We start from the raw sequence: 56,769 nt of genomic DNA, 5'->3' as shown, positions 1-56,769 counted from the left end.
CAGATTATCGATGAGCCGGTGAAAGTGAGCCGCGAGCCGGACGGCAGCAGTTGGGTCGAAGTGCACGAGCCGCTGTCGCGCAACCGCGCAGAGTTTGAATCGACGGCAAAAGTGCCGCTGCCCGCCACGCCGGTACTTAACAGAATCGTCAAAGAGGCGGGCGCGGATGCAAGCCAGGTGACGATGGCGCTGGAGAGACGTTCAGGCATGCCGGTAAAAATCGGCGCGCCAGCTGTGAACAACAGCGAAATGCGAGGCATTGAGCGGATGTAAAAGCGGGCAGGCACTTGCTCAATTAATTTGAATGTTATTGTTAAATCAATGTTATTTCATCTTATGGCGTTAAGCGTAGAGTAGGGGCACTTACGATTTCCTGAACGAAGGACGACGACGCCATGAAAAAGATCGGTTTTTTATCATTTGGTCACTGGACCCCCTCGCCGCAGTCCGGCACCCGCTCTGCGGCTGACGCGCTGCTGCAATCAATCGATCTGGCGGTCGCCGCAGAAGAGCTGGGCGCAGACGGCGCTTACTTCCGGGTGCACCATTTCGCCCGCCAGCTCGCCTCGCCGTTTCCGCTGCTCGCCGCCGTTGGCGCGAAAACCAGCCGCATTGAAATTGGTACTGGCGTGATCGATATGCGTTATGAAAACCCGCTCTATATGGCGGAGAGCGCCAGCGCGGCGGATTTGATTGCCGGTGGTCGTTTGCAGCTTGGCATCAGTCGCGGCTCGCCGGAGCAGGTGATTGATGGCTGGCGTTATTTCGGCTACCAGCCCGCCGAGGGCGAAAATGAGTCCGACATGGCGCGACGTCACACCGAAGTGCTGCTCGATGCGCTGCGCGGTGAAGGGTTTGCTAAACCCAACCCGCAACCGATGTTCCCCAATCCGCCGGGTTTGCTGCGCCTGGAGCCTTACGCAGAAGGCTTGCGCGAGCGCATCTGGTGGGGCGCAGGCTCTAATGCCACAGCGGTGTGGGCGGCGAAACTGGGGATGAATCTGCAAAGTTCGACGCTGAAAGATGACGAAACGGGCGAGCCGTTCCACATTCAGCAGGCGCAGCAGATCCGCGCCTACCGGGAGGCGTGGAAAGCCGCCGGTCATACGCGGACACCGCGCGTCTCCGTCAGCCGCAGCATCTTTGCCCTGATGAACGATCGCGACCGCGCCTACTTTGGCGGCAGCCGCGACGACGATGACAAAATCGGTTTTCTTGATGAGAAGACACGTGCGATTTTCGGTCGTAGCTATGCCGCAGAGCCGGACAAATTGGTTGAACAACTTAAGCGAGACGAAGCGATCGCCGAGGCGGACACCCTGTTACTGACGGTGCCGAACCAGCTTGGCGTTGACTATAACGCCCACGTTATTGAATCAATTTTGAAACATGTTGCGCCTGCGATGGGCTGGCGCAGCTAAGTAAACGCGCCCTGCCGCACGCGTGTCGGCAGGGCGTTTTTTTACCGCATGACAGAAAGATAAAGTAGCTGTAAACGCTTTTGCATATTATTGATTTAAAAATAAATATAACTCTTTCTCGCTCTTCGCTTTTTCTGCCAGTTAAAAAGCAGCGTATTACGCGTTTTGTCTCGTATAAGACGTCATATTCCTCCCCGCTTCGCTTGAAATCCTTTCCACTCAAACTGTTACTCAGAGTTATCTCCCTTGCGATTTTGTGACGGCTGCTACACTTATTGGCGTTATCAGTAACGACATAACGTCATTTCCGCGCGGTGAAACGCTTCGTTTTTGCAGGCGGTTTCGCCCCCACACAAGGAGATAAGGTATGACAGACTGTCCACAAAATCCTCAGCACGCGCAACAACAACAGTGGCCCGGCAGTTTTTTTCAGATGGAACCGAAACCCGATCACGGTGAAGCGGATTATCAGGGTTCAGGTCGCCTGAAAGGCAAAACCGCCATTATCACCGGCGGCGACTCCGGCATCGGCCGGGCTGTTGCCATCGCCTATGCCCGCGAAGGCGCAGACGTGGTGATCTCCTATCTCGATGAGCATGATGATGCGAAAGACACCGCACAATGGGTTGAAAAGGCAGGGCAGAAAGCCGTGCTGATTGCGGGAGATATCACGAATGCGGAACATTGCCGCAATATTGTGGCGCAGACGGTGGAGCAATTCGGCAAGATCGACATCGTGGTGAATAACGCTGCCTACCAGATGACGCGCGAGTCGCTTGATGAGATCAGCGATGACGAATTCGACCGCACCATGAAAACCAATCTCTACGCCATGTTCTATATCTGCAAGGCGGCGGTACCGCATATGCCGGCGGGCGGGTCGATCATTAACACGGCCTCGGTGAATGCCGATCAGCCGAAGCCGAAACTAATTGCTTACTCCGCGACTAAAGCGGCGATTATCAATTTCTCCGGCAGCCTCGCTGCGCTGCTGGCTGAAAAAGGCATTCGTTCAAACGCCGTTGCGCCTGGACCCATCTGGACGCCGCTTATCCCGGCGACCATGCCGCCTGAACAAGTTGAGAGCTTCGGCAGTGAAGTCCCGCTTGCGCGCATGGGTCAACCCGCAGAACTCGCCTCATCCTATGTGATGTTAGCCAGCGATGAAGCGAGCTATATCTCTGGTGCGACTATTGCCGTCACTGGTGGCGTTGCGGTTATCTGACACTCAAGGAGGCGTGATGAAGGCTTATCCTCTGGCACTCAGTGTGCCTGTTGCCACGCATATCTTCGGCGGGCAACGCATTAAGCAGCAGTTGGGCAAAGCGGATCTGCCCGATTCACGCATCGCGGAAACCTGGGAGATCAGCGACGTTGACGGCATGATCGCCTCGGTAGTCAACGGTGAATATGCAGGTTGCAGCCTGCGTGAGCTGGTGGAGCGCTATCCCGATGAGATGGTGGCACCCGGCTGGCGCGGCCCGTACTTTCCGCTGCTGAGTAAGTTTATCGACGGCAGCGGAATGCTGCCGGTGCACCTGCATGCCAATGATAAAGTCGCGCAGGCGCTTGAGCAGCAGCCGAACGGTAAAACCGAAGCCTGGTACATTTTGTCGGCGGCGGAAAACGCGACCTGTCTGCTTGGCGTGCGTGAGGGCGTCGATAATGCACGGCTGAAAGCGGCGCTACTCGCCGAGGATTACGATGCGGTGATGCATCGGGTGCCTGTCAAAGCGGGTGATACTTTTTACGTACCCGGCGGCATGCTGCACAGTTTTGGTCCCGATACGCTGATTTATGAAATCGAGCAGACCTCGGATATCCAGCAGCACGCCATGCCGTGGCGGATGGAGGATGGCTCGCGCCTGAGCCAGCAGGAGTGGGAGCGCAATATTGATGCACTGTTACAGGAGCTGCGCCCGGAACTGCGCTGTGAGCCGCAGCCAGGCCTTGTGCTTGAAGCGCCAGACCTGAAGCGGCTCTTCTGCTGCGCCGGGCCCTACTTTGCGCTGGAGCGCTGGTCGTTCAGCCAGCCGCAACGTTTTCATTTCAACAGCGCGCGTATTCTCACTAATCTCGGTGCGCCACTAACCGTTGAGGCAAACGGCGTCAGCGTCCCGGTTGGGCGGGCGGCATCGCTGCTGCTGCCCGCCGCGCTGGATGAGGTCACCCTGCGTGATGCGGGTGAGGTGCTGATCGGCTATGTGCCGGATCTGATGGCTGATGTGCTGCAACCGCTACGCGCAGCGGGCTACCGTGAAGATCAGATTGCCGCGCTGGGCGATATGGATGGGCAACTGCGTTAACTGAGGCAGGCAGAATGCAAAAAGCCCGCTCGGGTTTCCCTGAGCGGGCTTCTTAAATGTGGCTCCTCTGACTGGACTCGAACCAGTGACATACGGATTAACAGTCCGCCGTTCTACCGACTGAACTACAGAGGAATCGTGTGGAGGCTTATCTTAGCGGCGAAAAATCTTTTGTCAAACCCCATTTCAGGGGAGGGGAGTCAACTGCTGATTCCATCAGCGATTTGCATGTATTGACACCAATTTATGCTGAATTGCTTTGCAGGATCACCATTTCTCCCCCATCATTTGAAATGTAATTTCATCTTTTACGGCAAGGACTATTTTGAACGTCGTCACCCCCCTTCGCCAGGCCGTCATGCGTACCCCCTGGTATAGAAAGCGTAAAAGCTATCGTGTGCTCTTCTGGCGGGAAATCACCCCGCTTGCGGTGCCGATCTTCCTCGAAAACACCTGTGTGCTGATGATGGGCGTGCTCAGCACCTTCCTCGTGAGCTGGCTGGGCAAAGAGGCGATGGCGGGCGTGGGCCTTGCCGATAGCTTTAACATGGTGGTGATGGCCTTTTTTGCCGCTATCGATCTCGGCACCACAGTGGTGGTGGCCTTCAGCCTCGGCAAACTCGACGCCGAGCGGGCGAGGTCGGCAACGCGGCAATCGCTGATGATTATGACGCTGTTCGCCATCGTGCTGGCGGCGGTGATCCACTACTTCGGCCGTGAAATTATCGATGTTATTGCCGGGGCGGCAACCCAGCCGGTGAAAGATCTGGCGCTCACCTATCTTGAGTTAACGGTGCTGAGCTACCCGGCGGCGGCGATTGCGCTGATTGGCAGCGGCGCGCTGCGTGGCGCAGGGAACACGAAAATCCCGCTGCTGATTAATGGCGGCATGAACATTCTTAATATCATCATCAGTAGCGCGCTGATCTACGGTGCTTTTGGCTGGCCGGGAATGGGCTTTGCTGGTGCGGGGCTCGGGTTGACCATTTCGCGCTACATCGGCGCAGTGGCGATTATCTGGGTGCTGATGATTGGCTTTAACCCGTCGCTGCGCATCCCGCTTAAAAGTTATGTTGAGAAGCTGAACTTCAACATTATCTGGGAAGTGATGGGTATCGGCATTCCGGCCAGTATCGAATCGGTATTGTTTAACGGCGGTAAACTGTTGACGCAGATGTTCGTCGCAGGAATGGGCACCAACGTGATTGCCGGGAACTTTATCGCCTTCTCCGTGGCGGCTCTGATTAACCTGCCCGGTAACGCGCTCGGCTCGGCCTCGACGATCATTACCGGTAAACGGCTTGGCAAAGGGCAGATAGCTCAGGCCGAACGCCAGCTGCGCCATGTATTCTGGCTCTCGACGCTGTTACTGACAGCGATTGCCTGGGGAACCGCGCCGTTTGCCGGCTGGTTCGCTGCGTTTTACACCCATGAAGAGGATGTAAAAGAGGTCGTTAAGGTGCTTTTATGGCTTAACGCCGCGTTTATGCCAATTTGGGCGGCGTCATGGGTGCTGCCCGCCGGGCTGAAAGGCGCACGCGATGCGCGTTTCGCGATGTGGGTGTCGATGCTTGGCATGTGGGGCTGTCGCGTCGTGGCAGGTTATACGCTTGGTATCGTATTAGGCATGGGCGTGGTCGGCGTCTGGCTGGGGATGTTCCTTGACTGGGCGGTGCGCGGCGCGCTCTTCTACTGGCGAATGGTCAGCGGCCGCTGGCTGTGGAAGTATCCGAAGCCGCAGAAAACCCCGGCGGAACGGACCATTTCTGCACAGAATGGAGAATAATTCGGCAAACGCGCCAAAATGTGAAATCAGGCTTTGACATAGCGCAGGGGCACCGCTAATATTCGCCCCGTTCACACGATTCCTCTGTAGTTCAGTCGGTAGAACGGCGGACTGTTAATCCGTATGTCACTGGTTCGAGTCCAGTCAGAGGAGCCAGATTTAAGAAGCCTGCTTACGAGCAGGCTTTTTGCTTTCTTACTTTTGGCAATCTCCCTTACATTTACTCAACCGCCTGCTCAGCTTCCCATGCGCCCAGTCGCATCACTGCGATATTGTTTTTCTTCCCTTTTTTTACCACGATCGGTAACCCATGCCGCAATAGCGAGTGGGTGACGGACCAGGCTAAAAAAGAGATCGACGAACCGGGCATTTCCATAAAATTTATTGTTCTCTTCCCGGTACTCAATCTGCGTAGAGTGAAGCTCGCCGGATCAACGGTAACGTATAAGGTAGATAATCCCAGCGGGAATGCTGGTCGACCTGACTTTAAAACCAACACAGATCCACCAGCAAAAGAGTAGTGTGACGGAAATGCTCACCAGGATGCTCATCCACTCAACAGGCTTCAGGCTGGCGAAAAAATGCTGGATAGCCATTGGTTTCGTTACCTTAGTTTTTGCAATTACCCATCATACCAACCTTTATAGAATCTTGCTCGTTGTAACAAATAGTGAATGTTTCACCCGGACGGTATTTATGAGCATCGAATATTTTAACGGTAACATATTTACCTACTACAACTGGATTTTTCTCAGCCTCAAGTTTATGCCTTAATGTAGCAGCAATTGACCTTCGGATTTTGATTGGCATGCTGCTATGCACTGACTGTATGTGTGACAGTTTCTCGACCAGTGTACTTTGAAGCGTCATTTGCCCGTTCGCGAAGAATTGTATTTCTCATAACTATGACCGTGAAAATGATCGCCGACGTACAGATCAAGATGCCTGTCCACATCGCAAAAATTCTATAATACCTATTTATGAGCCTTTTGTTTTGGGGTGGTTTTGTTTAAAACACTTTAATTGATTGCATTACCCATCACGATGAGTTTCGTCGGCTCGTTTTCTAGATAACGTATTGTAGTCTTATTCCCTGCCTTGAACTCATCAGCATGGAAAATACGTACAAAAATTTCCCGCTGCGTAACGATTTTTTGACCATTTGCCACAAATTCTAGAGAAAGATTTAGATGCAAGGTGCCCTCAACGTTCTGGTTTTTATCCTGTTCGGCATGAGTGATAAGCGCTGAAGTCTCTTTGCCTCTATCCTTAATCATTTCGTTCTCACGTCCACTAATCACGGAGTTACGAACGCCGATAAAGATGATTATCACTGAAAAAACGACCAAACACATTAAGATCCAAAAGCTAATAGTTGCCATTTTCATATACTTAAACGAAGGTTGTTAATGTGCTTATAAATGCACGAAAAGTGGTTAAAGTGGTATCTACACCACTAACAAATTTTACTTTGCCCAGATGGCGTTTAAGTTCGAACCCCTTATTTTTAATTGCTAATGCACCGAGTGAAATACTAAATCCTGTCGAGCTTATGGATGCCGCAGTGTTACTCCAGGACGCTGCGGTAAAGCTCTCAGAAGCAAATGTCATGCTAAATGAGTTTCCGGTAAAGCTCTCATTATGTGACTTCGCTTTGCTCTTAATGTTCGGTGCATCAAGATTAATCTTTGTTGTACTGCGTAACGTAATCTCATTAGGACTGAAGATCGTTATCGTTCCGCCCTTAACGTTCTGCTCCCAGTTGCCGCCCGGAACATTAATCACCACACCGCCATTGATCGTTTCGTTGCGACCATCACCTCCAACTATCGTAGTCTGACCAAGATCGTAATTTTCAGTAATACGCTGCGTGACGTGATGCGTCTCATCGCCCTCGACCGTTGTTTCGCGTTTTTGCTTCACATAAACCTTATCGCCGTTATCAATATCAAGCTGACGCCCTTTAAAGACTGTGGTTTGCTCGCCATTATTAAAGGTCTTCGTCTCTTTCTCATCAACGGTGGTGGTGCGCGTCTTATGGTAATGGAACGTGGCATCGCCTGTTACATCATCTTTCTGATCACGTTTGATATTTGTGGTGCGTGAACCGTCAATATTGACGGTCTTATCGTTCTCTACCGAAATATGCATATCTTTTTCGGAGTGCAGATCGATGCGCTCATTGCCGGGATTATCTTCGAAGAACAGATAACTGGAATTGTCTTTATGACCATCTTTACTGCGCGTCATAAAGCCCATCATGGTCGCTGCGGCAGGAAGCTCCCACGGCGGCATGCTCGATTCGTTATAGACGCGGCCAGTAATAATCGGACGATCCGGATCGCCATTAATAAAGTCGACGACCACCTCATCGCCAACGCGAGGAATTTGTACGCCGCCAAATCCCTGGCCTGCCCACGCGCTGGAGACACGGATCCAGCATGAACTGGTATCGTCACCTTTCGCCTGACGATCCCAGTGGAATTTAACTTTTACGCGACCATAGCGATCGGTCCAGATACTTTCGCCCGCCGGGCCGACCACGCGCGCGGTTTGCGGGCCATAGGTGCGCGGCCAGGCTGTTTTGCGCGCCGGGCGGTAGGCTATCGACGCGGGTACCACCGTAAAATCAGTGTGATGCTCGCTATTGCCGCTGTCCGAACTGGCGTACTGATTCTCTTCAAAGTAGTAATTAGCGTCAGTCACCAGCCAGTTACCGTTATCTTCTGCGAAGGGAGCATTAATCAACTGGAATATATGGCCTGGCGCAATGCCGGTCGCTGTACCGGTGCCAAAAGTTTGTTGATGTTCAACCTGCCAGCGCTCTTGATTGACGCGTGCATAGGCTTCGCCCTGATTATGATCGACATAGCGTCCCGGCCAGTCATACACATCAACGGTGCCCGGTTGCGGCGCGGCAGAGTTTTGTCGCGCCTGGAAGAGCCAGGCATTAGGCTTGCGAAAGTCATAATCATCCAGGCTATAAAGACCCGGCGTCACGCGGTTCTCCATTGACCACTGGCTGATTCCCTCCTCAGTGGTTGAACCGCCCGATGAGGTCTGGTGGTAAGGGATCGTTTCATAACCTTCAAAGGGCCGATATTGCGAACCTGCATCTGTCAGCACCAGCGTGTGGCTCTCTTCGCTGTGGCGAAAGTGCCAGGCGATACCTTCCTGCTCAAGCAGGCGGCTGATAAAGTCCAGGCTGCTCTCTTGGTATTGCACGCTGTAATCCCAGATACGAAAGTTTTCCGTCAGCTTGTCATCGACCTTAACCTGATACTCGTTTAGCATCTCTTTAACAATTTCCGGCACGGTTTTACTCTGGAAAATGCGCATATTGCGATCCAGTTTCATCGGCCAGAGATCGGGTTCAATAGTGAGGGTGTAGGCTGCATAACGCGTCCCGGAGAGTTCAACGGGGCTGACAGCCACGCGTGTGACTTTACCATTGAGGTAGCGAGAAGCGAGGCCGTTTTGGGTGGGAAGAGTGACAGTGGCTGGTTTGCCCAGCAGGTTGCTGCGGTTAATTCGCGCATCCTCACCCAACAGAGTCAAGGTCCAGACAAAAGGCTCAGACACCGCCTCACGACCAGTGAGTTTCCAGAAGCGAAGCCCCTGACCTTCAGGAAGGTTTACCGATATTCGTCTCTGCATCGTTGAAGATCCCTGGTTTTTTGCCCTACCTTACCATTCAGTTATGAGGGTTTTCGCCCAACCGCAGCGATTTTAAGAATCTTCTGTCTACTAAATCTGGTAGCTCACCGCCAGCCGAAACCAGCGGTGAGAGAGGCAGGTTTATCGGAAAGGGGGTTCGTTAAAGGTGCGCAGCTTACGCGAATGGAGACGATCGCCTTCGGCGCGCAGCAGGTCGATGGCGCGAATACCGATTTGCAGGTGTTCGGAAATCGCCCCTTCGTAGAAGCGGTTCGCCTGGCCGGGCAGCTTGATCTCGCCGTGCAGCGGCTTGTCCGAGACGCAGAGCAGCGTACCGTAAGGCACACGGAAGCGATAACCCTGCGCGGCAATGGTCGCGCTCTCCATATCAATCGCTACCGCGCGGCTCAGGTTAAAGCGCAGCGCTGAAGCGGAGTAGCGTAGCTCCCAGTTGCGATCGTCGGTGGTAACCACCGTGCCGGTGCGCAGGCGCTGTTTCACCTCTTCGCCGGGCATCTCGCTCACCTCTTTGGTGGCGTCATACAGTGCGCGCTGCACTTCGGCGATGCTCGGAATCGGGATGTCCGGCGGCAGGACTGCATCAAGAACATGATCATCACGCAGGTAGGCGTGTGCCAGAACATAATCACCAATCTGCTGGCTCTCGCGCAGGCCGCCGCAGTGACCAATCATCAGCCAGACATCCGGGCGCAACACCGCCAGGTGATCGCAGATGGTTTTCGCATTCGACGGGCCAACGCCAATATTGATAAGCGTTATACCCTGACCGTCCGCCGTGACTAAGTGCCAGGCGGGCATTTGATGCTTCTTCCACGCCAGATCGGAGATCGCCTGCTCTGGCGCTTCGGTATCGGCGGTGATCCAGTGTCCGCCCGCGCAGGATAGGGCGATATAGGGGCTATCGGGATCGAGGATCTGGCTGCAACCCCAGCGCACGAACTCATCGACATAGCGGGTATAGTTGGTAAACAGCACAAACGGCTGGAAGTGCTCGACCTGCGTACCGGTGTAGTGGCGCAGGCGCGCTAGCGAGAAGTCGACGCGGCGGGCGTCAAAGTGCGACAGCGGGTAGAGTTCGGTCGGATGGAACAGGCCATCTGCCGTCTCATCGCCAATCTGCGCCAGTTCAGTGGTCGGGAAAAAGCGCGTCAGGCCAGCGCTCATTGAGCGATCCAGCGTCAGCTCTGAACCGTCTATCACATAAGGATAAGGGATCTCGTGGGCCGACAGGCCAACCTCGATCTGCGCGCCATAATCCTGGCACAGCAGCGTGAGCTGCTCGATAAGATAGGCGCGAAACAGTGACGGGCGGGTAATCGTGGTGGAGTAGCGGCCCGCGTGGGTAAAGCGTGCATAAGCGCGGGTTTTCGACGGCTTGCTTGCGCTGCCGTTCCAGCTCACCGACAACTGCGGGTAGACGAACAGCCCTTTTTCACGCGCTTCAACGTCAGGAAGCTCACCTTTCTCAATATAGACACCAATCGCCTCGCGAAGGGCATTGACGGAGCGGTCATACAGCGCTTCCAGCTGATCCAGCGCCTGTTCCGGGGTCAGATTTGCACCCTCGTTGGTCATTTTTATCTCCTTATCTGCGTTACGGCTCTACCGATAATATGTCACGACTTTGTGAAACGAAAGTTGCCGGACAGTGATTCGGAAGAAACGGGGGGAGAAAAGATCCGGCGCGCCAGCGCACGCCGGAAGCGGGTTACGCGTGGATGTTGACCAGCGTACGGCCATGAATATTGTTGTTGAGGAATTCGGCGGCGGTAGCAGGGACCTGTTCGAGCGCGATCTCTGTTGCGGCTTGCTGGTAATAGCTCTCCGGCAGCGTGCTTGCCAGCTTCTCCCAGACGGCGCTGCGCTTTTCAGTTGGCACCATCACAGAGTCAACTCCTTGCAGACGCACATTGCGCAGAATAAACGGCATTACGCTGGTCGGCAGATCAAAACCGCCCGCCAGACCGCAGGCCGCCACGCAGCCGCCATAGTTGGTCTGCGCCAGCACTTTTGCCAGCACCTTGCTGCCAACCGTATCGACCGCGCCTGCCCAGAGCTGCTTCTCCAGCGGGCGCGTCTCATTAAACTCACTTCTTGGCAGGATCTCATCGGCGCCCAGCTGGCGCAGGAACGCATGGGTTGATTCGCGACCCGTCACCGCCGCAACGCTGTAGCCCAGCGTTTTCAGCAAGACAACCGCCGTGCTGCCGACGCCACCGCTGGCACCGGTAACCAGCACCGTGCCATCCTGCGGTTTTACGCCCGCCTCTTGCAGGGCGTTAACGCAGAGCATGGCGGTAAAACCGGCGGTGCCGATGATCATCGCATTGCGCGCGCTCAGGCTCTGCGGCAGCGGGACCAGCCAGTCGCCCTTCACGCAGGCCTGGGTTGCCAGGCCGCCCCAGTGGTTTTCCCCCACGCCCCAGCCGGTGAGGATCACCGCCTGGCCTGGCGTGTAGCGCGCATCGCGGCTTTCACTGACGCGACCGGCGAAATCGATGCCCGGCACCATCGGGAACTGACGCACGATTTTGCCTTTACCGGTAATCGCCAGCGCATCTTTGTAGTTGAGGCAGGACCAGTCGATATCAACTTTTACCTCGCCCTCGGCAAGATCCGGCAGGGCGATCTCTTGCACCGCGGCGAGGGTCTGTTTCTCATGTTGTTCCAGAACTAATGCTTTCATAACTGCGTTTTCCTCGTCATGAGGGGTGGATTGCGGCGTAATGCCGGCTCTGCAGGTGTTATTTGAATATGTTGGCGGAAGAAGACCCAGAAGTGGTCGAGCGGCTCTGCGCTGCGAAAGAGCTTGGCGCGCATCACTGCACCCTCCCAGCCGGACCAGAAGAGGCTGGCCAGCGCTTCGGGCGATGCCTGTTGCGGCAGTTCGCCGCAGGCTTGCGCCTCGCGCAGGCATGCTGCCACGCGGCACTCCCAGTCGTGCAGAATGGTTTTTAGCTGCTTCGGAAAGGCATCGGGTAACAGCGGCGTCTCCTGCAACAGGTTGCCGACCATGCATCCGCGGCGGAAATCATACTTCGCCATTCCTTCACCGGCGTGATGGACAAAGGCGTCCAGCCGTTGAAGAGGCGTACGTGACGTATCGAGCAAAAAAGTGTCGAGTTTATGGGCGAAGAAGGCACCGTAGGCCTTAAGCACCGCCATACCGAACGCCTCTTTACTCTTAAAGCAGTGGTAAAACGAACCTTTAGGCACGGCGATATTTTTGATCACCGCCTCGATCCCGGCAGCGAGATAGCCGGTTTCTGTTAGCACCTCCAGACCCGAGCGGATCAGCGCCTGACGAGTGTCGGTAAAGTCGCGAGCCTTTTGCGGCGGGCGGCCACGACGCGGCTTTTGCGTCAATGTATTATCGCCATCCATAATTTAGACCGATTGGTTTTAATCAGCCTAAGGCTACGCCGGACGGGGAGAAGAGGCAAGTGAGAAGGGGAGAGAAAAATGCCCGCACAAGGCGGGCAACTCCGTCAGGCAGTCGTATTAATGGTACGACCGATAGCCGGATTAGAAGGCAACTGCGGGATCTGTTTGATCAGATCCGTTGCAATAGCTTGCTGCGAATCCAGCGCCTTTTTCAGCACCAGGGTGTTCACCTGGTTATCGAGCTGATAAGAATCAAGGCTGCTGGCTAATGATGCGATCTGAATTGGATCCATGTCGATCATCCTTTTGTTGTCGAGCAACATCGCTCAGCACGGCGAAATAAACGCCGCACTTAGTTATCGGCAAAATGGCGCAAAACTTTATGCTAAGCCTGCCCGCTACACCGCCTTCGCTGCGGCTGCCCACTGCGCGGGAAAATCCACTGAGCGCAGCCCCGGCTCAACTGCGACACGCTCTACCGAGACGAGGGCATTGATAATAAAGGGATCGCGCTGGAGATAAGCCTCAATCTGCTTCTCATCCTGTGCCTGCATAAGGATAAAGCCGCCGGAATGGTCGCTGAGCGGGCCTGCGATAATCACAATGCCTTGCTGAAGCCCTTCCACCAGCCATGTTTTATGTCCCTCGCGCCACGGCTCCAGCCGCTCAGGCGAGGTTATCCAGCGTAATGTCACTGCGTATAACATTTTCGACTCCTTACAGGTTAATGACATCGGCCACTGAGGCGATGGCGCGCTGAATTTCACGCTCTTTCACTGCATCTCCTTTCGAGATCCCCTCGGCGCGCACAAACGCGACGTTGGTAATGCCGAGAAACCCAAAGAAGGCGTTGAGGTAGCGCTCCTGGAAATCCATCTCCTCCAGCGGCGTATCGTGGTAAAAACCGCCGCGCGCAGAGGCGATAATCACCCGCTTATCACCGGCAAGCCCGACCGGCCCCTGCGCGGTGTAGCTGAAGGTTTTGCCCGGCTGGGCAAGGCGATCCAGCCACGCTTTCAGCTGGCTCGGAATGGAGAAGTTGTACATCGGCGCGCCGATAACAATCAGATCGCTTGCCAGAAACTCTGCGACCAACGCCTCGGAGAGACGGTGCTCAACGGCGACATCGGCCGAGAGATCGCTCTCTGCCACCGGCCGGAAGCCAGCGGCGATGGGCGCGGTCAGATGGCTTATCTCGTCGTCAACAACATCACGATAAACCACCTCGTCATAGCGCCCGCTTTGCATCAGCCGGTCGACAATCTCCCGGGAGAGCAGGCGCGAGACGGAGTGCGCGTGATTAAAGCTCGAATCAATATGCAGGATGTTCATACCAATAGCCTCTGGTTCAGGGAAGAGTGCGGGCAGCCCGATCGATAAACTCAGCCACGCGATCGGCATGGGAGATCATCGACAGATGGCTGGAGTAGAGTGAAACGCGCGTCGCGCCGATCCCTTTTGCCAGTGCGTTCTGCACGGTTGGGTTGAGGGCGGCGTCATTTTCGGTCACCAGATACCATGACGGTTTATCGTGCCAGGCAGCATGGGTGAGGGTGTCGGTAAAAGCGCGTGCGGCAATCGGCTGCTGCGCGGCGGCAAGCAGCTGCGCCCGCTGGCGGGAGAGGTCGTTTGCCATCACCTTATGAAACAGTGCCGGGTCATCAAGCCAGATCAGCCCCTGTTCGTCGGCGGATAAGCCTGTCATCGGCGCGTGTAAACGCGTCAGCAAGTCCGCCACAGACTCGTGACTGTCCGGCACCAGCGCCGAGAGATAGACCAGCCCTTTGACGCGCGGATCGTTACCCGCCTCGCTGATCACCGCGCCCGCCCACGAGTGCCCTACCAGTAAAACATTCCCAGTCTGGCGGGCAATGACCGCGCGCGTGGCGTTAACATCATCCTTTAGCGAGGTAAGAGGGTTTTGCACCGCCGTCACGTGATAGCCCATCGCCTGCAGCCGCGCCATCACCGCTGACCAGCTGGAGCCATCTGTAAACGCGCCGTGTACCAGAACGATATCAGGCATGGTCTGTTCCTTTGCCTGGGCTGCAAAAACGGTCATCAGCAGCAGGGTAAAAACCCGCATGGTTAACAGCGTGAAGTTGCGCCACATTGCCAGCCCTTAATCAGTGGAGGAGAAGTTGGGAAGAGTGTGAAAGAATCTGCGGCTGGCGAGTAGTGTCTTATTTGACATCTATAATGCAAAATCGGACAGAGTGATGAGGTGAGGTATGCGCGTTGCGCTTCTGGCATTACCCGGCAGTATGCGTTCAGCGCTGGCGGGGTTAACGGATATGTTCTGGCTGGCAAACCAGGTTATCGGGCAAAATCATCACGCCACGGCGCGTTTTGAAACGCAGATCGTGACGGCCGGGGGCAAAGCCGTGCCCGATGCGCAGGGGCGAATGATCGAGAGCGACGGCGCGTTTGATCAGCGCCCGGATCTGATTATCGCCAGCGGCATGAAGCTTAATGAGGATAAGCACCCCATTGATGCAGAGGCGGTTGCGCAGGCGGCGCAGTGGGTAAAAGGCTGCCATACGAAGGGAAGCGTGGTGGCGGGTGCCTGTGCGGGCGGCTTTGTGCTTGGCGAGGCGGGGTTATTGACCGACAGGATCTGCACCACCACCTGGTGGCTGTTTCATACGTTTCGCGAACGCTACCCGCGGGCAAAACCGGTGTGGGGAAAAGCGCTGGCCGAGGATCGCAATGTCATCACCACCGGTGGGCCGCTGTCGTGGGTGGATTTAACGCTGCATATTGTCGCTAACCACGCCGGAAAAGAGATCGCCCGCCTGATGGCGGATATGGCCGTTGCCGACAGCCAGCCGCTCTCCCAGCAGCTCTATGCGCCCAAAGGCTTTCTCAACTCCGTCGATCCGCTATTAACCAAAGCCGAGCATCTGGTGCGCTATCAGAACCCGGCCATCACCGTTGAGCAACTTGCCGCCGCGCTCAATATGACGCCGCGCACGCTGCACCGGAAAATGCGCGACCTGCTGCAGGAGAGCCCGAAAAGTTTCATCATCCGTGTGCGCATTGAGAGCGCGATTACGCTGCTTGAGGTGCCCGGCAACAGCGTCAGCCAGGTGGCCTTTGCCTGCGGATATCAGGATGAGACGGTCTTCAGACGGGCGTTCAGCGCGGTGACCGGTATGTCCCCGGCGCGCTATAAGGCATGGAGCAGAAGCCGGCAGAACCTGCCGATGGAGCAGGGCGGCTGATGCAGAAAAGCAAAAAGCCCGCTTAAAGCGGGCTTTTCTAAATTTGGCTCCTCTGACTGGACTCGAACCAGTGACATACGGATTAACAGTCCGCCGTTCTACCGACTGAACTACAGAGGAATCGTGTGAACGGGGCGCATATTATCGATGACCATCGGCCTTGTCAAAGGGTGGATTGCAATGAGATGACCGTTTGCTGACAAATTGGGCAATCTGCGCATCCCGCGCGCATTTGTGCCGCTTTATACGCCGTTTTGCACCGCGGTGGTGCAAATTACCCCTTATGGGGCATAAGCAAACCGCTGTTTCATACTGCATTTATCACGTAGCGATTAGAAACGCTTATTATCCAGCCGCTTAACCCCTCTTTTATTCATCCCAGGAAATGTGGCAAGCATATTGCAACTCTCCCAACATCATCACTCTTAGCGTTGGCATGGGTAATCCTTACAGGAGGCAAAATGAACTTAAGACGCCTGAAGTACTTCGTAAAAATCGTCGATATTGGCAGCCTGACGCAGGCCGCTGAAGTGTTACATATTGCGCAGCCTGCGCTGAGCCAGCAGGTCGCAACGCTGGAAGGCGAGATGGATCAACAGTTGCTGATCCGCACCAAACGCGGCGTTACGCCGACGGAAGCGGGCAAAATCCTCTATACCCATGCGCGCACCATTCTGCGCCAGTGTGAACAAGCGCAACTGGCGGTGCATAACGTCGGCCAGACGCTGCGCGGCCAGGTATCGATTGGCCTTGCGCCCGGCACGGCCGCATCTTCCGTGACTATGCCGCTGCTGCAAGCGGTGCGCGCCGAGTTGCCGGAAGTGACCGTCTACCTGCATGAAAACAGCGGCACGGTGCTGAACGACAAATTGTTAAATGGCCAGCTCGATATGGCGGTGCTCTACGAGCGCGCGCCGGGGGCGGGGATTAATAGCCTGCCGCTGCTGAAAGAGGATCTCTACCTCGTCGGCACGCGGGATTGCCCGGGGCAGAGCGTCGATCTGGCAGCGGTTGCCGAACTCAATCTCTTCCTGCCGCGCGACTACAGCGCCGTGCGTTTACGGGTAGATGAAGCCTTCTCTCTACGCCGCCTGACGGCGAAAATCATCGGCGAGATTGAATCGATTGCCACCCTGACGGCGGCGATTGCCAGCGGAATGGGGGTGACGGTGCTGCCGGAATCCGCCGCGCGATCGCTCTGTAGCGCCACGAACGGCTGGATGGCGCGCATCACCACGCCATCAATGAGCCTGCCGTTGTCGCTTAATGTCTCGGCACGTGGCGGCATGTCGCCACAGGCGCAGGCGGTGAAAGACATTCTGCTGTCGCTGGTCAGCCGCCCGACGATGGAGAATCGCGAGCTGCAACTGGCAAGCTAGTCTTTATTCCTTAAAAGTATAAGTTGCTGGTTTTTATTATTTGTTCTGCCTGGCCGCAGACTTTAACAATAACGTCATGATTGATGGGCCAGGAGCGAAGGGTGAACTTCCAGCAACTTAAAATTATCCGTGAGGCGGCGCGGCGGGATTACAACCTGACGGAAGTCGCCAACATGCTGTATACGTCGCAGTCCGGCGTGAGTCGACATATCCGCGAGCTTGAAGAGGAGCTGGGGATTGAGATTTTCATTCGCCGCGGTAAGCGATTGCTGGGCATGACCGAGCCGGGCAAAGCGCTGCTGGTGATTGCCGAGCGTATTCTCAACGAGGCGAGCAACGTCCGCAGGCTCGCCGACCTCTTCACCAATGACACCTCCGGCGTTCTGACCATCGCGACCACCCATACGCAGGCGCGCTATAGCCTGCCGTCGGTGATCAAATCCTTCCGCGCGCTCTTTCCTGAAGTTCGCCTTGAGCTTATTCAGGGGACGCCGCAGGAGATTGAAACCCTGCTGCATAACGGCGGCGCGGATATCGGTATCGCCAGCGAGCGTTTAAGCAATGACAGCGCGCTGGTCGCTTTCCCTTGGTTCCGCTGGCATCACAGCCTGCTGGTGCCGCAGGATCATCCGCTGGCTCAGGCCTCACCGCTGACGCTGGAGGAGATCTGCCGCTGGCCGCTTATCACCTATCGTCAGGGCATCACCGGGCGCTCGCGTATTGATGAAGCGTTTGCCCGCAAAGGGTTAATTCCCGACGTGGTGCTGAGCGCGCAGGACTCTGATGTGATCATGACCTATGTCGAGCTGGGTCTCGGCGTCGGGCTGGTGGCGGAGCAGTCCAGCGGCGAGCATGAAGCGGGGAAACTGGTGCGCCTCGATACCCGGCACCTTTTCGATGCCAATACCGTCTGGCTGGGGTTAAAACGCGGGCAATTGCAGCGCAACTATGTCTGGCGCTTTATAGAACTCTGTAATGCCGGGTTGTCGGTGGATGAGATCAAACGCCAGGTGATGGAGCCGGATGAAGCGGCAATTGATTACCAGATTTAATGCCAAAAAAAGCCTGCGTAGACGCAGGCTTTTTTATCGGCTTAGTGCGGCTGTGGCCTGATAAATATCGCTGTCACCGCCGAGAGTAAACAACCCGCCATCAGGTAGATCGCCACGCTGTGCCACTCGCCGCCGGAGAAGGTTAACAGTGCGGCGGCGATAAACGGCGTAAAGCCACCGCCGACCACGCTTGCAACCTGATATCCGACGCCCGCGCCGCTGTAGCGGTAACCTGCACCAAACATCTCGGTAAACATCGGCTGCTGGACGCAGACCACCATATCGTGGGCGATATTCGCCAGCAAAATGGAGAAGACCACCACGCCGAGAATGGAGCGTGCTTCGAGCGCCATAAAGAAGGGGAATGCGCTCATGGCACCGAGCAGCGCACCGGTAATATAGATGCGCCGCCGCCCGAAGCGATCTGCCATCCAGGCGAAGAGCGGGATAGTAAAGCAACTGACGCCGCCCACCAGCAGCCCGATATTGAGGAACAGTTCGCGCGGCATGCCCAGGTTTTGCGTTGAGTAGTTAAGCGCAAAAGCGGTGACGATATACATGGTCAGCAGTTCGCACAGCCGCAGGGCGATAATCTTGAGAAACGCGCCAGGGTGGCGAACCAGCGCTTCAAACACCGGCGGGCGGGCTTTAACTTCGGCGGGCTTTTGTGCCTGCGCGCGTTCGAACTCGACCGACTCTTCCATGCCGTTGCGCACCCACAGCGCGCCAAGCACCAGCACAATGCTGAACAGGAACGGCAGACGCCAGCCCCAGCTCAGGAACTGCTCATCGGTAGTCAGCGTGCTGATCAGCGACACCAGCCCGGTGGAAAGTAGCAGGCCGACGCCGTAGCCCACCTGAATGCCGCTACTATAAAAGGCTTTCTTACCAGCGGGTGCGCTTTCGACCGCCAGCAGCGCCGCGCCGCCCCATTCGCCGCCAACGGCGAAGCCCTGAATGGCGCGCAGGGTCACCAGCAATACCGGCGCCCACCAGCCAATGGTGGCGAAAGAGGGGAGAATACCGATGCAGGCGGTGGCGATGCCCATCATCCAGACGGTCATCATCAACATCCGTTTACGCCCTAAGCGGTCGCCGAAATGACCAAAGACGATGCCGCCGAGCGGGCGAAACAGAAAGCCGACGCCAAAGGTAGCAAAAGCGGCAAGCGTGCCCATTGCCGGGTCGATCTGCGGGAAAAATTCGCTGTTAAATACCAGCGCGGCGGTAATGCCATAGAGGAGAAAATCGAACCAGTCGACCACGGCGCCCGCAAAGCTGCCCCATGCAGCGCGGCGTGCGCGGTGGGAGGATGGGGTCTGCTCATCGGGTCGGGGGGGAATGAGTGTGGAGTCCATAGCTGTCCTGTCTGTTCCTTACATCTTGCAATTTTTTATTATTAAAACCAGGGAAAGGATTACTCACATCGTATGCGGCAAAATTAAGGCCGCCCTTGAGACTACAGCGACAGCCCGCGCGAGAAAACCCTTTTACACAGATGTCGTATCTGACAGCGTAAAGCGGTCTGATCCTGCGCCTGGTATATCCTTAACAATTCCCGCTATAATCCGGGAAATTTGTTAACGGATTCAGAAGCGAAAATGGCAAAACTTACCTTACAAGAGCAGCTGCTGCAGGCAGGGCTGGTCAACAGCAAAAAGATGGCCAAAGTGCAGCGCACGGCGAAGAAGTCCCGCGTGCAGGCACGCGAGGCGAGAGAAGCGGTAGAAGAGAACAAAAAGGCGCAGCTTGAGCGTGATAAACAGCTTAACGAGCAGCAGAAGCAGGCGACGCTCGCCAAAGAGTATAAAGCGCAGGTGAAGCAGTTGATTGAGATGAACCGCATCACCATTAACAGAGGCGATATCAACTTCAACTTCACCGATAACAACCTGATCAAAAAAATCGTCGTCGATAAGGTAACGCAGGCTCAGCTGATTAGCGGCCGTCTGGCGATTGCCCGTCTGATGGCGGAAAACCGCAGCGAGCCGGAGTACGCGATTATTCCCGCAAGCGTTGCTGATAAAATTGCCCAGCGCGATGCTGACAGCATTGTGCTCAACAGCGCGCTGAGCCAGGAAGCGCAGGATGAAGACGATCCGTATGCCGACTTCAAAGTGCCTGACGATCTGATGTGGTAAGGCGCGCAGAAGAATATCGGGCCAAAAGCGTGGTCTGCGCGGGCAATGTGCTTTACACTGCGCGCGGCAAAATTAGCACAGAACAACGAGTCAACAGGCGGTAAGGCGATGAACGGAAAAATCACAACCTGGTTTAAAGAGAAAGGTTTTGGATTTATCAAAGATGAGAACGGTGAAAACCGCTATTTCCATGTGATCAAGGTCGCCAACCCAGAGCTGATTAAAAAAGATGCGGCGGTGACGTTTGAACCCACCACCAACAATAAAGGTCTCTCGGCCTATGCGGTAAAAGTAGTGCCGGACAGCAAGTATATTTTTATCGCCGGCGAGCGCCTGAAGCTCACCTCGATCAAATCTTACGTTGTCTTCAACGAAGAAGTGCCTGCTGATACCCGTATCGATAAAGAGAGCCCGGTGCTCTCAGTCGGCGTGCTGATGAGCAGCATCCGGCCAAAATCTGATATCAAGCCAGGGGAGATGCGAACGCTGAAAAAGCTGGCGATCACCACCTTCCAGGGCTCAACGCTTATCTTTACGGAAGATGAGATCGATATCGACGCGACGGTGAAACTGCTTAAAGTTTGACGTTATCTGCTGCTTTTAAGGATCCCTTATGAACCACGATATTCCGCTGAAATTTTATGACATCGCCGATGAGTATTCGACGGAGTCCGCGACGCCGGTGAGCGAGTCCGAGCGTGACGCGGTGGCGCACTACTTCCAGCTGCTGCTGACCCGCTTGTCCAATAATGAAGAGATCAGCGAAGAGGCGCAGCAAGAGATGGCCCGCGAAGCCGGCCTTAAAGAGAGCCGCATTGATGAGATCGCTAACTTCCTCAATGAGTGGGGCAACGAATAACGCGGCATAATCCGCAGTTTTTCCTGCTCAGAAACGCAAAAAGCCCGCATTATGCGGGCTTTTTCTTTAACGGTATCAGGTGCCGATAATGCCACCGTCGGATTTGGTGATCACCACCGTGGAGGAGCGCGGTCGGCCATCGGCTTTAAAATCCGGCCAGTTGGAGATGGCGTGCGGATTATTGGGATCGGTGATGTCATCACCGCCTTCACCGGGGTGCTGGATATTGATAAACAGCGTGCGGTTGTCCGGCGTAAAGGCGATACCGGTAATTTCACACCCGCGCGGCCCGGTCAGGAAGCGGCGATAATCATTGCTCCCCGGAATGGTTGCCACCATCTGGTTATTGCCCATCCCTTCATAGGCTTTTTTATTGATGGTGCTGGAGGAGACATCGGTCTGGATCCAGAGCACGCCGCGATGATCGAAGGAGAGCCCGTCCGGGCTGCCGAACTCCGCGCCTTTCATCGAGCCTTTTACTTTCGGGTCGTCACTGTCCGTGCGCCCGGCGAGCACCAGGATATCCCATTTAAATTTGGCTGACGCCGGATCGGCGTTCTCTTCGCTCCAGTGCATGATGTGGCCGAACTGGTTATTGGCGCGCGGGTTGGCCGCATCTACCGGCGCTTTGCCCTCTTTGCCGCGATCGGAGTTATTGGTGAGCGTGCAGTAGACGCTGCCTTTCGCGTGGGTATCGACGGCGATCCACTCTGGTCGATCCATTTTGGTTGCGCCGACCTTATCGGCAGCAAGGCGGGTTTTGATCAGCAGATCGCCCTGGTTGTCGAAGCCGTTGCTTTGATCAAGGCCGTTTTCGCCGAAGATCAGCGGCAGCCAGTCGCCGGAGCCATCTTCATTAAATTTCGCCACGTAGAGCGTGCCCGACTCCAGAAGCTTCATATTCGCCTTGCGATCGCTCGGGTCATATTTGTTATCAGAGATGAATTTATAGATATATTCAAACTTCTGATCATCGCCCATATAGACCACCACGCGGTTATCCGCCGCCAGCGTTACCGCAGCGCCTTCATGCTTGAAGCGGCCTAAAGCGGTATGTTTGCGCGGCTTCGAGGTGGGATCGTAAGGGTCGATCTCCACCACCCAGCCGAAGCGGTTTGGCTCGTTGGGGGTTTTGTCGACGCTGAAGCGCTCATCCACTTCGTTCCAGCGGTAGGACTCATCGCTGTCGCTGATGCCGTAGCGCTTCTCCAGCGCGTTGAGCGGCGCTTTTTTAACAAAAATATCTGACCAGTTCTCTTCGCAGGTGAGATAGGTGCCCCACGGCGTACGACCATTGGCGCAGTTTTGCATGGTGCCCAGCACCTCTTCACCCTGCGGATCGGCAGCGGTTTTCATCAGCGGCTGGTGGCGCGCCGGGCCGCTCAGCTGCATCGGCGTATTAACGGTAATACGACGGGCAAAGCTGGAGGGGCGAACGACTTGCCAGCCCGCATCCGCTTTTTTCACCTCGATAACCGACACGCCCATCGCGTTTTGCCCTTTACGCGCCTTATCGAGATCCCAGTTGGCGGTCCCATCTTTAAACAGCATGCCGTTATCAATGTACTCATGGTTCAGCGCCAGCAGACCGTGCGCCGGGTTCTCTTCGCCCTGCGGCAGGCTAAACCATGCCATACCGTCGTGGTGCATACCGGCCTGCGCCGACTGCTCATCGGTGGTGTTGCTGGCGTCGAATTTAAACTCCGGCAGATTGTCCTTTAAGCCGACGGCATCGCCCCAGCGATAGAAGGGGCGAGCGATGTAGCCTTCCGGCACCGTGACGTTATCGGCGGTCGAGACGGGAATGCTGGTGAAGCCGAGCGACATCGCTTTCGCTAAGGCGGATGGTTTGCTCATCGCCGCGAAGGCGTTTTCGGGCATCAGTAAAGAGGGGAATGAGACCGCCGCGCCGGCGACCATCCCCATTTGCAGAAAGCGGCGGCGTGACATAAACGCGCTGACCACCTCTGAAAACGCGGCGTTTTGGCTTGGGTTACTGATCTCATCGCTGTGCTCTTGCTTGAACACCGATTTAAGGGGTCTGCTCATATCGTTTTCCTGTGATTTCCATAGGCTTGCGTCGCAATGGAGAGCAGTCTAAAAAACTTTTGTTACAAATTTATAACGGTAGAGGCACAGCGGTTTAATAAGACGTGTTTGTTTGGGAGAGGGTAAAGAATAAAAAGCAAAAAGCCCGCTAAAAAGCGGGCTTCTTAAATTTGGCTCCTCTGACTGGGATCGCCTTTGCCAGCAAGTAGCTAATAAGTAAGCTGAATCTGAATTTTCGTTCTGTCAAGACCACCAGAATGACCACTAATTTCTACGTCAATGGACTGCATGAACTGGTGCACTGGAGTGGTGTCAAAGGCCGCCTGAATCGCGAGATGAAAGAGACATTTGGATGTGAGGATTATGTTTATGAGGAATTGATTGCCGAGTTGGGAAGCGCGCTTCTGATGGCGGAGCTGGGGATTGTCGAAGAGGTCTAGCACGAAAGCTATATTGCTTCCTGGTTAAAAGCACTTAAAAACGAAAAACGCTATATATTCAAGGCAGCTAGTGCCGCATCAAAAGCGCGAAGGTCTTTGTTCGTAATGAACTGATTCCACTTCAGGAACGGATCAGCGAAATTAACAAATGGTTTGGCGACGATATCGTAAGTTTAAAACTATGTACTTCAATAGAAGTGTATGAAAAACCGCCGAATTTTTCATCTGCGGTTATAACTAGACAATTTCTACCGCAATAATTGAATAGTTATCCTTTGTTTTCATTTCTTCAGTACACTTTGCAAGCTCGGCACCAAAATCATCAAGATTTTGGTGTTTTTTAGAGATATCTCTAAGCTCTCGCTTACCAAGAACGGAAGAAACCCCATCCGAGATCAGCACAATTCTATCATCTGGCTCAAGTTCGAAAAGTGTTTGGTACAATTTCAATGGCTTATGCGCACCTAAAGCACTTTCAAGTATGTTCTTTCTTGGATAGTCAACAGCGGCTTCCGCTGTTAGGCGGCCTTCCCTAAGCAACCTTGCGACCTCACTATGGTCTTGAGATAATTGCATAAGTCCATTTCCTCGGAGAAGATATGTTCTCGAATCGCCACAATTTATAGCCTCTAGCTGCATGTCTTTTATGATGACAGCAGTAAGTGTTGTGGCCATTCCAGCTAATTCTCCATCTTTTTCAGCGGCATTAAGTATCTCCTCGTGGGCGAAGCGCACCACATCTGCGAACGCAACCGAAAGATCATTTTCAAGAGTTTTACTGATAATATCTACTGCCATTTTAGACGCAGTTTCCCCGCCCTGATTACCTCCAACACCGTCAGCAACACAGCATAGAAGACCTCTGTCAGGTATGTCACAAACTAAGATTGCATCTTGGTTTGTAGCTCTGGGGCCAGGTGATGTAAATGAGTAAATGTTAATCAATGGCACACTCTTAGTATCATATCCGCAATCACAGGGTGTAAGTCACGATAGGTTACACCGATTGAGCGTTCGAGATGACCTATCGCACCACACATCTTCCTTTCAAGTATACTCAATTCTAAAGCTAGCCGCCTAGCTAAATCGGGATGCATGGATGCTCCACATTCAGACACAAATTTCCGCTCAACATACCAGCGATTATGTGATGTCCCCATTAGCAACATTGAAATTAAGATTTCTGACTTACAATTAAGGCTTTCAAGATTTAAAAACTCACTTAATCGATTACAAACACCATCGCACTGCTCAAATGGGAATGAGTAATCAGATGCCCATTTAGCATATGCTTCGCCTAAACGAGTTGCAGCAGCGCTATCTAGCTGAATAATTTTTTGTATTGCGCCTAGAGTTAGTCTCTGGAAAATTGCAGTCGAATTATCATTGGTTATGTTGTCCTCGACATAATCGACTAATTGACGACATACCTGAGAGGCTAAATTCGCTTCATTGGCAAGTGCGTTAATATATGTTGACGCCTCTGCATTTATATTCGTTATTACCGAAGGGTCTATACTAAGAATCGCATCTCTAAGCATCGCGACAGATTGGAAGCGTCGTGAGGGATCTCTTCTGGTGCATACACGCATTATGTGGGCATAAGGACCGGTGTCATTATCAATCTCGCCGCATGGTATACGGTCTGCTGTACCTACGAAATCATGAAGTATGCATCCGACAGAGTATATGTCAGAAAGCGAACTTGCTTTCTTCAAATCAGAAACTATTTCAGGGGCTGTGTAATAATCAGAGCCCATTTTCATACCCGTATGGGTTAGAGCAGATATTTGAGTATCTTTAACGGACATTAGTCCGAAATCACTGATAGCGTAATAAGACCCTTCAGGAGTATTAAAACCAAGGACGTTTTGTGGTTTGAGATCTCTGTGGTAAATTTGCATTGAGTGTATTTCTTCAAGTCCAGATAATATGTCCATAATGGCCCGAAGAAAATTACCATTTAAGTTTCGATTGATGGCAATGTCTTTATCTAGGCTTGAAGTCGCAACTGGCATAAGAAACGATGGCGGATTACTTGTGAGATCTTTAAATAAAACAGGGACTATGTTTTTATGCTTAAGTTGATATTGAATGCTTGCTTCTCTAATAAATCGTTTTCTTACATTTTCTGCTAACTCAGGTGGTAATTCTTGGGGTTGGTTGATTGAAAATGTTTTCCTTGCATATTGGTTTCCATTAGCAATATCTTGAACTAAATCAACATTTCCGAATCCACCACTACCAATACGTTTGATTTCGCTGATCACCATGCAACATTCCTTAGTCGTTATCTTTGAACACAGTTTTAATGCTACTACCGTATCTTATAAAAGGTATGAGAAAGAAAAAAGATCCTCGTTGCGTGACCCTGACCCCGAATATAATCCAGTCGTAATCAGGAATAATCGGCTTCATGTTGGCTGCATATTCTGCCAACCGGCAGATTTCTTAGCGGATTCGGATGGCGTCATCCAGCCCAGTGCAGAATTTGGACGCCTCTGATTATAGTGTATGCGCCAGGCCTCGATTTTGCACCGTGCTTCCTCCAGAGACATGAACCAGTTCTCGTTCAGACATTCCTGTCGCAGCCTGCTATTGAACGACTCCACTGTGGCATTGTGCGTCGGTGTTCCCGGTCGAAAGAAATCGATACGGATCCCTCGTTCATACACCCATTTATCCAGCATTTTCCCTGTAAATTCAGAGCCGTTATCGATTTTCAGTAATTGTGGTAAGGGACGTCTGAGCGCAATGGTGTTCAGCATCTCTGCGACCTCTGTTGAGCGCAGATTCTGGCCCACGCAGATCCCCAGACATTCGCGTGTGTAGAGATCAATGACTGTCAGCAGACTTAACCGACGCCCGTCAAATAAAGCGTCAGAGACAAAGTCCATGCCCCAGACATGATTCGGATACAGCCCCTGAGGCTGGGGCTGTCGGCGCTGTGCCGATTTATTCCGGCGTGGGCGTTTGAGACGCAGTGACAGCCCTTGCTCGCTGTAGAACCGGTAAATGCGTTTATGATTATCCCGCCAGCCCTCCCGCCTGAGCATGACGTGAACCCTGCGGTTGGCATAGTGAACCCGGGTTTCGGTGATCTCCCTGATACGGAGGCGCAGCGCACTGTCGTCTGCTGCCACAGACACGGTAACGGAAAGAGCTGCGGCTGACCCGCAGCGCAAAACAGACCTGCCTCTCACTGGCGCCGTAGCGTGCCTGCAGGTCCCGGACCCATTCGCGCAGACGCGCCAGCGTCAGTTCTTTTTTGCCAGCACATCCTGCAACATGGCCTTGTCGAGGCTCAGATCGGCAACCAGCTTGTTCAACCTGAGATTCTCTTTCTCAAGCAGCCGCATGTGTTTCAGCTCCGAAGGAGAAATCCCGCCGTATTTCTTGCGCCATGTATAGAGCGTGGCATCGGAAATACCCAGCTTACGGCAGACCTCTGGCATGGATGTCCCCAGTTCAGCTTGCTTCAGGGCAAAAACAATCTGCTCTTCGGTGAATCGTGATTTTTTCATCGGCACCACCTCCGTTCAGGGAGTGTAGATCATGCCGGCATTCTGTTTCTGAATAACGCAGGATTTCGGGCCAGGGTCATGGGTGCATTTTAGTAACGCGTGCAGATGTTTAACTCATTAGGTTTCACCGAATACCGAACCAATGCGTTACTTTAAAATCTATAAATTTCATAATGTTAATAATGTTTTGATATCGGATTGACGTTAGTAACGCATATGAGTTACTATTCATAATGTTCCGAGTATACAGAAACACATCATTGCTGAAATGCAGTGGCATGATGGCCCTGTGGCCACTCTATTTAGTGGCCATGATTTGTTCAACCCAGTGCATCGAATAGTTGAATGCTACAGTTCCTAATATTCATACATGAGATAAGTAACGCATAACTCTGTGTCGTGGTTGAGAAATATCTCATAAAACCTCAAATGAGTTATGATAAAGTACTAAATATTCAAGTAGTTACTATTTTAATTCAGTCTCTTTTGTCATGGTAACGCATATGAGTTACTATGGCAAAATGACTATGAAATAAGATGAAGAGGCTTTAAATGGATAAATTGATCACTGACGCAATGGAGTACCTTTCTTCATCCTTTCTGGTAGAAACAGAGGTTCGACAGGGCATAGAAGACATTTTGCCTTTCCAAATAAGGCAAAAGGCATCTGCCTATATAATAAGAATAGAAGGCACCGATTTCTTATGTATAGCATCTGATAAGCTATCAGTGCTTACTTCAAACAATTTCCTCTACATTAGAAAGATAGTTTCAAAAATTGACCTTCCGGTAATTATAATTAGCGAAGAGTTAGATTTTGAAACAAGAAGGATGATTAAGAAAATAGGTGGTGGCTGGATTATACCTAATAAGTATTCCTTTATATCATCTTTATTTATTCATAAAGAAGCAAATGAATTAAAAGAAAAAAACATCACTGTTGATAATGAAAAGAAATTTGGTGTCATTCCATCATACTTAATGGCATATTATCTATGCGGTTATTTTGATTATGAATTTGTTAGTTTTGACATTATAGATACTTTAAAAGTATCAAAAATGGCCGTGTCGAGAGCAATTAAAGAGCTAATAGAAAGAAATATTATTGTTGAAACAAGTGAGGGTAAACTTCGCTCGTTTGAGTTCTCCTGCGACAGGCAAACACTTTGGAATCGACATCGAAATAACATAGCAGAACTTTCTACCGGTTTCATTCCTGTCAAAAATGGTAAAATAAAAAAGCTTGACACATTTTTGACAGGCGAGTCGGCGTTATCTAAATATACGCTAATATCCCCTCCGTTCTACCAGCAACTGGGAGTATCGATGAGCGACACTGATAGATACATGAGACCAATTACGCCAGCAACTATTGAGGGTGATTATTTTTTCAAAGCTTTGAGTCTACTTGAGGAAACCGGCGAACATGTAAGTGACGATATTTGCTTATTACAAATATTCCCTTATGCACCTGTGGTTAATAATGGCTATCTTGACAAGATATTTTTATCTCTGTCTAGAGTTAATAAAAAAGAAATTCGCGTAAAATCATCATATTTCGAACTGGAAACGGATATATTTCAAAATCTTAAGAATGTAAGGAGTAAATCATGATTGGTATTGAATTTCTTTCTGACTACATGCGAGATTACTCAAATGGTTATATATTGATCGGCGGGAATGCCTGTGCACTGCATTTTGAAAAGTTCGATGTACAGTTTCGTGAAACTGTTGATCTGGACATTGTTTTGATTATAGAAAGTAATGACGAAAAGTTTTATACCCACTTAAGAAACTACATTGAAGAGAATGGGTATAAAGGTAAGGTTTTCAATGGCAGTAACCCCGGCGGTTCAGCCTATAGGTTTAAGTTACCTGATGACTTGAAAGACGGGAATAAGCCGGGTCAAATAGAGCTATTTTCAAAGAAACCAGATTACTTTGATGCAGCCGAGTCAAAAAAATTACATATCACCCCCATTGAAGTTGGGGAGGGAATTTCAAACTTCTCTGCTATATTGCTCGACGACGAAATTTATAGTTTCATTTTGAGTTCAAAACAAGAAATTAAAAATGTATCAACAGTAAATCTGGAGTGTTTGTTAGGATTGAAATCAATTGCATGGCATGGTAATCAGGAGTTATACGATAAAGAGGAAATAAAGAACTACGGTGATGTGATTAAACATCCAGATGATATGCTATCAATTATAGCTGTTATTGATATAGAGGAAATGTCATGTCCAAAAGCTGTGTTCGATAGTCTTGAAACATCAAAAAAGTTATTTTCTGAGGACAGAATACGCCAAGAACTTTCAGCTCGTGATGCATCTGAATTCGAGGGTGCAATCGAGTTTATAAATGAGTTTGTCAAACAAAAAATCATTTGAGAAAACCACTATATACATATCCTATGCATATATAAACACCATAGATGTGCATAATGAAGACACCATCTTTGGTGGTTTTTTTATGCGTTTTATCTAGATAGTACACGGTTCTGATCGGTAGCAGCTAGAAAGGATGTGGTGACAATGGTAGGTTAGCTATCTCTGCGTAGGATGTATGTAACAGGTGGGGAGTTATGAAACGGCTTTCATCGCCACGACGCTTTAATTAGCTTTGCCGGAATATACAAAATTATAAGAAGGGGAACCGTAAGATTCCCCTTTAGCCTTTATTGCTTTGGTATCATCGCATTGCGCGTATACATTCTTGTCAACCATTCTTCAACACATTCCAGATCAACAGCCCTGTTTTGAAGTCCTTCAGAAGGGCTAACGTTGAAATGCCAGTAATCTCCATCGTCAAGCATACTTTTGCTTTGCCAGGACAAATAGCCTGTTGCTGCGTATGAGACGCCGGGGATGAACTCTTCAAAACGGTAGTCAATGCCTCCATTTCCATTCACGTTTGGAGTAAAACGAAAACGAACTACTTCTTCTGTCAGTAAAACAGGTAGAGTTGAAATTGGTTCTTGCTCAGTACTGTTCCTGAAGCGGGGAACCTTATGCACAATTGAGAACGTTGGCACCGGGAAAGAAAAGAGGTCTGCTTTTTCCTCTTTCAAAGGAGAATGACATAGCAGGTTTCTTTCACCAGTGAAAACGATGCTAAAGCCTAAACTGCTGTAACGTGTGATTACCTGACTTAATATCTTGAAAAGAATGTTTTTTCGGTGGGTAAGCTCGTTTCTGCGGCGCTCACAGCGATTGTCTTCATCCATCAAGATGGTAAGTCTTTCCTTCAAAAGGCCGACTTTCACATCTGTTTTCACTAGTAATTCCTTCTTTTTCGGTGGTAGACAGATCCTACCCGCGTAATGTAGACAAGGCCCTAAGCGAAGTTCTGGTTTCAAATTGTTCAGGGCTGAGACCGCCACAGGCACTGTGACGTCGCCAGCGATTGTAATCACACTTGATATAATTAAACACCGTCATCCGCATAATTTCCCGGCTGGCAAAGCGTTCTCCATGGATACATTCCACCTTCAGCGAGTGGAAGAAGCTTTCCGCACAGGCATTATCATAGCAGCACCCTTTCGCGCTCATACTGCCCCGCAGATTATGCCGTTTCAGCAGTCCCTGATAATCCGCTGAGCAGTACTGGCCGCCACGGTTGGTGTGAACGATAACATTCTGTGGTCGCTTACGTCGCCAGAGCGCCATCTGTAGCGAGTCGCACGCCAGTTGTGCTGGCATCCGCGATGACATTGACCAGCCGATAACAGCCCGTGACCACAGGTCGATGACCACGGTAAGGTACAGTCAGCCTTCATCTGTATGTATGTAGGTGATATCTCCGCACCAATTCTGGTTAGCGCCGCCAGCATAAAAATCCTGCTGCAGCAGGTTCTCTGACACCGGCAGGCCATGCTCACGGTAGCTGACCGGGCTGAACCGCCGCGAGGCCTTGCCCGCCGCCCCTGACGGCGCAGGCTGGCGGCGATGGTTTTAACGTTGTACTCCGGCAGTTCATCAGCGAGACGAGGTGCGCCATAAAGCTGTTTTGCCTCAGTGAATGCCTTACGGACAGCAGCATCACAGATGCGCCGGAACTGCTGGCGCTGGCCGGGCTGATGGCGGCGCAGACGCCAGACATACCAGCCGCTGCGGGCAACCCGCAGCACACGACACATGGTTTGACGCTGAACTCAGTCCGATGCTTTTCGATAAAGACATACTTCATTTCAGGCGCTTCGCGAAGTATGTCGCGGCCTTTTGGATAATGGCCAGCTCTTCTGCCTGCTCCACCGGTTGCCGTTTCAGGCGGGCAATTTCAACAGACATTTCCTGCTCACGTTCGGAAGAGAAATGTGCATTCTTCAGCTTGTTGCGCCAGGCATAAAGCTGTGATTCATACAGAATGAGTTCCCGGGCAGCAGCGGCAACACCAATACGCTCTGCAAGCTTGAGAGCTTCGTTGCGGAATTCAGGCGTGTGCTGTTTACGGGGCTTTTTGCTGGTTAATGCTGGTTTTGTCATGAGTCACCTCTGATTAAGAGTTTACTCACTTAGTTGCGTGTCCACTATTGGTGGGCATGATCAGGATACAGCCCTCATGAAATCTGCAAATTGTACTCAGATTATCAGCTGGCGCTGCTTTTGATATACCACGCTGCATGCGGTGGGGTTACGTATTTCTAGGGATCTTACTTTGACCTGCTCCCCGTTGATTAACACACCGCGATGTTAGTAATGTCTTGATAAGCCACATGAGGACATCCCCATGAAGAAGCGTTTTTCCGACGAACAGATCATCAGTATTCTCCGCGAGGCCGAAGTCGGGGTTTCTGCCCGTGAGCTTTGCCGTAAGCACGCCATTACCGACGCCACCTTTTACACCTGGCGTAAGAAGTATGGCGGTATGGAGGCGCCCGAGGTTAAGCGCCTGAAGTCGCTTGAGGAAGAGAACGCCAGGCTCAAGAAACTGCTTGCCGAAGCCATGCTGGATAAGGAGGCGCTTCAGGTGGCTCTGGGACGAAAGTACTGACGACAGGCCAGAAGCGGGAAGCCGTGGTGTTGATGTCTGATGCGACCGGTCTGTCGCAACGTCGTGCCTGCCGGCTTACAGGTTTGCCCCTGTCGACCTGCCGTTATGATGCTCAGCTTCCGGCTGCTGATGCATATTTATCAGGGTGTATTACTGAGCTGGCGCCTGAACGCAGACGTTTTGGTTACCGGCGCATCTGGCATTTGCTGCGTAGGGAGGGCCTTCACGTCAATCACAAGTGGGTATACCGTATTTACCACCTTAATGGACTGAGCGTAAAACGCAGACGACGCCGTAAAGGGCTGGCGACCGAACGGTTTCCTCTTCTGCGCCCGGATGCACCGAACCTTACATGGTCGATGGATTTCGTTATGGACGCTCTGGACAACGGTCGCAGGATCAAGTGCCTGACCTGTGTGGATGATTTCACGAATGAGTGTCTGACGATCACTGCTGCTTTCAGTATTTCAGGCGTTCAGGTCACGTGTATTCTGGACAGCATCGCGCTGTTTCGGGGGTATTCGACGACAATAAGAGCCGATCAGGGCCCGGAATTTACCTGCCGTGCGCTCGATCAATGGGCCTTTGAGCATGGTGTGGAACTACGGCTTATCCAGCCAGGTAAGCCAACGCAGAACGGATTTATTGAAAGTTTTAACGGACGCTTTCGCGATGAGTGTCTGAATGAACACTGGTTCAGCGATATTCTTCATGCCCGGAAAACGATTAATGACTGGCGGCAGCATTATAACGAGTGCCGTCCCCATTCATTGCTGGATTACCAGACACCTGCTGAATTCGCAACGGACTGGCGAAACAGGAAATATGAAGAAAAACCAACCGACATCACTAACTGAAGGTTGTATCTAATCTTGGGGGCAGGTCAGACGAGCTTCGGCTAAAGATACGTCTGGATATGCTCCTAGGCTGAGGCGGGATTCTTTTTTATTGATACGGTATTTGAGATACCAGAGACGTGAACCGCCTGGATTAACCAGCAGGTACAGACCGTGAGAATCAGAAACTTTAAAGGGTTTAGCGGATGGTTTTAAGTTGCGGATTTTTGAGTCGTTAAGAGACATTTGGGGGTCTCTCCGTCATCGAACCAACTTAACCCCAAATCTGACCACCAAATTCTCCCGATGCGGAGAGAAAACTGAAAATGCATTGGCAAGACTTTTGACACTAACTTATTGAATCTGAATAACATAGAGATTCGCAAAGCGGCATGAAAACAAGCATTTGGCTCCTCTGACTGGACTCGAACCAGTGACATACGGATTAACAGTCCGCCGTTCTACCGACTGAACTACAGAGGAATCGTGTGAACGGGGCGAATACTACTGACCGCGTACTTTAGTGTCAACACTAAATTTAACATGCTGATTCAATTGGCTAATTAACATCCAGACGGCAGTTTAATGCACCGGATTTGCCTCATCGCCGTAGCTGCCTGGCTGACCACGCAGGCGGCTCAAAGGATCCTGCTGATAGAAGTGGCAGAAGCGCTGCCACAGGGCAGGGAAACGCGGAGCAAACAGCTCTGGCGCGCTAAAAAAATACTCCGACAGCACCGCGAAACACTCGGCGGGATCGGTGGCGGCATAGGCATCAATGCTGGCTGCGCTTTCGCCGACCAGATCGATCTCATCCTGAATGTTCTCCATGGCGGCGCGCAGATCGTGCTCCCAGCCCGCTACATCACGCAGCGGAATGAGTGGAATGCCGCTCGCGCGATCGCCGTTGCGCATATCAAGCTTGTGCGCCACTTCATGAATAATCAGGTTGTAACCGGAGGCGTCAAAGGAGTCCTGAATATCGAGCCAGTTAAGCACGATGGGACCCTGCTGCCAGCTCTGCCCGGAGTGAACCATGCGCTGGTTATGCACGAGGCCAAAATCATCCTCCCACTCATCATCGACGATAAAAGGGGCAGGGTAGATCAGCACTTCATGAAAGCCATCGAGCCATTCGAGGCCCAGCTCCAGCACCGGCAGGCAAAACAGCAGGCTGATGCGCGCGCTTTTCAGCGCGTCCAGATCGAATCCCTGCAGCGCCACCAGGCGCTTTTGCTGCAAAAAACGGCTGGCCAGCTGGATCAGTTTGCTTTGCTCGTCTGGCGATAAATTCGCTAACACGGGGACTTTTAACGCATCTTGCCAGGGAAGATCTGCTTCATCGGCAGATTCCCGGATTTTCCAAGGCCACTTAATCATCGTTTTGCTCGCAAACTCGCCACTTGAACCAAATCAACGGGACTGGGTCTGTTAAAATGCCAAATTTCCTGGCATGATGGCAACCATCTGAACGGAGAGATGCCGGAGCGGCTGAACGGACCGGTCTCGAAAACCGGAGTAGGGGCAACTCTACCGGGGGTTCAAATCCCCCTCTCTCCGCCATTATTCAAGCACTTACCCGCACAGCTTTCAACGATCCAGATCCCAATGAGAAAATCCTTTAAGAAAAAGCGAGCCTGAAAGCTCTCTTTTTGCGGTTCAAAGTCGCGCTCACTTTACCTTTCTGTCGTAAACCAGCACTTGTGATTCAGCCTTCCCGGCACCCCGGCGCTTACCGGAGCGCCAGGATTACTCATACCTGAGCCATGCCACCATCGACGAAAACTTCGCTGCCCGTCATAAAGCTGCTCTCATCGCTTGCCAGGAACAAGGCCACGGCGGCCGTCTCTTCCGGGCGGCCGATGCGGCCAAGGGGAGTTTGTGCGGCCAGGCCAGCGAGCAATGCTTCCGACTCTCCGCTTGTCCCGAACAGGTCCTGCAACCCCGGGGTTTCCGTGCCGCCGGGTGAGAGCACATTGATGCGAATACCGGTTCCCTTCATATCGAGGGCCCAGCTTCTGGCGAAGTTTCTGATTGCCGCCTTCGTTGCGCTGTAGATGCTGAAAGCGGGCGTTCCCATCGAGCCTGTGGTTGATCCGGTCAGGATGATCGAGCCGCCAGAACGCATGAGCGGAAGCGCCTTCTGAACCGTAAATAGCGTGCCCTTCACATTGACGCCGAACATGTGGTCGAAGTCCGCTTCACTGATCTCGCCAAGCGGGGCGAACGTTCCTAAGCCAGCGTTAGCGAACAGGATATCGAGTTGGCCTGCTTCGGCCTTGATCTGCGCGTAGAGATGGTCGAGATCCTCCAGCCTGGAGACATCACATCGGATACCCGTCGCGCCATGACCGATTTTGGCTATTGCCTTGTCGATCTCGGCCTGGCGACGTCCTGCAATATAGACGCGGGCGCCTTCTGCTGCGAAGCGTATGGCGCTTGCAAGGCCGATTCCCGTGCTTCCACCTGTAATCAATGCTGTCTTGCCTGTGAGTCTGGACATAAGCGTCTCCTTAAGTGATTTGTCGGCAGCTGCACTTTAGACGGGAAATTACTTTTGGTATAGTATGCACCTTTTGGTAAGTACCTAAGGAAACCCGATGACACCCTCATTTACATGTGGTCTGGATGCAGCGCTGGCTGTAATCGGCGGTAAGTGGAAGCCTTTGATCCTTTACCACCTGGCGCATGACACCCGGCGCTATGGTGAGCTGAAACGCGTGGTTGCTGGCGTCAGTGACAAAATGCTTATTCAGCAGTTGAAGGAGTTGCAGGCCGATGGCGTGGTTCAGCGCATCGACTACCAGACTATTCCGCCGAAAGTCGAATACTCACTTACCGAATTCGGCGTCAGCCTTGCCGATAGCCTTGCCCCGCTATGCACATGGGGAAGTGCACATATGAGCCGGATTGAGAAGATTATGCTCGGCCGCCAGGAAGCCAAAACATTCGATTGATCCAGCCCGTACCCGAGCCGGAAAGTCCGCTTTGTGCCAGGAGCGGACGCAAAAAGGTGGCAAACCGCTTTTTACTCCGCTGTAAATCGCACACGGTCGCCAAGTAAAATGCAAATGGGTCCATTGAAAATCAGCTTTTCATACAGTGTTAAAAGATTATAATCTTCTTGTAAAATTCAATCTCACACTGACAGTGAAGGTAATCAAATGGCTAAATGTTATTATCCTGGCTGCACATCTCATGCCAGCACTAAGGAACATATTCCTCCAAAGTCGTTTTTTCCTGATTCAAAAAAATTAAACCTTATGACTGTTAAATCATGTAAGGTTCATAATAATGAAAAAACAAAGGATGACATTTACGTACTCGCGAATATTTGTTTAAACACAATTGTTGATGGTGGCAGTGATGCTCAGGAAGTATTTGAGTCCAATGTCAAGCCACAGTTAATGCATAATAACGAATCTCTTCTTAAAAAAGTATTGAAGAATAGTTCAAAAAGGCAAGATGGAATTAATACTTTTGAAGTTGATGTTTTACGCCTCAATTCTTTCTTCGAATGCCTGACTTATGGCGTTATCCAAAAAAAAACAGGACGGGAATTGAATATTGAAAACTATTCCGTTAAACACATTTATCTTAACCTTGAAGAAAGAGATAATGATGGGAATTTGAGCCAAATTCATTTAGCTATGAAGGATTATTGGAAAGATAACCTTCTACATAGCACTGAAATTTCTGAAATTTTAGAGTTTAAAATTGAGCCAAGAAAAGGGTATAGCACAGAAATTTATAGCGTAAGATTCATGGGGGCCGACTTCATGAAAGCTTTTGAATCAGGTGAATTTAATTCCTCTATAACTGTAATACACAAATTCTACGATCATTTTGTAGTCATATCTTTGCTTACTCGTGTCGCATCATTTAGTAAAACACCTATACATATCAGGATGCCTAATTTTTCTGAGGAAAACTAAATCTTTAGGTGGCATGCATAACAGCCTTTCATCTAATAAAGTCTGTTTTGGAACATATCTATCAATAACGTTACCTATTAATATTTCCCCCTGATTTTATGACTAAAAACATTCCAAATATAATAATTGAGGTCGAAATGAATACCCTTAAACTTATCGACTCGTTTAAGAAGGGGTCAGTTTGGATATAGAGAATTATTGTACAGAAAGCCTGATTTTTGAACAGGCGTACCTCTCGCAAAGGGGGGTACTCCCGCGCTATACGCCGTTTTCCGTGAATTTTCCTTAATCGGATAACCTAAATGCGATACAGCAAAAGCGATAGTGGCTGATGCAAAATCAATACCTCACACACCAATACTGGTTAAATAATGCGCTTAACGTACAAAAATTTCCGATATCCAAACTGACCACTTTAAGGGCAATCATGCCGTTTCTGGCTGTAGCACTGATGTCCATCTTTAGAATTTTAGGGCGTGGGGCCGTCCAGTGCCAAATTCCGCTCCTCGCTCAGAGCGGACCTCCAACCCAGTTACCGTGTCCGCTCCCTGCCAGGAGCGGACACGGCCAATACCACTGGATATTAATTAATGGGGGCAGGCCTGTATTACAAACCAAGAATCTGGGATAGCGCTGTTACAGCCGCAGACAATGCCGCAAATGAATTGTACTTAGATTGACGCCGCGCAGTAGCGAAGAAATCATGGAGGTTTACATTAAGTTCGGGATCTTCATATGTGACCATGACAATTTTTTTGCCTAGCTCAACTTTTGCTGTGGCAGATTTAATCCATAAAATTGCAGATAAGACTCCAAAAGTTAATGACACCACATGATGATCCTTAATCCAGCTCATCACAAAAAGTATATCTTCCACTCATCACCTCCTTGATAAAGAACAATAGCATTACTGACAAACAAGAAATCTCTTGTCGCGAGTACCTCGTCGATTTAAACCCTACACTAGTGACTGGCTATTCGAACAGGATACAGCGGTAAGACTGCGAACTTCCGTTTATCGCTCATAGCGGACCCCATGACCTTGCTTTCTGTCCGTACTCTGCCAGAAAGAGACGTTCAGGCTATAGAAAGCGATCAAACTAAACAGGCATGAAGGTCTTCTGGCCAGGTAAGTAGTCCTGTGTTAAGTATGGAATACCGGGAAATGTCCAGATGCTGTCAGGAGCAATTATGAAGGGAAGCTGTCTGTGTAAGAAAATCCAGTATGAATGTGATGAGCTGGAAGGTGCAATAGTCAACTGCCACTGTCACACCTGCAGAAAAGCACACGCCGCCCCGTATGCGCCAACAGCTGGTGTTAAACGCGAAAATTTCAGATGGCTAAAAGGAAGTGAATACCTTAGCTCTTATGCTTCTTCTCCGGATAAACTTCGTCATTTCTGTTCAATCTGCGGCTCTCACCTGATGGCAGAAAGGCCTCATCAAAGCCATGTAATAGTTCGAGTGGCAACACTTGATGAGTCACCTTCTTCTGCGGCAACTGCACATATATGGTGCTCTCATGACGTTCCATGGCTCAATGAAAATCAGGACACACCATATTACGATGAATGGCAGATAAGCCGCTGATGATAACCGATGCTAAATTAACAGCGAGGTCCGCTGTTCGCTCATAGCGGACCTGAATGCCAATAGTAGTGTTCGCTTCGCGCCCGAAGCTTGCGGTCGCCCGCTTTTTAACGTTGGCAATGAACACAATGAACTGGGTTGAGTCAATTTTATGCCAGCCTCAAGTTTTTAGTGCATCTCGTTTCAGAAGTTAATTCACTGAGGCTGACTTCATGTTATAGCGATGCAGCGGCGCGTGCAGCGGTGTCATACAGTGATGAGATGGTGCGCAGCAGTTGCGCTGTTTCACCAATGGACGTCCCCGGAATACCGCTCTCGGCGTGTATTTTAATCAGGCACGTTTCACGCACACTACGATATTTCATACACAGAGCTTTGCCTTCCTCCGTCGTGGAAAAAAAGAGCTCTTTTCCGGCTTTTTCACTCGTCACATAGCCTGCCTTTACCAGTTTTTTCATCGCATAAGTCACCAGGTGAGTGTCTTCCACGTTCAGCACGAAGCAGATATCGGCCAGCTTTTTTTTACGGTCGCGGTGATTCACGTGATGCAGCAGCGATATATCAAACGCGCCCATATCCGGCTCCCCTGCGGCTGTCATACAGCGCACCATCCATTTATTGAATGCGTTACTGGTCATTATCAGCGCGTACTCCAGCTCTGACAGTTCCGCGCAGCTCTCAGAGACCAGATGGCGTGAAGAAACAATTTTGCCATCGGTTATACCGTCTGTCTGGGAAATTGCCTGTTTTTTTGAAGTCATAACGTTCCTTGCGGGAGTGTGACATATGCACATAAATATAAAGTTATCGACAAAATAAGAACATTTTATTGATAAATTGTTTACATGTTTTTTCGCTTCAGATATAGCTTTTGAATGCAGGTTCTGTGGGGCCTGACGCAAAACACAACATCGCTCGCCGCATTGCACCGCTTCGCCCTGATGCGAAGTATTAAAAAAATAGCCGTCGGTGCGCAACGCTCACTTTGGATAGGGGAAATGGTTATGGACAGTTCTGCACTGTTGCCGCTTATCGGGATACCGGTAGTGGTTATTGGTTTTGCTCTGCGCTTCAACCCGCTACTGGTGGTTGTGGTGGCGGGGCTTGCGACGGGTCTGCTGGTGGGCATGGATTTCGGCATATTGCTGGAAACCTTTGGCGAGAAGTTCTTTAACAGTCGCTCACTGGCCACTTTCATTCTGATTTTGCCGGTTATTGGCCTGCTGGAATACTACGGCCTCAAAGAGCGCGCCCAGTCCTGGGTGGCGAAGTTCGCCAGTGCTACCTCTGCGCGTATTCTGATGCTCTATTTCGTGGCCCGTGAGGGAACTGCCGCACTGGGGCTGATGTCCCTTGGAGGCCACGCCCAGACGGTGCGTCCGCTGCTGGCACCGATGGCTGAAGGAGCGGCAATGAATGAATATGGTGAACTGCCGCAGCAAGTTCGTGACAAGATCAAAGCCCATGCCGCCGCATGCGACAATATCGCTGTCTTCTTCGGGGAAGATATCTTTATAGCTTTCGGAGCGGTTCTTCTGATCGATGCTTTCCTGAAAGAGAACGGCATCGAGGGGATCGAACCGCTGCACATTGGCCTGTGGGCTATTCCGACCGCCATTGCGGCATTGATTATTCATATGACGCGCTTGCTGCGTCTGGATGCCAGCATTCGCCGCGACGTGATGGCGTGGAAAGCAGAGCAGGGAACGCCGGAGGCCAAAAAATGATGACCTTAATCACTATCAACCGGGTTTATTACTTGATCGGCTTCGTTGTTATGTTGCTGGTGATTATGACCCTGCGCGATCGCGCTAACCCTAAACGTTTTACCACAGCGCTATTCTGGTTTCTTTTCGGCGGGATCTTCCTGATGGGCGACCTTATGGTACAGGAGCTGGGGGAATCACTGGCGTACCGCATTATTGGGGGGGCCGTTATCGCTATTGCCCTCCTGGCGGGCTTCGGGCTGGTTGGGAAAGGTCACTATAAAATGTCTGACGAGGAGGCACGCGTCGCTTCGTCAGAACGACTGAAAAACTGGCTGTTCCTGCCGGCGCTGATGATCCCCGTGGTGACTGTCATCGCCACGTTGTTCCTGAAAGGTGTTTCGATTGGCAGCGTTTATATTCTTGACCAGAAGCAGCTTACGCTGGCCGCGCTCTGTGTCGCCTGTGTCGCCGCTATCCTGACCGGCTGGTGGCTGACGAAGGGCACGCCACTTCATGCCGTGCGTCAATCCCGTCGCCTTGTGGATACGATTGGCTGGGCGGTGATCCTGCCGCAGATGCTGGCTATGCTGGGCGGCGTTTTTGTCGTTGCCAATACCGGCCAGTCAGTACAAAAGGTGGTAAGCCTGTTTGTTAATCCCGATAACCGCTTCATGCTGGTGGTGATCTACTGCGTGGGGATGGCGCTGTTTACCATCATCATGGGCAACGCCTTTGCGGCTTTCCCGGTACTTAGCGCGGGTATTGCGTTGCCCTTCCTGATCAACGTCCATCACGGCGACCCGGCACCGCTGCTGGCAATCGGTATGTATGCCGGCTACTGCGGTACTCTGATGACGCCAATGGCCGCGAACTTCAATATCGTTCCGGCGGCACTGCTGGAGCTAAAAGATAAATATCAGGTCATAAAGATCCAGATCCCAACCGCGTTAGCCGTGCTGGTGGTGAACGTGTTCTTAATGTATTTCCTCGTGTTTCGCTAAGGAGCTGTTATGGAATTAACGCAACAACAGGCTGATGCTTTTGCCCGGATGCCTTTGACCTATCTGCGCCAGGAATATCCGAATCACATTATGCATCTGCTTAATGATGATGGTGATGTTTTGCCTCCTCGCGAACTGCATCCAATTTTCTACGGCTGCTTTGACTGGCACTCTGCGGTACACGGTTACTGGTTACTGTTGCGCAGCCTGCGTCTTTTCCCCGAGCTGTCGTGTCGTGAAGAGATTATCGCCCTGTTCGAAGAACACCTTACTGAAGAGAAGGTGGCGAAAGAGCTGGCCTATTTTACCGCGCCGATGCGCGCGTCGTTCGAGCGTCCTTATGGCTACGGCTGGCTGCTGGCGCTGGCCCAGGAACTTCAACACTCTTCGCTGCCCCACGCTGCACGCTGGTACCTGACCCTGCAGCCATTAACCCAATATATTCGCGACAGGCTGATGGATTATCTCAGCAAGCTAACCTATCCAATCCGCGTGGGTACGCACTACAACACCGCCTTTGCGCTGACTCTGGGGCTGGATTATGCCCGCATGGTGCAGGATAGCTCGCTGGAGCAATGCATTCTGTCTGCGGCTAATCGGTTTTATCTGGCAGATACGCGTTATCCGGCGCATTTCGAGCCAGGCGGAGATGAGTACATTTCTGGCGCGCTCACCGAGGCCCTGCTGATGAGCAAAGTGGCCGACAATTTTCCGGACTGGTTCGATACGTTTTTACCGGATGTGTGTTCGGTCCCGGCGCTGATGAATCCGGCAGAAGTTAGCGACCGAACCGATCCTAAAATTGCTCATCTCGATGGGTTAAACCTCAGTCGTGCCTGGTGCATGAAGCATATCGCCAGGGCACTGCCGGAAAAACATCCGGTGAAGCAGGCGCTGCGTGATGCCATTGCGCGGCACCTGGATGCAAGCATTGATCATGTGGTAGGAAGCCACTATAGCGGCGGGCACTGGCTGGCGAGTTTTGCGTTGCTGGCATTAGAACCACTACCCGCAGACGACGGATACCGCCACGCTATGCGTTGATGGGGTGTGTCACGATATGTCACGACACAGTAACCAGTACATAACAGGTTTGCTATGCGCAATATGGCGGAGCAATCCTGTCATCATCGTTGTGACTTCCGCTTTTCGCTAAAAGCAGGTATTAAGCTCAGTTAGCTTGTCCGCTGTGTGCCAGAAGCGGACAGTGCTGGCGTTACGTTGTGTGAATAGAAGGGGAACATCTCATTCAACCGTGGGACGGAATACGTTACCGTACCTGACACACCTCTAAAATTTTCTCCCGAAGCCAGCGGTGCCCGGGATCCTTTTCCATTCTTGGATGCCACATCTGCGACACCACAATGTTCCGGGTTTTGAATGGTAATTCAAAGAGATGTAAATTGTCTGTCATTCGTTGGTTGCGCAAGTACAGCGCGGGAACCATGGCGATAAGGTCGGAGGCCAGCGCGACGGATAACGCAGTCGGAAAGCCTGGAACCACGCTCACCACTTTGCGCGTGACGCCTGACGCCGCCAGGGCATCATCGACAAAACCATGTAGCACCCCTTCGGGTGACGCCACCACATGTCCCCAGGCAATATAATCTTCAACGCTTATTTCCGGCCGTGACGCCAGCGGATGCTCCTTGCGCACCGCTCCAATAAAGCGATCCTGAAAGAGCCTCTGCACCCGAATTTCTGGGCCCATATTGCTCTGGACGCCAATCTCCAGGTCAACCAACCCCTCCCGAAGATAACGAGACGTTTTTTCAGGTTTCGGCGCAAAGCGTATGCAAATACCCGGGGCCGCTTCGGCCACGGTGGCAATAAGCAGCGGGCCAAATGCCACGACAAAGCCATCATTGGCCCTGATGGTGAACAGCCGTTCGAGGTTTTCCACCTTGAGCGTCCCGGATGAGGGCTGAAGTACCGCCCTGGCTTCATAGACCGCGCTTCTGGCACGATCCCGGGTTGCTTCAGCCCAGGGGGTGAGCACCATGTTACGACCTGCTCGCACCAGAATGGGATCCCCCGTCACCTCACGTAACCTGCTGAGCGTGCGGCTCATCGCTGAGGTGCTCAGGTTTAAGCGTCGGGCCGCCCCCGCAACGCTGGCTTCTGCCAGCAAAACGTCGAGCGCGACCAGCAAGTTAAAATCAGGGTCGGACATAGTGGTTCCTGGTAAGAGTTCAGATATGGCGTCGAATGCAATTATAGAGTGCAAATGCTGCATCTTCCGCCCTGAGTCGCTGCTGATTATAGTTTTCGCATCCTTCCCTTCACAGGCATTAAAGATGACAACGTTATTTTCAAATCAGCCGGGCGATGAGGGCCTGCCGGGACAAGAGCGTGCACGCGTGATGGCCGCCGTAATGACCACGACGCTGATGGGCGTGTTTGACGGCACGATGATCAACATCGCCCTGCCATCCATGGCAAAAGCGATGCAGGTACCGGCGAATATCTCGGTCTGGTTCGCCAACGGTTACCTGCTCTCCGCCGCCATGACGTTGGCTATCTTCGCTGCGCTGGCAGTACGCGTTGGTTACCGCCCCGTGTTTCTCTCAGGCCTTACCGTATTTACGCTCACTTCACTGGGTTGCGCGCTGGCCAGTACGCCGGAGATGCTCATCGGAATGCGCATTATGCAGGGGATCGGCGGCGCAGCGACCCTGAGTATTGCCCCGGCGATACTGCGTTCTGTTTTCCCCGGGCGATTGCTTGGCCGTATTCTTGGGCTACATGCCTTGCTTATTGCTTCAAGCTCGGCCATAGCGCCTGTACTCGGTGGCACAGTGCTGGACATAATGAGCTGGAAATGGTTATTCGCCATAAACGTGCTCCCTGGCGCCGTTTCCCTGCTGCTGGTATTCAGGTCGCTGCCACCAAAACCGGCGTCCGATAGCACGCCGTTCGATACGCCAGGCGCTGTGCTGTCTGCACTACTTTTAGGCTCAATGGTGATGGCGGCAAACAGCTTCTCCTCAGACCATCACATCAGCGTCGGGGCTATCAGCTGGAGTCTGCTCGCGATGTTCAGCGCCATCACATTTATCTGGCAGATTCGCCGGGCAAAGCATCCTTTATTACCCCCCGTAATGTTCAAAAATGGACGCTTTACCCTTGCGGCTTTAACTTCGCTGGCCTGTTTTGTGAGTCAGGGAATTACCTTTATTGCGCTGCCATTTCTGTTTCAGAGCGTGTATGGCTACAGCCCCGTAATGTCGGCGTTACTTTTTACGCCATGGCCGATCGGCATTGTGTTGATAGCGCCTCATGCGGGCCGGTGGGCCGACACATTTTCAGCGCCGCTGATTTCTACCGTTGGGTTAGCGCTTTTTGTGGTGGGTTTGATTTTGCTGGCCACGCTACCCGCCAGCCCTGCGGCATGGGATATCTGTTTACGTAGCCTATGGTGCGGCATCGGATTTGGTTGTTTCCAGAGCCCTAACAACCGGGAGATGCTCTCTAACGTATCCCGCGACTATGCCAGCTACGCATCAGGCGTATTGTCTATCGTCCGGACGTTCGGTCAATGTCTCGGCGCTGCCGTCATGGGGGTACTGCTGGCAATAAATGAGCTTCAGGCTGTCCATTATGCTCTGTGGATTGCTGTCGTTGCTTCTGCGGCATCAGTGGTGTTAAGCGTGAGCCGGTTACGTAAAACAGGCCTGGCGGCAGGAGGAAGTCGATTCTCGTAACGGACAGAATCTGTAGATCTTACAGCTTTTTCACCAGTGTTTTTAATTGCGTAATTAGCTGCGCGTTGTCTTCCCCGGAGTCACCGGCTACAGGCCAGGTTGACTGACGAATAACCAGTCGTGTAGGCAGCAGTTCACGGATCCTGATTTGCGGGTCGGCCATGAACTGGATAAGCAACTCCACGGCCCGCTTACCGAGTTTGTTGAAATCCTGTGCCACGGTCGTCAGCGGCGGCTGGAAGTAAAGGCTATCTGCCGTATCGTCATAACCCGTGACGGAGACTGCCTGGCTCCCGCTGCGATTGAGCTGCGCCAGTGCGCTCAACACGCCGAGTGCCATCTGATCGTTCGCCACAACGATCGCACTTATCTTCGGGTACTGATGTAACAGTTTGAAAGCATTGTGCCAGCCGCTGGCCGCACTCCAGTCGCCAAAAACCGTCACCGCATTACTTACCCCAAGTCGATGCAACGTCTCACGCCAGCTGCTCAGACGCATGCGCGCTGAAACAGAGCTTTCAGGTCCGGCAAGCAGACCGAAATCCCGGTGCCCCAGTTCCCAGAGATGCCGGATGCAAGCGCTACAACCATCAAGATGGTCAAAACGCACGCAGCAGACATCGGTCTCCGGCGAAATATCCAAAAACAGACAGCAAATATCCGGATTCTCACTCACCAGCTTTTCGGCAACACTGCCTTCCAGCGGCAGATTAATAATTGCACCACGGATATTCTGCGCGCGAAACTCATTCAGCCGTGCCTGAAGTGAGGTGTAATCCACGAGCGCGGGCATCGCAATAGCGACCTCAAGCTGGCGTACGCTGGCGTGACTTTTTATTGCCGCGGCGATTTGTGAGGGCGCATGCAGGGTCAACGACGCGGTAATCAAACCAATCGACGGCGCAGACTTCCCCGCCAGCAATTGCGCCGAACGGTTCGGAACATAGAGCAACGCCTGCATCGCGCTGATAACCTTGTCGCGGGTGCGTTCAGACACAACACCGGGTTTATTCAGTACACGCGAAACCGTCTGCTGCGACACCCCGGCCTTGCGAGCTACATCTTCTAACGTTGCCGTACGGCGTTGCATAAGCCACTCCTTTACATATCCGTAACAATGTCGTCCGCTAACATTTTATGTCTTAAAGACGACAAAATAACATCATTTCCGTGGTATTTCGTGATCGTGTATGAGTTTCACTTTCGCCAGTGTTGTGACTTTAAACAAAATATCTGATAACTCACCCATCTTGTCTGGCGAACGACATTCTCATTTATCAGGCGAATATACCCATGCTTTATCACGATCCCCGGACGTCTCCGGGCCACCTGTTTTATGACGTGCTGGCGCGAGAGGAGTGGCAAAACCCGACAGGCTGCTACTCACTGACGTTCAGCGTGGAGGAAAACTGGCGGGCTGGTGGCCAGGCGCAGATTATCTTCGATGGCGATAACTCTCTGGCCGGGGCGAAAGCGCGAAACCAACATAAAAGCGGCTTTAATAATGACGCGTATCACAGGATGGAATATAGACAATGAAACTCTCTGAACTCGCGCCAAGAGAACGGCATAACTTCATCTACTTTATGCTGTTCTTTTTCTTCTACTACTTCATTATGTCGGCCTACTTTCCCTTTTTCCCGGTCTGGCTGGCGGAAGTTAATCATTTAACCAAAACAGAAACGGGGATCGTTTTCTCCTCAATCTCGCTGTTCGCGATTATATTTCAGCCGGTATTTGGCCTGATATCTGACAAACTGGGGTTACGCAAACATCTGCTGTGGACCATTACGATCTTGCTGATCTTGTTTGCGCCGTTCTTTATTTTTGTGCTGTCGCCGTTATTGCAGTTGAATATCTTCGCCGGTGCGCTAGCGGGCGGTATTTATCTGGGAGTTGTCTTCTCCAGCGGTTCCGGGGCGGTAGAGGCCTATATTGAACGCGTCAGCCGTGCGAACCGTTTTGAATACGGAAAAGTGCGCGTTTCCGGCTGTATTGGCTGGGCACTGTGCGCGTCCATCACCGGTATTTTGTTTGGCATCGATCCCAATATCACCTTCTGGATTGCCTCAGGTTTTGCGCTGGTGCTGGCAGTACTGCTGTGGATGTCACGTCCGGAAGGGAGCAACAGTGAGCTGGTAATCGACGCGCTGGGAGCCAACCGTAAGGCCTTCTCGATGCGCACCGCCGCGGAACTATTACGCATGCCACGCTTCTGGGGATTTATTGTCTACGTAGTTGGCGTCGCCAGCGTATATGACGTATTTGATCAACAGTTTGCCAACTTCTTTAAAGGCTTTTTCTCCAGTCCGCAACAAGGAACAGAAGTATTCGGCTTCGTCACCACGGGAGGGGAATTACTTAACGCGACGATTATGTTCTTTGCTCCTGCCATCGTGAACCGGATTGGCGCGAAAAACGCGCTGATCACTGCCGGTATTATTATGTCAGCGCGTATTCTGGGTTCTTCTTTTGCCTCTTCAGCTATCGAAGTGGTGATCTTAAAAATGCTGCATATGTTTGAACTTCCGTTCTTGCTGGTGGGCACCTTCAAATACATATCATCCGCCTTTAACCCGAAACTCTCGGCAACGCTGTTCCTGATTGGTTTTAACTTATCGAAACAGCTTTCAGGTGTTGTACTCTCTGCATGGGTCGGAAGGATGTATGACACCGTCGGCTTCCACCAGGCTTATCTCATTCTGGGCAGCATTACGCTGAGCTTTACCATCGTCTCCCTCTTTACCCTGAAAGGGAGTAAAACGCTGCTCCAGGCTCCCGGGTATAACAGCGCAGCCTGATAATAAAAGCCCGCTCTAAAGCGGGCTTTATAGGTTATAGCCTTTGATGTAATGGCTGTGCTTCACCAGGAGAAATATAAGCAAAATCAGGATTTTTGCGCTTTATCATGATGTTAAAGCCAGGCACGTCTGCATAGAAGTGCAGGGAGGCTGTAAAGTCCGTTACGGTCAGTTCTGGAACCATTCGGTTCCAGAAGGGTTCATTCTTATCAATCAACTTTCTTATCCTTTATTAACAGACCCAGCATCCGGCAGACCTTCTGAATCCTGCGCGTGCATGCTTATTCCATTTTCGGCTTTGCTAATACCATATATTTATAAATGATTTTGTAATCATTTTATTTATCAATGATTTAATAAGTTTCTGGCGCTGCAAACGGTTCGAGCATCGCCGCGGTTATGCCTTAAAAGTATCAATATTGTTGATATATCTTTAATTCATATTTTCTGACGATATGATGTCGGAGAACTCTGAATAGTGAGAACGTTTCTTATTAACAATCCCCGACGAAAAAAGGAAAACGAGATTATGGACGATTTCGCAGTTCGTAGCGCAGGGGGCAAGCTCGCGCTATGGGTCTTCTGGATTTTCTGCCTCTATTTTTGCTGGTCTCTGGCGAGTAATCTCTGGCTTGCCGGCCCTGTTGATATTGCATCAGGCTTCGCCAGCGGCGCGGCGCGATCTGTCGAAAGCGGGTTAAATACGGTGTCTGGCATCGTTGCATTAAGTGCGGTAGGTGCGATACTGGGCGCCATTGCCTGGTATACACGTCCACGTGATATGCAAGCGTGACGTCAGGGCTTCACCGTTTTCACAGGATGATGCATGTCTCTTTTCGACTGGCAGCAGCGCTTTGACAGCTGGATGACGCAGCACTTTACCCACGCCGATGCCGCTCACGATCTCGCGCACTTTCGCCGCGTATGGCAAACAGCGCAAACCTTGATGGAAGGCGAAGAGGCTGACGCGCTGGTGGTGCTCACCGCCTGCTACTTCCACGATATTGTTAGCTTTGCCAAAAACCATCCGCTGCGTCATACCTCTTCGCAGCGGGCGGCGGAAAAAGCCGCCGCGATCCTTGCTACCGACTTTCCTGACTTTCCCGAATCCGCCATCCCTGCGGTGCGCCACGCCATTGAAGCGCACAGCTTCAGCGCCGCTATTACCCCGCAAACCCTTGAAGCAAAAATCGTGCAGGATGCTGACCGCCTCGAGTCGCTTGGCGCGATTGGTCTGGCGCGGGTATTCGCCGTCTCCGGCAGCATGGGGGGCGCACTGTTTGACGGCGACGATCCATTTGCTGCCCGCCGCGAACTCGACGATAAACGTTTTGCCCTCGATCACTTTCGCTGCAAGCTGCTAAAACTGCCTGCCACCATGCAGACCGCCAAAGGCCGCGCGCTGGCCGGGCATAACGCCGATTTCCTGGTACACTTTATGGCTAAACTGAGCGCCGAATTGCAGGGCGACTTTCAGCGTCTTGATGACGAGGTGCTGCGCCGCTACAGCGCGCGCCCATCCTGAGGAGAGGGAACGATGGTAGATGTGCATGACAAAGCGACGCGCAGCAAGAATATGCGCGCCATCGCCACGCGCGATACCGCCATTGAAAAACGGCTGGCGGGCTGCCTGGAGGCGCTGGGGCTGGAGTTTCGCGTGCAGGACGCCACATTACCCGGACGCCCCGATTTTATCGTTGATGCTTACCGCTGCGTTATCTTCACCCACGGCTGTTTCTGGCACCATCACAACTGCTATCTGTTTAAAGTCCCCGCCACGCGCACCGATTTCTGGTTAGAGAAGATTGGCAAAAACGTGGCGCGCGACGCCCGCGACTGCGCTTTGCTGCTGGAGCAGGGCTGGCGGGTCATGGTGGTGTGGGAGTGCGCGCTGCGTGGCAAACTGAAACTGAGCGACGACGCGCTCAGCGTTCGCCTGGAGGAGTGGATCTGCGAGGGGCAACAGACCGCACAGATCGACACTCAGGGAATTCATGGCGCGTTTTAATTTGCCATAGCCAAAATAAGATCCCTGGTAAATAAGGATGAGCGCGACTCTGAATTCTAATAAGTAAATTAAAATAACCTGTCTCATTTGATTAATTACTGCCGTGAAAAGGCAACGCTCTCATCTTGCTTATAAGCATTAAAGCCCATCGCTGCTTAATTATCGGATTGAATCAAATCCGTGTTTTGTTGTGTGGCGCGCACGCCATCTGACTCGCTTTTATTAAAACCAACACATGTTGTATTTACTGATGATCAACAGGGGCTTTGTCGTCTGAATAAGGCGACGCCCCAATGGATTGAAATAGATCACTCTTTTTATTGTGGAGGTTTTATGTCATCTCACAAGGTTTTATCTAAAACAGTTCATATTCTATTTACTGATGATGAAAAGGCGTCTTTTTCGTCTGCGGCTGAAGAGGCTCAAGATGGTGAGGCGTTATTCTGTGAGGAGATGATTGAGGTTGCGATAGATATTCCACCGCGAGATCTCCCTGGAGCGAGTAGCGAGCGCTTATCGCGGCAAACAGAAGAGGCACAACACCTGAAAGCGAGCCTTCTTGAGGCCCTGGGCCGCAAGATGCCGCACCTCAGCGAATATCGACATCAGGAATATAACAGGTTTAAGCCTGATGCGGCCGCCATTCGCCGGGTACAGGAAAATCTACTGGCCGTGCAGGGTAAAATTGTGCCGGATACGCTTCTCGCCCCCGCTCACCATTTTCTGAACACCCTGTTATTGCTCCAGCAAAGTGACCATCCCGCCGCAAATGAAATAGATCATTACGCCTTCGATTTAATGCACGCGATCTCCGATGCGCTGGATGCCATCACCGCCGCCGAAAAAGTCGAGCATCTTGACTGGGACGCGCACATTGGCGCAGCGGCGGATGAGTATCGACATAAATTGATCGCTGCACTCCCACAGGAACTAAACCAGTCTCAACAGGCTGAGGATTTACTTCTGTCCGCAAGCAATGCGTTGAGCGTAGAGTCTCAGCGATTCGCTCAGCTGAAACAGTCGCTTACGGCTGAAACCCGGCTGGCCCGTCAGCGTCTGGCTGAATGCCTGCAACAGCAGGCCGACGTCATACTGGATAACGCCCGTGATGCGCGGCAATTTGCGATGAGAATGTTACTCAGGCAAGCGGATCGCGCTGCGCTGGGGAGTGCTGAGCAATTTGCAGACTGGATGCAGGAGTATCAGGTCTTCGCGTGGCCTATGTCCGGGGCAAATGGCACCAGTGAGCATGAGCCCGATGATAGCCGGCTGGGTCGCCAGATTCTGCACATTGGCAACATGCTTGGAAGCCTTGCTGCGAGGCTGAAGCAGGTAAAAGAGCGTGTCGCGCCTGACGATGAGAAAAAAGAGGCAGATAAGCTATGGCATCGTGCCGGGTGCCGGGTCAGAAATCTCACCCAACCCGCAAAGCGGGCCGGCTCTGGCGGGCGCAAGACCCCTACCAGAGTGAGCGCAAGAGAAAAGGACGTGCGTCAGCCAACCTACAGCGACGCTGTCAACCGCGCGGTAAGAGATAGCGCATTGCTTCTGCTTGACGCCATTCAACAGACAGAACGGCGAATTAAACAGATACCTGCCGCCGCAGGGAGAGTAGCAGAGGCGGTTGAGCAGTATCTGCAAATGACTGAATCTCGCCCAGGTGATGAGGCGTTGTCGGCGCTCAATCATCTGCTCACACAAGAGGTGGAGGCGGAGGCAACGCGCTGGCACTCCGTCGCAAATCATGCGCAGCAGCAGCTGGAAGCGCTTATTTATCCCCTGACTAAACGCCCAGCCGATGAGTGGGCAGAGTTATTCCAGAGCGCTCTATGTGAAGCGCTTCGCGATGCGCGCAGAAGAGAAGAGATAGAAAAACTCGATCAAACACTCCGTCAAACCGCTGAAGGGTTAAGCCAGCTGGCACTGCAAATGCAGAACGCAGTTGTTCGCCTGGCGAGACTCGGTCACAGCGGCAGGGTTGAACTTAATAACCACATCACACAATGGTTAGTGGCGTTAAAGCAGATGAAAGCCGGGGTCAAAAAGAGTGCTACTGATATAACTGGCCGCTTGCCGGGCAGTTTCTACCACAGTGGGATGCTGGTACGCGGCATAAGCGACTGGGCGGCAGAGTTGCGTCAGGAGTACTTACGTGATGCCCACCCGCAGGAAAAAGCTGAAGCAGCCATCTTATTTGACCGAATGTTGCTGGAGGTCATTACCGATAGCCGCATTCATTTTGCAAAAAAATCCGATCCGCAGGCTGAAGGTTTCCTCAGCCGATTAAAACTCGCGCTTCAGCTTGCTACAGAAAAGTCCACAGTTTACCCATCCACGCCGGAGGCGATATTAGCCGGAGCGCGAAGCCTGCCGCAGGATCTCCAGCGCTGGGCTGAGAGCAAGTTAATCAGTGGCGCACTGTCCGCAGTACTCAGAGAAGGTTTTAGTCTGGCAACCGGGCCATCTTCTCTACCCGTGCGAGTCGTGCTAAGGGAAGCACAAACCGGGATAAATAGTTCCCGCCGCGATCGCTTTATCAATAAAGCGTTATCGAAAGTTGCGTTTCGTTTAACGATGACGCTGTCTCCCACAGGAGATATGAGCGTCGCGGGAACGCATCTTAATAAACCGCAGGGTGAGAGAACAAAACAGCTCCTTGCGTTGCCGCAGGCGCTGGCCTGGACGGCAGGGTTTGTCGGAACACATGATGGGATTAATGCTGCAGTCAGGAGTTGCATTGAGCAGGCGCTGACGCGGGAAGTCGCGAAGTTTATGCATGAATCGACCATACAAGCCGAAGTTGCGCCAAAAATAACGGCACGATCCGCAGAAGTGGAGATAAATGCACCGCCACGACGGGCGAAACGCGCTGCCGGGTATCCTCAGGAACCCTCCGCGAAAGGTTTTTATCCTGCGCCCGGAGGGGAAACGGCAACTGATTTACAGCATGAGAATGAAGGAAAAGAGACATCACCTTCCGCAGATCAAGGGATGCCGATAAGGATTCACCGCGATGCGGGAACTATGAAGGAAATCAAAGACGAGCCGGGTAATAAAGGTGCAACGGCTGCTTTGTTATCGGATGTCAGGGGTTGGAACGTACGGGGCGCTTCTAATCTTCCCCTCACTGGCGTGCCCCGTGAGGGCGGTGTTTACCGGGAGAATAATGGGCATTCATATATTTATCTTGCCGGTCGCTTCTGGCCCTGTAAGGAATTAAGTACGGATTTATACGGGGTGTTTGTTACCGCGTGGGGTAAGAAAAAGGTCGTGATTATCAGTGATGTTGATGGTCATTGGGATTACGCGGATCAGACAGAAGTAGAAGAATTTAACGCCTTTTTAGATATCCAAAAAAGCATTACAGGATCTAAGCTCGAATCTGCAGCGAAAAAAAGGATTTAGGAGTGTTTTACTGCGGGTAATTTTATATCCTGGAATGACTTAATCAATAAAATAATCACTCTTATCAACGATGAGTTTCACAAGCTCTATTTGCATCCGGAAAATGAAAACCTTATCACAATAATGATGCTCAGAAAGATGATCCTCGATACTCAGAGTGTAGCGAATAAAAATATTAATGGTAGTTCATACGAGAGTGCGAATTTATTCTGGGATCATCTGCTCCTGTCTCACTATTGGGAGGCGTTTAATGTTGATATTACCGATGTCAGTATATTAGCCACCGCACGTTATGCGCGTATCCTGGCTGATGATGCGCAGGTTAAATTTAATAACCTTAATAAAAATTTTTTTGACAAAGAAAAGAAACGACTGGCGAAAATTAAAGCTAATATCGCTGATCTTAAAGATAAAATATGGGATGAGGAGGTTAATCCTAAAGAATATCTTAGCGCCTCTCTTGCTATGGGCTTCTATGTAAGATATAGCCGGGATTATACAACCGAGTTGAAGAAAAAAGAGGGTGAAAAAAACGTTGTACAATCCATAGTTAACAGAATGCAGAAAAAAATAGATGCCTACAAACAACTTATTCAGTCGTATAAGGAGAAATACCAGCGATATGAGGAGGGAATGGCGCTTGGCGATAAAACTTTTACCCAACGCCTTAAATTGCAGCACGATAAAGCAGGTATTATTACCGCTGCAAAAGAAGCTGTAGCCGAGCTGGCATTGAAGGAGGTGAAACTCCGGCAAAACCCTCTCTTCGGTGGTGGAGAATGGGAACACAAACAGGTTGAAACGCTTCGTATCGCCAGAGCAACCGTAAGAACCATATTGGTGCAACAACAAACATATGTCGAACTGGCGGAAATTCTGACGACAATAAATATTACCATACCCGCCGCTGAGGAGACTTATGCTGATATTTTTTGGGCGAACAAAGTTACTGATGATATATACCCGAAAATCTTTGTTGGAGAAGAAAATGCTGCAGCACGCGATCTTCTTCCCGCTATGTTGCACTGGTTGCAGAAGAATAATAAGAGTGTTTCACAGCTAAAAAATCTTCGTGCGCAGGACGTCATTGATACTTATGCAAAAAGCCGTCACGAATTAAATCCCTTAATGATTGAAAAAGATATTCCAGATGGATATATCTCCTTGTCTGAAATGTTGGGTAGAGAATATTTTTCGAGTAAATGGTATTACAATCAGCAATTTATTGAATACAAAAATAAATATAGCAGTTATGAAGCAAGCGAGCGGGTCAAGGAGTTGCTGATTGTTTCAGGTCTTACGGTCGATGAAATTACAGCAACTGTGAAAAAAAGCATCCGGCTTGATGTCAGGAAGAAAAATAACGTCAAAAATATCCATGCCGGAGAGCTTTTGTTTGTTCAGCTTGAAAGCAATGGTTGGGTCTTTTTCTCCCTTTTTCCAAATGCAACGTTTAGCCGACGCTTCACTGATGGGCAAATGCAAAGCAACCCGTGGCTGAAAACCATTGCCAATCTTGAACCAAGGAAAGTTCATAGTCATGGGCTGGAGAGTGTATTTACCGAGGACTTTTTTAAAAATCAGTTTGGTCACGCAAATGAAAAAATTTATTGGGATGGCACGCGACGTGCCGCGAAAGAAAAAGAGGAGTTCATCAATAATATCCTTTATAAGAAAGAGGGTGAAACGGAATACCCTAATCCTTTTGAACACGCTCACTTTGGCGGTACGGAGTACAATGTTTATAAACATGAGAAGCAATTAGATAATAGTCTTGTCGTTACGCTGAACATCAGTATGAAAAGTTCTCTTGACCGTTCGGCTAATAAACTTAAATCCGATCTTTATAAGCCATCCGCGCTACATCGTATTGCGTGTATTTTTATCCCGTTTTATTCCGATATATATGGTTCTCTGACTGATAAGGAGTATCAACCCGATGGTTTTGCCCTCATTGCCGATATTTTTGCGGTGGTGTGTGTTGCCGCACAGGTAGGTACAAAAATCGGCGCGCTGGTAAATAATGCGAAGGGCATCGCAACTATCGCTCGAGAAGGGGTAGCAAGAGGGTTAACAGGTAAAGGATTATATAAATATATGGTTCGTGAAATGGGAGAGCAGGGGATTATCAACGCTATTGAATTGGGGAAAATAAGCGCCAACGCGATATTTGATTTAGTTGATGCATTAATGCTACGCGATCTATCTAATTATATAATGTCTAAAATTCGCGCTGACATGATCTTTCACAATATTGTTCCTGGCAAATCTGCCGCTCTGGAAGTGGGTAAAGAGTTTATTCGTATGGATGTGGCGTTGAAGGATATGCATAAGCAGACTTTGCGTGGCGGTGAGGTTTATGTAAGCATCTCTCCGAAAACCAGACTGCGCGTTTATTATATAGAGACTGCAAGCGGCGTCTCTGAAGTGCGTTGGAGCCATACAACTAAAGCATGGCGTACTGTTGATCCTAAGGATCCAGCAAATCCCGGGCAGATTATGCATCCTGTAAAGAGCAAATGGGTCGTTGCCCCTGTTGCTAAAGGCCCCGCAATTCAACCTGAGATGGGTATACAGCGGTTGCGTAATGACTTACCAGACAAAAAAATCCCCTTTAATACCCAGCATGCAAAAGAAACCGAAGGGGTGGATGCGCAGGCCTTACTTGACGAGCTTTACAGACGCAATTCCACCATATTCGCGATGACAAATCCTGCAGAGCGAAGCAAATATTTAATGGCTCCAGTAAGCAAGTTCATGATCGATAAAGGTTTCGAAAACATCCGCTATCGCGGGATGGCCGTTTTTGTAGATTCTGTGGATAAAATGCCAGTGAATCATTTTGTTATTATCGGTACTAAAAATAACCGCGACTATGTTTTTGATCTCACGGCTGGAACGTTCTCAAGGAAATATGATGAGTTTGATGGCCCTGTTATTCTTCCGGAAGAGTTGTGGGCGCAAAAATATGCAAATATCAACGGTGTTAGCCTGATTAAATACGCTGATTATAAATCGCGTGTAAAAGCAGATGAGATATTTGGGACATACAGCGATTATACCCATCATGGGCCTCAAGCTATTATTCCCAATGCGAAAATACTCAGGCGCCCTGAATGGTATTATCCCGATTCGTTAGCGGCGGATTGGGTAACAGGTAAAAGTGCTGATGCAGTGAAAACTACGGTGCCCGGGGCCGCGGCAGGAAATGAGATCATGTTATCGGTGCGCCGTAGCAAGTGGCAAACAGTCACCACTGAAGATGCAGCGGATTACGCCGTGGATGTGCTCGAAAATAGTGAATTACTAAATAAAGAAACGGCGAACCTACTACGCCAGAGCATGAAGAGTGTCGAGGAAGGAGGGAGAGCGATTACCGAAGCCACGGACTTACTCGAAACACCGCGGCTAATTACCTCCCGGCAAGAGCTGCTGTGCGTGGAGAAAGGGGAAATGCTGTTCTTCTTCAGGGCGAATGCAACTTCTACTCACCCCTTTCACGTTATGGTCAGCGTCGGTAACGGGCGTTTTGTGGGCATAAATAA

The 56,769-nt window shown here is 51.4% G+C and carries 51 protein-coding genes, 5 tRNA genes and 6 pseudogenes (2 of these 62 running past the window's edge); 33 read left to right on the top strand and 29 right to left on the bottom strand.

The annotated features are described in order from the left end of the window. The 4 genes from ldtA to ACWPW2_RS12625 all read left to right on the top strand — a co-directional run. A protein-coding gene (ldtA, locus tag ACWPW2_RS12640) for a L,D-transpeptidase (protein WP_454123656.1) crosses the window boundary here: on the top strand, positions 1–273 show its final stretch. 684 nt of this gene lie to the left of the window's left edge; the window shows 273 of its 957 coding nt (coding positions 685–957); its start codon lies off the left edge, out of view; its stop codon occupies positions 271–273. A 122-nt stretch (positions 274–395) separates the two neighbouring features. Continuing rightward, positions 396–1,421: an LLM class flavin-dependent oxidoreductase gene (locus ACWPW2_RS12635; protein WP_124967902.1), complete on the top strand. Its 1,026-nt coding sequence runs from the start codon at positions 396–398 to the stop codon at positions 1,419–1,421. A 367-nt stretch (positions 1,422–1,788) separates the two neighbouring features. After that, a complete protein-coding gene (locus ACWPW2_RS12630; RefSeq protein ID WP_454123301.1) occupies positions 1,789–2,646 on the top strand; it encodes a glucose 1-dehydrogenase in 858 nt (285 codons plus the stop codon). Positions 2,647–2,662: 16 nt separating this feature from the next. After that, on the top strand, positions 2,663–3,727 hold the full coding sequence (locus ACWPW2_RS12625) for a class I mannose-6-phosphate isomerase (RefSeq protein WP_454123299.1): 1,065 nt from the start codon (positions 2,663–2,665) through the stop codon (positions 3,725–3,727). Positions 3,728–3,786: 59 nt separating this feature from the next. Here the strand turns inward: ACWPW2_RS12625 and ACWPW2_RS12620 are convergent. Further along, positions 3,787–3,862: transfer RNA gene (locus tag ACWPW2_RS12620), tRNA-Asn, on the bottom strand. Positions 3,863–3,867: 5 nt separating this feature from the next. Here ACWPW2_RS12620 and ACWPW2_RS12615 point away from each other — a divergent pair. From ACWPW2_RS12615 to ACWPW2_RS12605, 3 genes are all read left to right on the top strand, one after another. Further along, positions 3,868–4,026: a DUF5951 family protein gene (locus tag ACWPW2_RS12615; RefSeq protein ID WP_219846320.1), complete on the top strand. Its 159-nt coding sequence runs from the start codon at positions 3,868–3,870 to the stop codon at positions 4,024–4,026. Next, positions 4,026–5,513 carry an EmmdR/YeeO family multidrug/toxin efflux MATE transporter gene (locus ACWPW2_RS12610; RefSeq protein ID WP_454123654.1) on the top strand — a complete coding sequence of 496 codons (1,488 nt, stop codon included), beginning with the start codon at positions 4,026–4,028 and terminating at the stop codon, positions 5,511–5,513. Before ACWPW2_RS12615 ends, ACWPW2_RS12610 begins: the two co-directional genes overlap by 1 nt. Before the next feature lie 80 nt (positions 5,514–5,593). Then, positions 5,594–5,669 (top strand) — tRNA-Asn (locus tag ACWPW2_RS12605). 64 nt (positions 5,670–5,733) lie between these two features. Here ACWPW2_RS12605 and ACWPW2_RS12600 read toward each other — a convergent pair. The 11 genes from ACWPW2_RS12600 to ACWPW2_RS12550 form a co-directional block, all read right to left on the bottom strand. Then, complete coding sequence (locus ACWPW2_RS12600; protein ID WP_454123297.1) at positions 5,734–6,012, bottom strand: hypothetical protein; 279 nt, start codon at positions 6,010–6,012, stop codon at positions 5,734–5,736. A 110-nt stretch (positions 6,013–6,122) separates the two neighbouring features. Beyond that, entirely contained in the window at positions 6,123–6,323 is a 201-nt protein-coding gene (locus ACWPW2_RS12595; RefSeq protein ID WP_454123295.1) for a hypothetical protein, read from the bottom strand. Positions 6,324–6,532: 209 nt separating this feature from the next. Beyond that, the gene (locus ACWPW2_RS12590; RefSeq protein WP_312120155.1) at positions 6,533–6,895 is read right to left on the bottom strand and encodes a hypothetical protein; all 363 of its coding nucleotides are present in this window, start codon (positions 6,893–6,895) and stop codon (positions 6,533–6,535) included. Between the two features lie 10 nt (positions 6,896–6,905). Further along, positions 6,906–9,170 carry a type VI secretion system Vgr family protein gene (locus tag ACWPW2_RS12585; protein WP_454123293.1) on the bottom strand — a complete coding sequence of 755 codons (2,265 nt, stop codon included), beginning with the start codon at positions 9,168–9,170 and terminating at the stop codon, positions 6,906–6,908. A gap of 141 nt (positions 9,171–9,311) precedes the next feature. Next, positions 9,312–10,766, bottom strand: coding sequence for an AMP nucleosidase (locus ACWPW2_RS12580; RefSeq protein ID WP_023479170.1), 1,455 nt, complete (start codon positions 10,764–10,766; stop codon positions 9,312–9,314). A 133-nt stretch (positions 10,767–10,899) separates the two neighbouring features. Beyond that, the gene (gene acuI / locus ACWPW2_RS12575; protein ID WP_454123290.1) at positions 10,900–11,877 is read right to left on the bottom strand and encodes an acrylyl-CoA reductase (NADPH); all 978 of its coding nucleotides are present in this window, start codon (positions 11,875–11,877) and stop codon (positions 10,900–10,902) included. Next, positions 11,874–12,575 (bottom strand): acrylate utilization transcriptional regulator AcuR, encoded by a 702-nt coding sequence (gene acuR / locus ACWPW2_RS12570; RefSeq protein WP_312120163.1) that lies wholly within the window; start codon positions 12,573–12,575, stop codon positions 11,874–11,876. Before acuR ends, acuI begins: the two co-directional genes overlap by 4 nt. Before the next feature lie 104 nt (positions 12,576–12,679). Beyond that, a complete protein-coding gene (locus ACWPW2_RS12565; protein WP_023479145.1) occupies positions 12,680–12,868 on the bottom strand; it encodes a YjfB family protein in 189 nt (62 codons plus the stop codon). Positions 12,869–12,973: 105 nt separating this feature from the next. Then, positions 12,974–13,282, bottom strand: coding sequence for a YciI family protein (locus ACWPW2_RS12560; protein ID WP_454123287.1), 309 nt, complete (start codon positions 13,280–13,282; stop codon positions 12,974–12,976). Between the two features lie 10 nt (positions 13,283–13,292). Continuing rightward, complete coding sequence (locus ACWPW2_RS12555; RefSeq protein WP_454123285.1) at positions 13,293–13,907, bottom strand: FMN-dependent NADH-azoreductase; 615 nt, start codon at positions 13,905–13,907, stop codon at positions 13,293–13,295. Between the two features lie 16 nt (positions 13,908–13,923). Further along, the gene (locus ACWPW2_RS12550; protein WP_454123283.1) at positions 13,924–14,688 is read right to left on the bottom strand and encodes an alpha/beta fold hydrolase; all 765 of its coding nucleotides are present in this window, start codon (positions 14,686–14,688) and stop codon (positions 13,924–13,926) included. A gap of 118 nt (positions 14,689–14,806) precedes the next feature. On the opposite strand from ACWPW2_RS12550, the gene ACWPW2_RS12545 reads away from it, so the two are divergent. Continuing rightward, complete coding sequence (locus ACWPW2_RS12545) at positions 14,807–15,799, top strand: GlxA family transcriptional regulator (protein ID WP_454123281.1); 993 nt, start codon at positions 14,807–14,809, stop codon at positions 15,797–15,799. 44 nt (positions 15,800–15,843) lie between these two features. Here the strand turns inward: ACWPW2_RS12545 and ACWPW2_RS12540 are convergent. After that, positions 15,844–15,919: transfer RNA gene (locus ACWPW2_RS12540), tRNA-Asn, on the bottom strand. Positions 15,920–16,260: 341 nt separating this feature from the next. Here ACWPW2_RS12540 and nac point away from each other — a divergent pair. Continuing rightward, the gene (gene nac, locus ACWPW2_RS12535; RefSeq protein ID WP_124967917.1) at positions 16,261–17,178 is read left to right on the top strand and encodes a nitrogen assimilation transcriptional regulator NAC; all 918 of its coding nucleotides are present in this window, start codon (positions 16,261–16,263) and stop codon (positions 17,176–17,178) included. Positions 17,179–17,279: 101 nt separating this feature from the next. Continuing rightward, positions 17,280–18,230 carry an HTH-type transcriptional regulator Cbl gene (cbl, locus tag ACWPW2_RS12530; RefSeq protein WP_279793134.1) on the top strand — a complete coding sequence of 317 codons (951 nt, stop codon included), beginning with the start codon at positions 17,280–17,282 and terminating at the stop codon, positions 18,228–18,230. Positions 18,231–18,271: 41 nt separating this feature from the next. Here cbl and shiA read toward each other — a convergent pair whose 3' ends face one another. Further along, a complete protein-coding gene (gene shiA / locus ACWPW2_RS12525; protein WP_270221638.1) occupies positions 18,272–19,588 on the bottom strand; it encodes a shikimate transporter in 1,317 nt (438 codons plus the stop codon). A 243-nt stretch (positions 19,589–19,831) separates the two neighbouring features. Between shiA and ACWPW2_RS12520 the strand changes: the two genes are divergently transcribed. From ACWPW2_RS12520 to ACWPW2_RS12510, 3 genes are all read left to right on the top strand, one after another. Beyond that, positions 19,832–20,371 carry a DUF2058 domain-containing protein gene (locus tag ACWPW2_RS12520; protein ID WP_023479116.1) on the top strand — a complete coding sequence of 180 codons (540 nt, stop codon included), beginning with the start codon at positions 19,832–19,834 and terminating at the stop codon, positions 20,369–20,371. Positions 20,372–20,479: 108 nt separating this feature from the next. Then, positions 20,480–20,956, top strand: a complete 477-nt coding sequence (locus ACWPW2_RS12515) for a cold-shock protein (protein ID WP_023479132.1) — start codon at positions 20,480–20,482, stop codon at positions 20,954–20,956. 28 nt (positions 20,957–20,984) lie between these two features. After that, positions 20,985–21,230, top strand: coding sequence for a DUF2543 family protein (locus ACWPW2_RS12510; protein ID WP_023479185.1), 246 nt, complete (start codon positions 20,985–20,987; stop codon positions 21,228–21,230). Between the two features lie 75 nt (positions 21,231–21,305). On the opposite strand, the gene ACWPW2_RS12505 is transcribed toward ACWPW2_RS12510, so the two are convergent. Next, positions 21,306–23,279 carry a PhoX family protein gene (locus ACWPW2_RS12505; protein ID WP_454123276.1) on the bottom strand — a complete coding sequence of 658 codons (1,974 nt, stop codon included), beginning with the start codon at positions 23,277–23,279 and terminating at the stop codon, positions 21,306–21,308. A 266-nt stretch (positions 23,280–23,545) separates the two neighbouring features. Here ACWPW2_RS12505 and ACWPW2_RS12500 point away from each other — a divergent pair. Together ACWPW2_RS12500 and ACWPW2_RS12495 are read left to right on the top strand one after the other, a co-directional pair. Beyond that, positions 23,546–23,833 (top strand): annotated as a pseudogene (locus ACWPW2_RS12500) (zincin-like metallopeptidase domain-containing protein); the annotation flags it as partial. Continuing rightward, positions 23,800–23,979: pseudogene (locus ACWPW2_RS12495) on the top strand (hypothetical protein); the annotation flags it as partial. The pseudogenes ACWPW2_RS12500 and ACWPW2_RS12495, both read left to right, overlap by 34 nt. Here the strand turns inward: ACWPW2_RS12495 and ACWPW2_RS12490 are convergent. The 3 genes and pseudogenes from ACWPW2_RS12490 to ACWPW2_RS12480 all read right to left on the bottom strand — a co-directional run bounded on the left by ACWPW2_RS12490 (position 23,957) and on the right by ACWPW2_RS12480 (position 27,243). After that, a complete protein-coding gene (locus tag ACWPW2_RS12490; protein WP_454123274.1) occupies positions 23,957–24,670 on the bottom strand; it encodes a PP2C family protein-serine/threonine phosphatase in 714 nt (237 codons plus the stop codon). The pseudogene ACWPW2_RS12495 and the gene ACWPW2_RS12490 sit on opposite strands and share 23 nt — an antisense overlap. Next, positions 24,661–25,992, bottom strand: coding sequence for a serine/threonine-protein kinase (locus ACWPW2_RS12485; protein WP_343517410.1), 1,332 nt, complete (start codon positions 25,990–25,992; stop codon positions 24,661–24,663). Before ACWPW2_RS12485 ends, ACWPW2_RS12490 begins: the two co-directional genes overlap by 10 nt. Before the next feature lie 141 nt (positions 25,993–26,133). Next, positions 26,134–27,243 (bottom strand): annotated as a pseudogene (locus ACWPW2_RS12480) (IS3 family transposase). 552 nt (positions 27,244–27,795) lie between these two features. Here ACWPW2_RS12480 and ACWPW2_RS12475 point away from each other — a divergent pair. Beyond that, complete coding sequence (locus ACWPW2_RS12475) at positions 27,796–28,857, top strand: hypothetical protein (RefSeq protein WP_454123272.1); 1,062 nt, start codon at positions 27,796–27,798, stop codon at positions 28,855–28,857. Beyond that, positions 28,854–29,633: a hypothetical protein gene (locus ACWPW2_RS12470; RefSeq protein ID WP_454123270.1), complete on the top strand. Its 780-nt coding sequence runs from the start codon at positions 28,854–28,856 to the stop codon at positions 29,631–29,633. The genes ACWPW2_RS12475 and ACWPW2_RS12470 overlap by 4 nt, the downstream gene beginning before the upstream one ends. A gap of 287 nt (positions 29,634–29,920) precedes the next feature. Here the strand turns inward: ACWPW2_RS12470 and ACWPW2_RS12465 are convergent, their stop codons facing one another. Then, positions 29,921–30,520 carry a hypothetical protein gene (locus ACWPW2_RS12465; protein ID WP_454123268.1) on the bottom strand — a complete coding sequence of 200 codons (600 nt, stop codon included), beginning with the start codon at positions 30,518–30,520 and terminating at the stop codon, positions 29,921–29,923. A 34-nt stretch (positions 30,521–30,554) separates the two neighbouring features. After that, a pseudogene (locus ACWPW2_RS12460) lies at positions 30,555–31,727 on the bottom strand (IS3 family transposase). 244 nt (positions 31,728–31,971) lie between these two features. Between ACWPW2_RS12460 and ACWPW2_RS12455 the strand changes: the two are divergent. Continuing rightward, positions 31,972–33,092 (top strand): IS3 family transposase gene (locus ACWPW2_RS12455; RefSeq protein ID WP_454123266.1). Its coding sequence is split into 2 segments (ribosomal slippage): positions 31,972–32,230 and positions 32,230–33,092, totalling 1,122 coding nucleotides; the frame shifts between segments, so codons are not numbered across the junction. Positions 33,093–33,122: 30 nt separating this feature from the next. On the opposite strand, the pseudogene ACWPW2_RS12450 reads toward ACWPW2_RS12455, so the two are convergent. The 3 genes and pseudogenes from ACWPW2_RS12450 to mtfA form a co-directional block, all read right to left on the bottom strand. Beyond that, a pseudogene (locus ACWPW2_RS12450) lies at positions 33,123–33,317 on the bottom strand (Arm DNA-binding domain-containing protein); the annotation flags it as partial. 161 nt (positions 33,318–33,478) lie between these two features. Continuing rightward, positions 33,479–33,554 (bottom strand) — tRNA-Asn (locus ACWPW2_RS12445). Positions 33,555–33,653: 99 nt separating this feature from the next. Beyond that, entirely contained in the window at positions 33,654–34,451 is a 798-nt protein-coding gene (gene mtfA, locus ACWPW2_RS12440; RefSeq protein ID WP_279793138.1) for a DgsA anti-repressor MtfA, read from the bottom strand. Positions 34,452–34,544: 93 nt separating this feature from the next. Here mtfA and ACWPW2_RS12435 point away from each other — a divergent pair. Then, positions 34,545–34,634: transfer RNA gene (locus ACWPW2_RS12435), tRNA-Ser, on the top strand. A 190-nt stretch (positions 34,635–34,824) separates the two neighbouring features. On the opposite strand, the gene ACWPW2_RS12430 is transcribed toward ACWPW2_RS12435, so the two are convergent. Further along, entirely contained in the window at positions 34,825–35,574 is a 750-nt protein-coding gene (locus ACWPW2_RS12430) for an SDR family NAD(P)-dependent oxidoreductase (protein ID WP_454123265.1), read from the bottom strand. 97 nt (positions 35,575–35,671) lie between these two features. Here ACWPW2_RS12430 and ACWPW2_RS12425 point away from each other — a divergent pair, with 97 nt between their 5' ends. Both ACWPW2_RS12425 and ACWPW2_RS12420 read left to right on the top strand, forming a co-directional pair. After that, positions 35,672–36,028: a winged helix-turn-helix transcriptional regulator gene (locus ACWPW2_RS12425; RefSeq protein WP_454123264.1), complete on the top strand. Its 357-nt coding sequence runs from the start codon at positions 35,672–35,674 to the stop codon at positions 36,026–36,028. A gap of 207 nt (positions 36,029–36,235) precedes the next feature. Continuing rightward, entirely contained in the window at positions 36,236–37,006 is a 771-nt protein-coding gene (locus ACWPW2_RS12420) for a hypothetical protein (RefSeq protein WP_454123263.1), read from the top strand. Positions 37,007–37,613: 607 nt separating this feature from the next. On the opposite strand, the gene ACWPW2_RS12415 is transcribed toward ACWPW2_RS12420, so the two are convergent. Then, a complete protein-coding gene (locus ACWPW2_RS12415; RefSeq protein ID WP_454123261.1) occupies positions 37,614–37,883 on the bottom strand; it encodes a hypothetical protein in 270 nt (89 codons plus the stop codon). Positions 37,884–38,197: 314 nt separating this feature from the next. Here ACWPW2_RS12415 and ACWPW2_RS12410 point away from each other — a divergent pair, with 314 nt between their 5' ends. Further along, a complete protein-coding gene (locus ACWPW2_RS12410; protein ID WP_454123259.1) occupies positions 38,198–38,596 on the top strand; it encodes a GFA family protein in 399 nt (132 codons plus the stop codon). Between the two features lie 215 nt (positions 38,597–38,811). Here the strand turns inward: ACWPW2_RS12410 and ACWPW2_RS12405 are convergent, their stop codons facing one another. Beyond that, a complete protein-coding gene (locus ACWPW2_RS12405) occupies positions 38,812–39,357 on the bottom strand; it encodes a winged helix DNA-binding protein (protein ID WP_023479169.1) in 546 nt (181 codons plus the stop codon). A gap of 243 nt (positions 39,358–39,600) precedes the next feature. On the opposite strand from ACWPW2_RS12405, the gene ACWPW2_RS12400 reads away from it, so the two are divergent. Genes ACWPW2_RS12400 through ACWPW2_RS12390 form a run of 3 tightly spaced genes read left to right on the top strand, consistent with a single transcriptional unit; the run spans position 39,601 to position 42,350 of the window. Further along, a complete protein-coding gene (locus ACWPW2_RS12400) occupies positions 39,601–40,323 on the top strand; it encodes a DUF969 domain-containing protein (protein ID WP_454123257.1) in 723 nt (240 codons plus the stop codon). Continuing rightward, on the top strand, positions 40,320–41,306 hold the full coding sequence (locus ACWPW2_RS12395; protein ID WP_454123255.1) for a DUF979 domain-containing protein: 987 nt from the start codon (positions 40,320–40,322) through the stop codon (positions 41,304–41,306). The genes ACWPW2_RS12400 and ACWPW2_RS12395 overlap by 4 nt, the downstream gene beginning before the upstream one ends. Positions 41,307–41,315: 9 nt before the next feature. Then, positions 41,316–42,350: a DUF2891 domain-containing protein gene (locus tag ACWPW2_RS12390; RefSeq protein ID WP_454123253.1), complete on the top strand. Its 1,035-nt coding sequence runs from the start codon at positions 41,316–41,318 to the stop codon at positions 42,348–42,350. 226 nt (positions 42,351–42,576) lie between these two features. Here the strand turns inward: ACWPW2_RS12390 and ACWPW2_RS12385 are convergent, their stop codons facing one another. After that, positions 42,577–43,479, bottom strand: coding sequence for a LysR family transcriptional regulator (locus ACWPW2_RS12385; protein ID WP_454123251.1), 903 nt, complete (start codon positions 43,477–43,479; stop codon positions 42,577–42,579). A gap of 124 nt (positions 43,480–43,603) precedes the next feature. Here ACWPW2_RS12385 and ACWPW2_RS12380 point away from each other — a divergent pair, with 124 nt between their 5' ends. Next, entirely contained in the window at positions 43,604–45,010 is a 1,407-nt protein-coding gene (locus tag ACWPW2_RS12380; RefSeq protein ID WP_454123250.1) for an MFS transporter, read from the top strand. Positions 45,011–45,029: 19 nt separating this feature from the next. Here ACWPW2_RS12380 and ACWPW2_RS12375 read toward each other — a convergent pair whose 3' ends face one another. Then, a complete protein-coding gene (locus ACWPW2_RS12375; RefSeq protein WP_023479146.1) occupies positions 45,030–46,100 on the bottom strand; it encodes a LacI family DNA-binding transcriptional regulator in 1,071 nt (356 codons plus the stop codon). Positions 46,101–46,303: 203 nt separating this feature from the next. Between ACWPW2_RS12375 and ACWPW2_RS12370 the strand changes: the two genes are divergently transcribed. Together ACWPW2_RS12370 and ACWPW2_RS12365 are read left to right on the top strand one after the other, a co-directional pair. Then, a complete protein-coding gene (locus ACWPW2_RS12370) occupies positions 46,304–46,549 on the top strand; it encodes a hypothetical protein (RefSeq protein WP_454123673.1) in 246 nt (81 codons plus the stop codon). After that, positions 46,546–47,811 (top strand): oligosaccharide MFS transporter, encoded by a 1,266-nt coding sequence (locus ACWPW2_RS12365; protein WP_454123247.1) that lies wholly within the window; start codon positions 46,546–46,548, stop codon positions 47,809–47,811. Before ACWPW2_RS12370 ends, ACWPW2_RS12365 begins: the two co-directional genes overlap by 4 nt. A 55-nt stretch (positions 47,812–47,866) precedes the next feature. Here the strand turns inward: ACWPW2_RS12365 and ACWPW2_RS12360 are convergent. Beyond that, a pseudogene (locus ACWPW2_RS12360) lies at positions 47,867–47,995 on the bottom strand (VOC family protein); the annotation flags it as partial. A 345-nt stretch (positions 47,996–48,340) separates the two neighbouring features. On the opposite strand from ACWPW2_RS12360, the gene drpB reads away from it, so the two are divergent. The 5 genes from drpB to ACWPW2_RS12335 all read left to right on the top strand — a co-directional run. Next, complete coding sequence (gene drpB, locus ACWPW2_RS12355; protein ID WP_023479203.1) at positions 48,341–48,604, top strand: cell division protein DrpB; 264 nt, start codon at positions 48,341–48,343, stop codon at positions 48,602–48,604. A gap of 33 nt (positions 48,605–48,637) precedes the next feature. Next, positions 48,638–49,336 carry a phosphohydrolase gene (locus ACWPW2_RS12350; RefSeq protein WP_454123245.1) on the top strand — a complete coding sequence of 233 codons (699 nt, stop codon included), beginning with the start codon at positions 48,638–48,640 and terminating at the stop codon, positions 49,334–49,336. 12 nt (positions 49,337–49,348) lie between these two features. Next, positions 49,349–49,819 carry a very short patch repair endonuclease gene (locus ACWPW2_RS12345; RefSeq protein WP_454123243.1) on the top strand — a complete coding sequence of 157 codons (471 nt, stop codon included), beginning with the start codon at positions 49,349–49,351 and terminating at the stop codon, positions 49,817–49,819. 333 nt (positions 49,820–50,152) lie between these two features. Beyond that, positions 50,153–53,224, top strand: a complete 3,072-nt coding sequence (locus tag ACWPW2_RS12340; protein WP_454123241.1) for a hypothetical protein — start codon at positions 50,153–50,155, stop codon at positions 53,222–53,224. 138 nt (positions 53,225–53,362) lie between these two features. After that, positions 53,363–56,769, top strand: partial view of a hypothetical protein gene (locus ACWPW2_RS12335; protein ID WP_454123239.1) — the 5' portion only. It continues 1,306 nt past the right edge of the window; the window shows 3,407 of its 4,713 coding nt (coding positions 1–3,407); it begins with the start codon at positions 53,363–53,365; its stop codon lies beyond the right edge, outside the window.

The organism is Kosakonia sp. Marseille-Q7440, assembly GCF_965119485.1.
Note: the sequence above shows the minus strand (reverse complement) of the source record. Positions and strands in the feature narration are given on the sequence as shown.

Coding starts and splice junctions, on each gene's coding strand:
- ACWPW2_RS12520 (WP_023479116.1), top strand. CDS start 19,832: ATGGCAAAACTTACCTTACAAGAGCAGCTGCTGCAGGCAGGGCTGGTC.
- ACWPW2_RS12365 (WP_454123247.1), top strand. CDS start 46,546: ATGAAACTCTCTGAACTCGCGCCAAGAGAACGGCATAACTTCATCTAC.
- ACWPW2_RS12590 (WP_312120155.1), bottom strand. CDS start 6,895: ATGGCAACTATTAGCTTTTGGATCTTAATGTGTTTGGTCGTTTTTTCA.
- ACWPW2_RS12550 (WP_454123283.1), bottom strand. CDS start 14,688: ATGTGGCGCAACTTCACGCTGTTAACCATGCGGGTTTTTACCCTGCTG.
- shiA (WP_270221638.1), bottom strand. CDS start 19,588: ATGGACTCCACACTCATTCCCCCCCGACCCGATGAGCAGACCCCATCC.
- mtfA (WP_279793138.1), bottom strand. CDS start 34,451: ATGATTAAGTGGCCTTGGAAAATCCGGGAATCTGCCGATGAAGCAGAT.
- ACWPW2_RS12375 (WP_023479146.1), bottom strand. CDS start 46,100: ATGCAACGCCGTACGGCAACGTTAGAAGATGTAGCTCGCAAGGCCGGG.
- acuR (WP_312120163.1), bottom strand. CDS start 12,575: ATGGATGGCGATAATACATTGACGCAAAAGCCGCGTCGTGGCCGCCCG.
- ACWPW2_RS12340 (WP_454123241.1), top strand. CDS start 50,153: ATGTCATCTCACAAGGTTTTATCTAAAACAGTTCATATTCTATTTACT.
- ACWPW2_RS12385 (WP_454123251.1), bottom strand. CDS start 43,479: ATGTCCGACCCTGATTTTAACTTGCTGGTCGCGCTCGACGTTTTGCTG.
- ACWPW2_RS12420 (WP_454123263.1), top strand. CDS start 36,236: ATGGCTAAATGTTATTATCCTGGCTGCACATCTCATGCCAGCACTAAG.
- acuI (WP_454123290.1), bottom strand. CDS start 11,877: ATGAAAGCATTAGTTCTGGAACAACATGAGAAACAGACCCTCGCCGCG.
- ACWPW2_RS12485 (WP_343517410.1), bottom strand. CDS start 25,992: ATGGTGATCAGCGAAATCAAACGTATTGGTAGTGGTGGATTCGGAAAT.
- ACWPW2_RS12510 (WP_023479185.1), top strand. CDS start 20,985: ATGAACCACGATATTCCGCTGAAATTTTATGACATCGCCGATGAGTAT.
- ACWPW2_RS12410 (WP_454123259.1), top strand. CDS start 38,198: ATGAAGGGAAGCTGTCTGTGTAAGAAAATCCAGTATGAATGTGATGAG.
- ACWPW2_RS12475 (WP_454123272.1), top strand. CDS start 27,796: ATGGATAAATTGATCACTGACGCAATGGAGTACCTTTCTTCATCCTTT.
- ACWPW2_RS12515 (WP_023479132.1), top strand. CDS start 20,480: ATGAACGGAAAAATCACAACCTGGTTTAAAGAGAAAGGTTTTGGATTT.
- ACWPW2_RS12425 (WP_454123264.1), top strand. CDS start 35,672: ATGACACCCTCATTTACATGTGGTCTGGATGCAGCGCTGGCTGTAATC.
- ACWPW2_RS12625 (WP_454123299.1), top strand. CDS start 2,663: ATGAAGGCTTATCCTCTGGCACTCAGTGTGCCTGTTGCCACGCATATC.
- ACWPW2_RS12470 (WP_454123270.1), top strand. CDS start 28,854: ATGATTGGTATTGAATTTCTTTCTGACTACATGCGAGATTACTCAAAT.
- ACWPW2_RS12630 (WP_454123301.1), top strand. CDS start 1,789: ATGACAGACTGTCCACAAAATCCTCAGCACGCGCAACAACAACAGTGG.
- ACWPW2_RS12395 (WP_454123255.1), top strand. CDS start 40,320: ATGATGACCTTAATCACTATCAACCGGGTTTATTACTTGATCGGCTTC.
- ACWPW2_RS12350 (WP_454123245.1), top strand. CDS start 48,638: ATGTCTCTTTTCGACTGGCAGCAGCGCTTTGACAGCTGGATGACGCAG.
- ACWPW2_RS12430 (WP_454123265.1), bottom strand. CDS start 35,574: ATGTCCAGACTCACAGGCAAGACAGCATTGATTACAGGTGGAAGCACG.
- ACWPW2_RS12580 (WP_023479170.1), bottom strand. CDS start 10,766: ATGACCAACGAGGGTGCAAATCTGACCCCGGAACAGGCGCTGGATCAG.
- ACWPW2_RS12405 (WP_023479169.1), bottom strand. CDS start 39,357: ATGACTTCAAAAAAACAGGCAATTTCCCAGACAGACGGTATAACCGAT.
- ACWPW2_RS12380 (WP_454123250.1), top strand. CDS start 43,604: ATGACAACGTTATTTTCAAATCAGCCGGGCGATGAGGGCCTGCCGGGA.
- ACWPW2_RS12505 (WP_454123276.1), bottom strand. CDS start 23,279: ATGAGCAGACCCCTTAAATCGGTGTTCAAGCAAGAGCACAGCGATGAG.
- ACWPW2_RS12400 (WP_454123257.1), top strand. CDS start 39,601: ATGGACAGTTCTGCACTGTTGCCGCTTATCGGGATACCGGTAGTGGTT.
- nac (WP_124967917.1), top strand. CDS start 16,261: ATGAACTTAAGACGCCTGAAGTACTTCGTAAAAATCGTCGATATTGGC.
- ACWPW2_RS12370 (WP_454123673.1), top strand. CDS start 46,304: ATGCTTTATCACGATCCCCGGACGTCTCCGGGCCACCTGTTTTATGAC.
- ACWPW2_RS12390 (WP_454123253.1), top strand. CDS start 41,316: ATGGAATTAACGCAACAACAGGCTGATGCTTTTGCCCGGATGCCTTTG.
- ACWPW2_RS12560 (WP_454123287.1), bottom strand. CDS start 13,282: ATGTTATACGCAGTGACATTACGCTGGATAACCTCGCCTGAGCGGCTG.
- ACWPW2_RS12345 (WP_454123243.1), top strand. CDS start 49,349: ATGGTAGATGTGCATGACAAAGCGACGCGCAGCAAGAATATGCGCGCC.
- ACWPW2_RS12555 (WP_454123285.1), bottom strand. CDS start 13,907: ATGAACATCCTGCATATTGATTCGAGCTTTAATCACGCGCACTCCGTC.
- ACWPW2_RS12585 (WP_454123293.1), bottom strand. CDS start 9,170: ATGCAGAGACGAATATCGGTAAACCTTCCTGAAGGTCAGGGGCTTCGC.
- ACWPW2_RS12635 (WP_124967902.1), top strand. CDS start 396: ATGAAAAAGATCGGTTTTTTATCATTTGGTCACTGGACCCCCTCGCCG.
- ACWPW2_RS12565 (WP_023479145.1), bottom strand. CDS start 12,868: ATGGATCCAATTCAGATCGCATCATTAGCCAGCAGCCTTGATTCTTAT.
- ACWPW2_RS12595 (WP_454123295.1), bottom strand. CDS start 6,323: ATGCCAATCAAAATCCGAAGGTCAATTGCTGCTACATTAAGGCATAAA.
- drpB (WP_023479203.1), top strand. CDS start 48,341: ATGGACGATTTCGCAGTTCGTAGCGCAGGGGGCAAGCTCGCGCTATGG.
- ACWPW2_RS12545 (WP_454123281.1), top strand. CDS start 14,807: ATGCGCGTTGCGCTTCTGGCATTACCCGGCAGTATGCGTTCAGCGCTG.